Below are 55,222 nucleotides of genomic sequence, written 5' to 3' on the forward strand. Positions count from 1 at the left end.
CAGCTCTAACCCTGACTGTGCCATCCAGTCGTACGGCCGTGCCCCGGCGGCCCCGGTGATGAATGTTGCGGAAATCTGGCGACCGTCCTGTAATACGATCTGGCCTTCAGCGAGGTGCGAGATCGGCGCGTTTTCGATCACCTCGACCCCAAGTGCGTCCATCGCCCGGCGGATGGTGGCAGCGGCCTTGGTCCCTGTGGCCGTCAGGGCCTGCGCATTGTCGATCAGGGTGACCTGCGCGCTGCGTCCTTTGGACTTCAGCGCATGTGCCATGGCCATGACAAGCTCGACCCCGGCCACACCGCCGCCAATGACGGCAACCGAGGCAGGGCCGGTTCCGTCCAGATAACTTGCCCATCGCGCGGCAAACGGACCCAGCGGTTTGGCCGGGATCGCGTGATCACCAAACCCCGGAAGGGCGGGCATGTCGGACGTGATCCCGACATTGACCGACGCGACGTCGAACGCGATCGGAGGATAGCCCGGGACGTGAACCCGCTGCTGCGCACTGTCGATCCCTTCAACGGCCCCCAGAACAACGCGCGCCCCCGCGAACCGGGACAGACGGACCAGATCGATATCCAGCTCCCACCGGTCGTAATGCCCGGCGACGTAACCAGGCAGCATTCCCGAATAAGGCGCGGTGGGACCGGGGTTGATGACCGTCAGCCGCGCACCGGGTAGCGGGTTCATGCCCCATTGTCTCAGTACCAAAGCATGCGTATGCCCGCCGCCTATCAAAACCAGATCGCGGGTCAGAGGCAGCGGTGGTGTATGCATGAGGTTCAGTTCTTGCTGTGGTCAGGGACGTCCTCGACCTGCTCGACCGCGTGCGTGGCCCAAAGTTCATCCTCGCCCGCATCCGGCAGATCGCTGGATTTTTCATGCCGATGAATATGCCATTTGGCAATGAACAGGGCCGTGATCGGAGCGGTCAGGAACAAAAACAGCGTGATCAGCAGTTCATGCAGCGACAGTTTGCCTTCCAGCAGCACCGAATGAGCGATCGAGGCCAGCAAAACGCCGCCCACGCCCAGCGTCGTCGCCTTTGTCGGCGCGTGCAGTCGCGACATCGGGTCTTTCAGCTTGATCATGCCGAACGAGCCGACAAAGCCGAAAATGCCCGAGACAATCAGGAAAAAGGCGATGAACAGTTCGAAGATGAAAGTCATTCCGCCCTCACTCGATGATATTTCCGCGCAGCATGAAGCGCGCATAGGCCACGGTCGAAACGAAGCCCAGCATGGCGATGATCATTGCGGATTCGAAGAAAATCTCGGTTCCCAGGGCAAGGCCATACAGGATCATCAACGCAATCGTGTTGATCACCATCGTATCCAGCGCCAGAACGCGGGTCCCGACACCGTCGGCTGTGATGATCCGCCACAGACACATCATGATGGCGGCTCCGAAGCAGGCGAAGGTAAACCAGATCGCATAGTCCATGATCATTCGAAGATCTCCTTTAGCCTGCGTTCGTACCGGTCTTTGATCTGATCGCGAACTGCTTCGGGATCGGGCGCATCAAGGCAGTGAACCAGAAGGTTGTGCCCTTGCGCAGACAGATCGCAGCTGACCGTTCCCGGGGTCATGGTAATGGTTCCGGCCAGCACCGTGATTGCTTCGGGCGTGCGTAGCTCAAGCGGGATGCAGACCCAGTTCGGCTCTCGATCCGCGTCACGTTTCAGCAATATGATCCGCGCAACAGCGATGTTGGCGATGACGATATCCCACAGAACAACCAGCATGTATTCGACGATCATGGGCCAGTTGCGCAGCTTGGGACGGTCGGGCCAATAGGGTTGGGTGATGAAGGGAATGATGATCCCCAGGATCAGACCAAACACCAGAGAGTTCAGCGAAGGCGAATTTGCCAGCAAAATCCAGACAAAAGTCAGCAGGACTGTCAGATGCGGGTGCGGAAATATCCTGTGAAGCAATCTGATCATTCGTCCACTCCCAATACGGCTGAGATGTAGTCATCCGGCGTATACAATTGCGCGGCCGTCTTGCTGGCATATTGTAACGCGGGCCCCGCAAAGAAGGTCAACAGCACAAGTCCCGCGACGGCGCCGAACACTGCGGTAAAGGCAAGGCCGGGTTGCGGTTCAGGGGCGGGCAGGGCCACGACCTCTTCGTCGTTTTCGGGGTCGGGTTCGGTGTTGTGCTGGGCGTCGTGGCTTTTCCAGAAGATCATGGTTCCTGCGCGAGCTAGCCCGACAATTGTAATGAAGGAACCGATCAGGATCACGGCCCAGATCGCGTTGGCATCCGGCGCATCCCGGGCGGCGTCAAGCACCAGCAGCTTGCCGATGAAGCCGGACAGCGGCGGCATTCCGGCCAGAGCGATGGCTCCGACGAAGAACAGGGCTGAGATCAGGCCGCTCTGAGGCATGGGTTTGGAGGGCGAAATCGCGCCGCCCCTGCGCTGCATCACCAGATCAGCCACAAGGAACATCAGCGCCGTCGCCAGCGTCGAGTGGAAGATGTAGTACAGTGCCGCTGCCGCTGCGGTCTCGCTGAACAGCGAAATGGCAATCAGCAGAGTGCCCATCGAGGCGATGGCGCAGAACGCCACCATTCGGGCGATGTGCTTTGATCCCAGAATGCCAATCGCTCCGACAGCCAGGGTCACCAACGCCGCAGGTTGCAGCCATGATCCGACAAGACCCTGGGTCACCTCAACCTCGGGACCAAAGGCCAGCGTATACATCCGCAGGATCGAATAAGCCCCGACCTTGGTCATGATCGCAAACAGCGCTGCGACCGGCAGCGGGGCGTTGGCGTAGCTGGCGGGCAGCCAGAAATGCAACGGCAAGACGGCCGCTTTGATGCAGAACACCAGTAGCAGCAAAACAGCACCTACGCGCAACAGGGCGGTATCCTCGACCGGGATTTCCGCCACGCGCACCGCCATATCCGCCATGTTCAATGTCCCGGTCACCGCATAGAGCGTGCCGAGGGCAAACAGGAACAGAGTCGAGCCCAGCAGGTTATAGGCCACGTATTGTACACCGGCCTTGAGCCGTACCGCACCGCCACCATGGGTCATCAGACCATAAGATGCGATCAGCAGAACCTCGAAGAACACGAACAGGTTAAATGCGTCACCGGTCAGGAACGCGCCGCACACACCCATAAGCTGGAAGTGGAACAGGGCGTGAAAGTGTTTGCCGCGTTCATCCCAGCCCGAGGCAATGGCATACAGCACAATCGGCAGAGCCAACAGCGCCGTCAGCAGAACCATCATGGCCGAGAGCCGGTCCAGAACCATGACAATCCCGAACGGGGCGGGCCAGTCTCCTAGTTCGTAAACCTGAATATCCCCGCCGGTGGCCTGTGCGGTGATGGTCAGGGCGACGCCCAGCAGGGCGACAACACCCGCGACCGAAAAGATGCGCTGCAGGTCCAGATGGTAACGCAGCACCATGATGATGAACGGGGCCAGGATCGCGGGCAGGACGATCGGCGCAACGATCCAGTGATTCATGCGTCTTCTCCCGAAGCGTCCGTGCTGTCGTGGGCGGCCATGTCGATATGGTCATCCTTGGCCGACAGATATGCGCTGAGCGCGATCATCACGATCACCGCCGTCATGCCGAACGAGATCACGATGGCAGTCAGCACCAGCGCCTGCGGCAGCGGATCGGTATATGGCACGTCCTTGTACTTGTTCAGAACGGCGGGCGCGTCCAGGGCGAGCCGCCCGGTGGCGAACAGGAAAACGTTCACCGCATAGGTGATCAGAGACAGGCCCAGAATGACGGGGAACGTACGGCGGCGCAGGATCAGGAAAATCCCGGCGGCGGTCATCACGCCCACGGCAGAGGCTACAAGCGCTTCCATCAGGCCGGCTCCTTCTCGTTGTCTTCTTCTGGCGGATCATCCCGCAGCGGATTGATGTCCATCGGGAATTCCTGTGCCATGCCCGGTTGCCATGCAAAGCGCGACAGGCTGTCCAGCGCAAGCATCACCGCACCCAGAACAGCAAGGAATACGCCGGTATCGAACAGGATTGCGGTGGCCCATTCAAACTCTTCTAGCGGCGGCCAGTGAATATAGCCGAAATCGCTGGTCAGGAACGGGCGGTCATTGAACCACGCGCCAATCCCGGTGGCTGCCGCAATCAGGACACCCCAGCCGATTGTGCCGTGGTAATAGAACCGCTGCCGCTCAATCGCCCAGGTGTAGCCACTGGCCATGTACTGCATCAGGAAGGCAATCGCCACGATCAGACCCGCGATGAACCCGCCGCCCGGCTGGTTGTGGCCCCGGAAGAAGATATAAGCACCGACCATCAGCGCGATGGGCATCATCACGCGGGTCGCAACCACCATCATCAGCGGGTGTGAATCCCCCGACTGGGGCCAATGCGGTTTGCGGTTCAGAAGATACGCGCGCACGTTGCTGCCCAGCACGGATTCAGTCAGGGCAAAGATGATCAGCGCGGCGATGCCCAGAACGATGATCTCGCCAAACGTATCAAAGCCACGGAAATCCACGAGGATCACGTTCACGACGTTGGTGCCGCCGCCGCCTTTGTAAGAGTTGGCCAGATGGAATTCCGAGATTGTCGGGAAGGCGAAATCGCGCAACATCAGGGCATAGATCAGCGCACCCGTCCCGATCCCCGCGACCACCGAGATGGCTGCGTCGCGCCACCGCCGGGCGGCGCTGCTGTCCCAGGGTGTATCGGTAGGCAGGAAGTTCAGCGACAGCAGAAGCAGGATCATCGTCACCACCTCGACCGAGATCTGCGTCAGGGCCAGATCTGGCGCCGAGAGATAGTTGAAGGCCATCGAGACGATCAGGCCGACCACACCGATCAATACCAGCGACAGCAAACGGTTGCGGTGGAACCACATGATTGCGATCGTCGCGCCCACAAGACAGATCCAGCCAATGATCGGGATGATCGGGGCGGGCAGTGGAACACGCGTTTCGATCCCGATTGTACCGGTGTAATAGCCGTAATACCCAAGCCCGACCGTGAACACGATCATGATGGCCGCATAGCGGCTGAGAACGCCGTTATGCAGCCCGTCGGTGATCCAGCGGCTGAGTTGGGTCAGGGCGTGAATCACCGCCTCGAAGATCACCTTGGCCTCGGGGCGGGGCAGGGTGTTCCAGATCTGCTCGCCGCGTCTGTGCAGGGAAAGCAGGAACAGGCCGCCCAGCGTCGCAACCACTGACATATAAAGCGCCGGTGTGAAGCCGTGCCACAGTTTCAGCGAATAATAAGGCAGCTTTTCCCCACCAATGACCGCGCCTGCCACCACCGCGACCAGAGGGCCGACGATGGCTTTGGAATACAGCCCAATCAGGACGACCAGCACCACCAGGAACGCCGGAGCCAGCCACAGTCCGACAGGCGGGTCGTGCGGATGCGCGGGATACTCGGCACGTTTGGGGCCCAGGAAGACATGGCTGACAAAGCGGAAGGAATAGGCCGCTGAAAATAGTGCAGCCAAAACGGCAAGACCGGGAACCAGATAATGCGAATGCAGCCATGTGGTGTGGGTGGTTTCCTCAAGCATCATTTCCTTTGACAGGAACCCGTTCAGTGGCGGCAGACCTGCCATGGACAGCGCCGCGATAGTTCCGATGGTGAATGTGATCGGCATCAGATGCCGCAACCCGCCCAGTCGCTTGATGTCGCGGGTACCGGTTTCGTGGTCTACGATCCCGGCGGTCATAAACAGGGCGGCTTTGAACGTCGCGTGGTTGATGATGTGGAACACGGCCGCGACGGCGGCGAATTTGGTGCCAAAGCCCAGCAGCATGGTGACCAGTCCCAGATGCGACACGGTGGAAAAGGCCAGCAGCGCCTTGAGGTCGTCCTTGAACAGCGCGATCACTGCGCCAATCAGCATGGTGATCAGCCCCGTGGTGGCCACGATGTAGAACCACGCCTCGGTCCCCGCCAGCACCGGCCACATCCGCGCCATCAGGAACAGGCCCGCTTTCACCATGGTGGCCGAGTGCAGATAGGCCGATACCGGAGTAGGCGCGGCCATGGCGTGCGGCAACCAGAAATGGAATGGGAATTGCGCCGATTTGGTGAAACAGCCCAGCAGGATCAGGATCAGCGCTGGCAGGTAATAGGGCGAAGCCTGGATCAGCTCTTTGTTCTGCAGAATAACGCTCAGATCATAAGAGCCCACGATATTGCCCAGGATCAGCATGCCCGCGATCATCGCCAACCCGCCCGATCCGGTAACGGCCAACGCCATGCGCGCGCCTTGCCGTCCCTCGGGCAGGTGTTTCCAATAGCCGATCAGCAAGAATGAGCTGAGCGACGTAAGCTCCCAGAAAATAAGTAGAAGCAGGATGTTGTCCGACAAAACAATACCCACCATCGCGCCCTGAAACAGCAGCAGATAGGTATAGAACTGCCCCATCGGATCTTCGCGCGACAGGTAGAAGCGTGCGTACAGGATAATCAGCAAACCGATCCCGAGGATAAGCAGCGCAAACAGGAACCCAAGCCCGTCCAGCATGAAATTGGCGTTCAGGCCAAGGCCCGGTATCCAGTCGAACCGTGCGGTCACCACATCTCCGCGCATGACCGAGGGGATGTGGATGAACAAACCGGCCAGCGCCATAAATGTTGTCAGACCTGCTGCCGAGGCAGCTGCGTTTCGTCCTGCCCTGATCAGAAGGGCTGGAAAGACAGCGCCAAGAAAGGGAAGGGCCGCGATGAGGAATAGGGACAAGTGCGATACTCCGGTCTGGGCGGTCGATGTGATCCTGATTTTGTAAAGATAATTTTCTAACTGTCCAGATGTTGTAAGTGATCGCGCAAGCTCTAGAGCCCGGCGCCTGCAACATTTTCTTGCTGAAACCTGACATGATCTTGATCGATCTCTCCGTTTTTGAGGCACAAACCATCGCTTGGCTGTGCTAGAAATGCGGCGAGACGACAGGAGGACGCGGTTTGCCAAACAGGATTAATCGAACACGCCGGTGGATCGTGCTGGGCGGGGCCGCAGCCGTCGCCGGCGGCTTTGCAATCCGCGAATACCGTTTGATTCCGCCAGCCTATGCCGGTGGTCAGCTCAGAGTGCAGGATGCCCATGATGCAGCGGCCTCGGGTGACATCCTGCTGATCGACATCCGTACCCCGCGCGAGTGGCGCGCGTCCGGAGTGGGGGAAGGGGCCTATCCGCTGGACATGCGGCGCGATGACTTCGAAGAGGTTCTGTCTGATCTTGTCGACGGCAATCACGGCGCACCGGTTGCGCTGATCTGCGCACGCGGCGTGCGGTCGGCCCGGATGAGCAATCGTCTGACGCAGGCCGGGTTCACCAATATCATCGACGTGCCCGAAGGGATGTTGGGATCGGCGGCGGGGCCGGGCTGGGTTCGTTCCGGTTTGCCGGTGCGCGATTATGATGAGGCCTCGCAATGATCCGGGCTGTGTCTCTGGCAGCGGCCTTCGCCGTGACCGGTCAAGTGGGTCTGGCTGCCTGCGCCGACCAGGAGGGGATGTGCGAAACCGCGTCGGGGGGCTACCACATTGAATTGCCCGACGCCGACAATCCGCCTCTGGTCGTGTTTCTGCACGGGTATGGCGGTACTGCGACCGGAACTTTGAAGAATCGTCGCATGGTCGCACCGTTGCTGGCGCGTGGCTATGCGGTGATGGCCCCCGAAGGGTCCGAGCGCAATGGCCGTCAAAGCTGGAACTTCTTTCCGGGCTGGGAAGGGCGGGATGAGACCGCCTTTTTGACCGAAGCTGTGCAGGATGCGTCGGACCGGTTTGGCATCGATCCTGACCGGGTTGTGCTGGGCGGGTTTTCGGCAGGCGCGTTCATGGTTTATTACCTCGCCTGTGCGGCCCCTGAAACCTTTTCGGCCTATGTGCCTGTATCAGGCGGGTTCTGGCGTCCGGACCCGCAAAGCTGCGAAGGGCCGGTGCGGATGTTCCACACGCATGGCTGGACGGATAACGTCGTTCCGCTGGAAGGACGTATCCTTGGTGGCGGACGTTTCCATCAGGGTGATATCTTTGCAGGGCTGGAAATCTGGCGCGTCGCCAATGAATGCGCCGACACCAAACCCAGTGGCTTTTCCACCACCGGCCAGTTCATGCGCCGGCACTGGGCCGGATGTGCAGAGGGCGGCGCGCTGGAATTTGCGCTGTTCCCGGGCGGTCACACGGTCCCCAAAGGCTGGTCGGACATGATGGTGGATTGGTATGAGGGCCTACCGGGCGGTTAGGTCACTCGGCCGGGGTCATCACGCCTTTGCCCTCGATCAGGCGTTTCAATTCATCCCGATGACGACGGGCGGACCGGGTGATGGCGGGTTCACGCACGTCCTCTTTCATGCCCACCATACGCCGCGCAGGCCCGGAGGAGACACCGCTGAGCGCCGAAAGCGGGATCGCCAGCGCCAGGCTGACGGCAATGGGCGCCAACCAGATTGATACCAGCCCCGACAGAATACCAACGCTCAGCGCAATGCCACTGACGGTTTCCAGAATGTGACACAGAACCAACGTGCGCAGACTATAGCTGCCGCCATCGCGTGCCTGCGGAGACCAGCCGTTTTGCACGCCAAACGCGGTGCGGAACACGGCGATCATCTGCTGGACCATCAGGATCGGGGCATAAAGGATCGACAGCAGGACCTCGGCCAGGAATGAGGTCAGGAACTTGCCACCGCCGCCAAACTCGGCATAACGCACCCCGCTCAGCGGCAGGGCCAGAACACCCAGCACCTTGGGGGCCAGCAGCATCGCATACATTACAAGAATGATCAGAACGTGCCGGGTCTCTGACATCTCGGGCCATTGTGGGAACAACGGGTTATCGGGGCTGAAATAATACAGGACCGAGGCGTCCTCACCCTGACCGATCAGCGCCCACATCACCAGCAATGCAAACCACAGTGGGGACATCAGATAGCCGACCGCACCGTGGAACATGTGAAAACGCGACACGGCCCGGAACCCGGTCGAGCCCAGCAGCTTGAGATGTTGCAGGTTGCCCTGACACCAGCGCCGGTCCCGCAGGGCGTGGTCGATCAGCGTGGGCGGTGTTTCCTCGTAAGACCCGCGGATGCGCGGCAGAAAGCGCACGCCCCAACCGGCGCGGCGCAGCAGGCCGGCCTCGACGAAATCATGGCTCATGATCAGCTTTTCCTGACCGCTGAACGAACGCAGCTTGGGAAGCCCGGCGCTTGAGGCAAAAGCCTGGGTGCGAATGATGGCGTTATGACCCCAATAGTTGCCCTCTTGCCCGCACCAGCGGGCCAGACCTTCGGCGAAGGCGATGCCATAGACACCATTGGCGAATTGCTGCATTCGGGCAAAGACCGATTGCGCGCCGATCAGTTGCGGGTAGCTTTGGATCAGCCCGGCACCGGGATCACGTGCCAGGGCGTCGGTCAGGCGGGTGATGGCACGACCCGTCATCAAGCTGTCGGCATCCAGCACCAGCATCGCGTCCCAATCGGCCCCCCACCGGCTGACCCAATCGGCGATATTGCCAACCTTGCGGTCGGTGTTTTCTTCGCGCCTGCGGTAGTACAGCTCCAGCCCCGGCGCGAGTGTGGTGCGCAAAGCCTCGATACTGGCCTGTTCCTGCGCGGCGATCTCAGGATCGCGCGTATCGGACAGGATGAACATGGCATAGTGATGCTGACCGCCGCGCCTTTGCAGGTCCTCCAGCATGGTGCGCGCATTGCCCAGAACGTTCCATGGCACCTCGTTGTAGACCGGCATCAGCAGGGCAACCCGCAGAGGCTGCGCGCGGCCCTGACGTTTGGGCGGTTCCTGACGGGACAGGGACGCCATGCCCAGCAACACGGTGCAGACCGTGAAGGATATCCAGAAGAAGTTGAACGAGATCAGCGCCAGCAGGATGCCTTCGACAAGATTGATCCCTTCGGCCCCGAACCAATCTGACATAACCCAAAGCAACCCCAGCGTGGCCACCATCGCGGGCGAAAACGCCAGCGTGCGCCAGAATCCGGCTGAGGCGCGCTTGCCCTGCGGGACCTGTGCATCGCGAAAACCGGCACTGAAGTTTTGCGCGGGCATGGCCAGAGGGGCCTCGGGCGGCATGATATGCAAATCGCGGCTCATGTGGTCCAACGGTAAAGCCAGACTTCGGATGCAGGCTGTCTGTCCTTCAGCAACTGCGCGCGCAGTTCGACATGGTTGCGGTCGCCGGGTTGGAAGGAAAAAGCCAGACGCATACCGCCGGTATCGGGGTTGCGTTGCAGCACACCATCCGAGGTTTCGGCATGGGGCGAGTCGACAAAGATGGTCAGCGCTTCGAGGTCGTCGAACAGGTCGCTGTCTTCAAAGTCGATGACGGCCAGTCGGCCCTCACCAAAGGTGTTTTCGCCCATCGCGGTGTTTATCACGCGCGGCATCGGCGTGCGTTGCGGTTCTTCGCCCCAGATCAGACGGTAAGACAGATCGACCTGACTGCCCGCCGCATAGGGGTCCGCGGGGCGCCAATACGCGACGATATTGTCATAGATTTCCTGATCTGCCGGAATTTCCACCAGCGTGACGGTGCCTTTGCCCCAATCGCCATTGGGTTCGACCCACAGGCCGGGGCGCTTGTGATAGTTCGCCTCAAGATCGGCATAGTCCGAAAATTCCCGTTTCCGCTGCATCAGGCCGAACCCGCGCGGGTTCAGATCGACAAACGAGGAAATCTGCAGCCGGGTCGGGTTGGCCAGTGGACGCCAAAGCACTTCTCCGGCCCCGTTGCGGATGAGAAGCCCGTCGCTGTCATGCACGGCGGGGCGGAAATCGTCGAACCGGCTGTGGTTGGTCTGGTCGAACAGGAACATCGAGGTGCCGGGCGCGATGCCCACATGAGGCAATTCTTCGCGGGGGAACAACGTGGCCTCGACATCCATGATGCAATCCGCACCCGCTGTGACATTGAACCGATACGCTCCGGTCACGCTGGGGCTGTCCATCAGGGCGTGGACGACCATGTCGCGCTGACCCGGTTTGGGGCGTTCCAGCCAGAAGCGGATGAATTCGGGGAATTCCTCACCATCCGGGTCGCCGGTTTTCAGCGCCAGACCGCGCGCGGACAGCCCGTAAACCTCGTGTAGTCCAATGGCGCGGAAATAGCTGGCCCCCTGCCAGACGCAGAATTCATCGGTCTTGCCGGGACGGTGCATTTCAGTGCGCAGGCGCAGGCCGGAAAAGCCCAGCGTATCGTCGATGGGCAGTTGAGGCACGTCCTCGGACTTGTCGAACATGGACAAGTCAAAACTGACGGGCGTGGTCATCCCGTCCTCGACCGTCGAGACTTTGACTGTGCGCGGGAAATACAGGCCGGGAGTGAAGAAATCGACGTTGAAGGGTGTCTCGGTCTCGTACCACAGCGCGCGATCAAGCCGGAACCGGATCGAGCGGTACTGCTGATACGTCAGGTCCTGCCATTCCTGCGGCACCATCTCGCGTTCGGCATAGGGTCGGCTGGCCATGTCGCGGGCCAGCGCAATCACATCGTTGCGGTCAAAGGGGACCTCGCCGCCGACGGCGAACGTGGCCGGAGCAAAGGCAAGGGCCGAGGTGGATGCCAGAAATGCGCGTCGTGTAAAATTCATTTCTTCGATTTCCAGGGATGAGACTTGAACCACGCGGCCAGATAGGCCACGCCGATGATCATGGCAAAGCCAATCATGTTGGCGATGAAAACACTGGCAACATCCCGCCCACTCAGATCCAGTCCAACACCGATAAGCCGTGCTGCTGCCATGGAAAATACGAACACCGCCAGTGATTGCTGACCCACTTTGGTGATCACTGTCAGCAGGAACTGCCAGACCCGCGCTGCCGCGCCATGGCCGGTGGCGATCAGGCGGTGGCCATGTTCGCCTGCCACAACCCAGCCCAGATAAGCCAGCGACAGGAAGTGAATATAGCGGAACAGGCCAAAGTCGGATTTGTTGCGGAACTCCTTGGTGACGGGCCAGACCTTGCGGATTTCATCGGCGAGATCCGGAAATCCCGCGTTGATCCAGGTGAACACTTTCCAGGACCCGAAGGGCATCGACAGGATTAGAAACAGCGCTGCGGCCCAAATCAGGGTTTTCGACACTGGCGGTGCCGGAATCCAGCCCCGCATGAAGGCGAAGCCCGTGAAGAACAATAACTGCCAGCCAAAGGGGTTGAAGAACCATTGCCGTTCCGACCAGGGCTCGGCCGGAAGATCAAGGTAGTCGAACTGCGCGATCAGCCAGATTGTGACCGACGCCGCAGCCACCGCCCAGAAGCCTATGCGATGCAAGCCCATGAAAAGGGGCATCATCGCCAGAACCACCAGATACATCGGCAGGATGTCAAAATAGTTCGGCACATAGGTCAGGGTGAACAGGCCAACGATCTGCGGGGCAGGGTCATTGAAAAAGTGCTGCAGGTTCAGGGACGAGATATAGGTTTTCTCAAACAATCCCGTCTGGTCCAGCGCGGCCATCGACATGGCCACAAAGAAGAACAAGCAGATATGCGCCCAATAGACCTGCCAGATGCGGAAGGCCACACGCGCAGTTCCCAGCAACCACCCCCTGCGGGCAAACGCGCCGCCAAACGCAATGGCCGAGGCCATGCCCGAGCAGAACACAAAAATCTCGGTCGCGTCCGAGAAACCGAACCGTGCCGGTATCCACTTGGCCCATGGGTCGTTCGGAATGTGGGCAATCAGGATGATGAACATCGCGATGCCTCGATAAAAATCCAGACGAGGGTCGCGCGTGCGGGCAGGGGTGGCCGCCGAGGCCGCCACCGGTGCAAAATCAGAAGCGGGCGATGCAGTCGCCATACGAGTTCTGTCCTTCTTAGTCTTTTTGTTATTCGGCGGGGACGCTTTGCGCGCCTCCGCTGTCGCGGGCCGCGGCTATCAGTTCGCGGCGCGCCAGGGCATAGTTGTCCTCACCACCCGCGCGCTTGGCACGGCGGTCGTCCAGGATGCGTTCGACATCATGCAGACGCCCTGCACGCAGACCGGAATCGATGGTGATGCGCTCAAAAACATCGCGCTGGGCGTGGCTGCCACCGGCCAGTTGCATCGATCCGCGAGCAGCGGACAGGTGGGTGAAGGCAGTGTCATACTGGCCGTCGCCGAAGGCCTCAAGCCCCCGGGCCGCAGCCAGACCCGGATCGGCCATGCGGCGGGCAGTGTCGTCCTTGGACTGTTGCGCATCCTTGTGGATACGACCCAGCATTCGGGCGGTGGCATCGGGGCGGTTATCGCCGGTCAGGGCCAGCAGATAGTGCAGGTCGGCAAAGATCAGGCATCCATCCTCGGTCCGGGCGGCACTGAGGTCCGCCAGCTCTTCCCAGCGGTCACCCACATTCACGCCTTCCAGTTCAAGCCGTGACAACAACGAGGTCGCGTTCGAGATGTCGCGGTAATCGTCGGTCTTGTCCTGCCGTATCTGGTGATCATACAGCTCCATCACCTGATCGACCTGACCCAGATCCAGATGCATCAGGGCCTTGTGCCACCAGACATGATAGCGGAAGTTGTTGCAATGCGCCCAGGCCTGTTCCCGGCCCGACAGCCAGTCCAGACCCTGCGCGGCGTTGCCGGTCATGTCATGCACATGCGCTACGGCGTGAAGACCCCAGGCATCGTCCGAAGCCATCCACAGCGCCTGACGGCCTGCAATTTCGGCCTTCTCGTAAGCGCCGGTTTCCTCAAGCGCAAACGCGTGGCATCCCAGCAAATACCCGCGCCCGGCATGATCGGGCGCATAGGCGGGCATCACGCGCTCGATCGAGCGGCGCATGCCTTGCGCGTCCCCCAGTACGAACCGGGTGGCATGGCTAAGCTTCATCGCAAGCGAATCCTGAGGATGATCGCGCAGGATTGCTTCGAATTTCTGAACCGCCTGGCTCTGTTGACCGGCCAGCCACAAAGACAGCGCATCGACATACAGCCGCTCGCGCGCCGAAATCGGCTGACGCTCCATCGCAGCGTTGGCAGCGGCGAGGGAGTCGACGGCCACATAGATCATCTCGCGACGGCCCAGAAGTACCATGAACAGGCCTTTGACCGCATGACCCAACGCAAAGTCGGGCTCAAGCTCCAGCACCTTTCCCAGATGTTGAGGCGTGACCGCTGCATGCGCCATGAACCCGAGCAGAACACCGTTCCACGCCTCGACACTCGTCGTTTGGCTGATGGTGTTCATCTGTCCAAAAACGTCTTGTTTCATGCTCGAGGTCCATTCCACTTGCGGTTTTTTACAATATTCGACTTATCAGAGACTCTAGCGGGGTCGTATCAGTATCGACCTTGCTCTCGAATTGGTGAAAGCATGTGTGTGCAAAACGTGAAAAAAACCGCCGATTCAACGGCATGTTTCAGCAACATGCCGCCGAATTAGGCAGAGTGTTTCAATCTTCAAACGGGTTTTCGGCGCTTAGAACGGCCTTGGTGTCGGCCCCAAAGACGGGTGGTGCGGTGCGATATGTTACCGGTGTGCGCGACAGTTTGAGAGGATTCCCGATCAGCTGAACTTCGGCCGGTGCGGCCTGCATTGCGATCTGCATCTGGCGCGCGGCAACCTGATCGGTCGCAAAGACCTGATCAACGGTTTGAACCGGACCTACTGGGACTTTGCGGGATTCCAGTTCGGAAATGACGCTGGACGTATCGTAAGCCTTTACCGCCGGACGCAAAACTGCATTCAGAGCGTCGCGGTTTTCCAGCCGAGCCGGGTTGGTTGCAAACCGGGCGTCTTCGGCCAGGTCCGGACGCCCGATAAAGTCGCAAAAACGGGAGAACTGGCTGTCGTTGCCGACCGCAAGGATCACGTGACCGTCCGCTGTTTCATAGACATCATATGGGACAATGTTGGGATGGCCATTGCCCCGGCGCTGCGGGACATGGCCCGAGGTCAGGTAATTCACGCCCTCATTTATCAGCCACGCAACCTGCGCATCAACCAGCGCCAGATCGATCTGCTGGCCTTCTCCGGTCTGGTCCCGGTGACGCAGCGCGGCCAGAATGCCGACGCTTGCATACATGCCGCACATGACATCCGCGATGCCCACGCCCACTTTCATCGGTGCACCGTCAGGGTCGCCGGTCAGGGACATGATGCCGCCATAGCCCTGCGCCATAAGGTCATAACCCGGTTTTGACGCGTTTGGCCCGTCTTGCCCGTAGCCCGAGATCGAACAATAGACGAGGCCGGGATACGCTTGCGACAGGGATTCGTAATCCAACCCGTATTTGGCCAGGCCACCGGGTTTGAAATTCTCGATCAGAATATCGGCGTGCCCGGCCAGCCGCCGGATTTCGGCCTGACCTTCGGCCGTGGTGATATCGATGGCCACCGATTTCTTGTTACGGTTGGCCGACATGAAATAAGCACTGAGGTCCGACGGGTTCCCATCAGCATCCGTCACGTAGGGCGGTCCCCATTGCCGGGTATCGTCGCCGCCCGTCGCCGGGTTTTCGATCTTGATGACGCTGGCGCCCAGATCCCCCAGCAACTGCGTGCAGGTCGGCCCGGCAAGAATCCGCGACAGGTCGAGTACCTTGACGCCCTTCAGCGGCCCCTCAGATCCGGCCATCATAACCTCCACGGTCGATTTCAGCGGCAATGACGGTGAAATTATCTGCAGATACAGCAGCTTTCAACGCGGCACGCAACTCGTCACGGTTGCGCACGGTGTGGCCGTTCCCACCAAAGGCGCGGCCCATCGCGGCAAAGTCGTGGCGGTCGAAATCCACACCTGTGTTGCCCATCTGGCGCTGGCGCTGTTTCAGCTCGATCAGGGCAAGGCTGGCATCGACAAAGACCAGAAAGATCGGGTTGCCGCCCATCTCGGCGGCGGTCGAAAGCTCGCCCGCGACCATCAGGAAACCGGCATCGCCTGAAAAGCTGATCACCGGGCGGTTCGGCTCGGCCAGTTTCAAACCGATGGCCATTGGCACGGCGCAACCCATGGTACACAGCGCCGAGGACTGGATCAGCCCGCGTTCTTCTGTACACGCCCACATCTGGCTCAGCAAAATGCGGTGCGCGCCGCTGTCGGCTGTGGCCAGCGTGTCGGATGGCAGCACGGCGCGGGTTTCTGCGATCACGGCGGCGGGGCCCCAGCCCTCATCGGTCGGGAACGCCCGGGCGAGTGCGGCTTTGACCCGTGCAGGTTCACCACCGGGCCATGTTGTGCGGGCAGGGTTGCCTTTGGCGATGGCCTCAAGCGTGGCCCCGGTATGCGCCACCAGATTCAAGCCCGCCTGATGCATATAGTGGTCATTGGGCACAGCCGAGATATCGATGACCCGCTTTTCGTCGGGGTCCCAGATTTCGCGCCAGCCGGGGCGCATCTCGATCGGGTCATATCCCAGACACAAAACCAGATCAGATTGCTCGACCAGTGGCACCAGATGTTTGTCAGCCAGCGGAGAAAGCCCGGCGCCGCCAAGACATAGCGGATGATCCTCAGATACAACGCCTTTGGCTTTGTAGGTGGTCACAAAGGGAATATTGAAATGTTCCAGAAACGCCTGCACCACGTTTCGCGACTCGTCATACAAGACATCCAAACCGACAATCGCGATGGGACGTTCTGCTTCGGAGACCCAGCGGCGGGCCTTTTCGACACAGTTTCCTTCGGGTGCGACGGCGGCAATCTTGGCGCGGCGGCGTGGTTTCACACCGGACACACGCGTGTCGGCAACCGAGATCGGCACGTCGATATGCACCGGGCCGGGGCGCGGCTGATTGGCCAGTGTAACCGCCTTATCCGCCACGATATCCGCACCCTTGGCGGTCAGCGTAAACGTCCCCTTGGTGATCGAACGAAAGACCTGTGCATGATCCATGACCTGATGCGTATAGGTCAGTGCCTCATCCGCATCCACGCAGCCGGTCAGCACGATCATCGGCACCCGGTCCTGCAACGCGTTGGCCACCACGTTGATCCCGTTCATCGCACCGGGGCCAAGCGTGGCCACCAGTATCGCGGGCGCGCCATCGCGGTGATGCACAGCCTCGGCCATGAAACCGGCAGCGTTTTCATGTTTGGTCAGGTGAAAGGTGATCCCGGCCTGCTCCAGCGCGTCGACCAATGTCAGGACCTCGCCCCCGGGCATACCAAAGGCGTGGCGACACCCGGCCTCGTACAGGCGTTGGGCCAGAAGATCCGCAGCGCGCGGCGAGAGGTCCTGCATCAGTTATGCTCCGAGAAAGTGTTTCACAGCAGATTGCGGAGGACCGTCCCGGACGCAAGGCGGATCACGCCAGTGTGACTATTTGACTGCCGTTTCAGCGATGGATTGAAATTTGCCGTCCAGTTCTTCCGCTATATCCCGCAGGGGTTCCCCGCCTTCATGGACATAGGGCGCAAAGACGAAGCTTGGAGTCTTGTAGGACAAAGTGGCCGTGCCATCGTCATTTTCGGTCACGTAAAAGCGGATTGGAGCCTCGATCATCGCGTTCACCGAGGTTTCCAGCACCCGAACTGCGTAATCGTTATTGAAAGCGCCGATCACCCGGTTGCCAGGAATGGTGATGCCACGCGACGCGGCGGCTTTGGTCGGGCCGGCCTGCGTGACCACGATCAGGCCGTTCGCCTTGACTGCAGCCCGCGTGTCCGCGACCAGTTGGTCATAAGACTTGTCGGTCGGATAGGAGGCCCAGCCTGACAGTGGCTGTTGTGCCGAGGCGGGCAGGGCCAGCAAGGCAAGTGCGATCGAAAGTGCTTTCATCTGTTGGCCCTCCTGTGACGGTCAGCTGAGTGATGACAGAAAAGCGATGAAACCGGGCTCACAATCTCGTGGGAGGTATAGGGATTTTGGTGTTTAGCCTGCGCTTGTCCGTTTGCGCAGCAGATAGATGTCCATGATCCAGCCGTGATCAGCCCGTGCTTGGGCCCGAGTCTCGACAATTTTCCGCGCCATGTCGGCGAGAGGGCCTTTGATCAGGATTTCCTCTTTCATGCCCACATAAGCGCCCCACCAGATGTCATAATCCGCCATCTCAAGGCTCTGGAATGAACATTCGCCATCCAGCATGACCGCCACGGTCGAGGCCGCATCGGGCCAGCCTTCGTCGCGGATGCGTCGTCCGGTTGTGACGACATACGGAGCGCCCAGATCGTTGATCGGGATGGCATGAGCTGCCGTCAGCGCCTGCAGCGCGGTGATGCCCGGAATCACCTGGGTTTGAGGTTGCGGGTCAAGCCTGGCGGCGATGCGCAGGGAACTGTCATAAAGCGAGGGGTCCCCCCAGATCAGCAGTGCGACATGGCGTGCGTCGGGATGCGCATCAATCGCCTCGCGCCAGCGCAGTGCGATGGCGTCATGCCAGTCATCCACACCGCGCAGATAACCATCATCCGCGCGTCGCTTGGGGATGTCGAAATAGGCGATCTCGGGCGAGGTGTCGGTGACCTGCGAGATGATCTGTTCACGCAGGCCTGCCAGATCAGCCTTGTTTTCGCCCTTGCGCGGGATCAGGATCAGGTCAGCCGCGCGGATCGCCTGCACGCCCTGCAAGGTTATGTGATCGGGATTGCCGGTGCCGATACCAATCAGCGTCAGGTCAAACATCGTCGAACTCTGCCAATGGACCATAAAGGATCAGGGCTGGGGCGGTTCCGATCTCGGATTGCAGCTCTTTCGACAGGGTCCCGATGGTGGAACGATGCAGCGTCTGATCCGGTGTCGATACGGATTCGGCCATCAGCGCTGGCGTATCCAGGGGCAAGCCATGGGCGTGCAGCGCCTCGACCAGCAAGGGGAAGGTGCGTTTGCCCATGAACACCACCGTGGTCGCCCCTGGGTCTGCCAGCGCAGGCAGGTTCAGGTCGGTGGGCAGCTTGCCGCTGATGTCGTGCCCGGTGACAAACTGTACCCGCCGCGCCGTGAGGCGCCGGGTCAGCGGGATCCCCGCCGCAGCGGCCGCTGCGATGGCCGAGGGGATGCCCGGAATGATCTCATACTCGATTCCGGCAGCCCGCAGCGCGACCAGCTCTTCTTCAAGCCGTCCGAACATGCCGCCATCGCCGGATTTCAGCCGCACGACACGCTGACCGGTCTGAGCATATTCGACCAGCAACCGGCTGACATGATCCTGTTTGGGCGAAGGGCGTCCGGCCCGTTTGCCAACGCCCACCAGATCGGCATCGTCGCGCGCATGGGTCAGGATCGGCCCGCTGCTGAGGTCGTCGAACAGCACCGCATCGGCCTTCTGCATTCTGTCCACGGCTTTCAGTGTCAGCAGTTCCGGGTCGCCGGGACCGGAGCCGATGAATGAGACAAACCCGCTCATGCTGAGGCCTCTGCGATCAGGTGGAAGAACGTGCCGGTCACCTGACCACGCACCGATCCGGTCTGCGGCCCTTCGGCGCCTTCGGCGTCAAAAACACGTGCGAGCGGAGCATCGGGTTGCTCGATGATCGATGAATAATGGAATTCATGCCCGCGCAAAGCTGCCCCTTCGGCAAACCCGGGCATTTTCGTCAGCAGTTCCGCCCGGCGATAACCCAGATTGAACTTGCGCTTCTGGTACGAGGTCACCAAGCCGAGCAGCCCCGCCATCTGGTGCTGAACACCATCCTTATCGATCAGGGCTTGCCCCAGTGCCATGTAGCCGCCACATTCGCCATGCACAGGTTTGATCTCTGCATGTTTACGCAGTCCCGCTAAAAACGTTCCCGAGGCGGCTAGCGTCCCGGCATGTAATTCAGGATAACCGCCCGGTAACCAGACCAGATCGGCATCTTCCGCCGGGGCTTCATCAGCCAGTGGCGAGAACGGCAGAATCTCCGCCCCTGCCGTACGCCAACCTTCCAGCAAATGCGGATAGGTGAACGAAAACGCCGCATCACGGGCCAGCGCGATTCGTTGCGCCGGAGGACGCGGCAGCGCGGCTGACGATGGCCCATTCGGGCCTGAGGAGGCCGCCCGCTTGATCGCCTCCAAATCCACATGCTCACGCAAGAAGGCGGCGTAGCCGACAATGGCGCTTTCCAGATCGGGGTGCTCAACCGCCTGAATCAGGCCAAGATGGCGTTCGGGCAGGGTCAGGTCTCCGCGCCGGGGCAGCACGCCCAGAACCGGCAGGCCCGCGCGCTCCATGCCCAGCCGCGTCAGCCGCTCATGCCGGGGGCTGGCACAGCGGTTCAGGATCACGCCGGCAAAGGGCAGGTCGGGATTGTACATCCTGAACCCCAGCGCGGTGGCGGCCGCCGATTGCGCCTGACCGCCCACATCCAGCACCAGAACCACCGGCCAGCCCATCCTCAGCGCGGTTTCGGCGCTGGAGCCATGACCTATCTCGCCCTGCTTGGCCACCCCATCAAACAGCCCCATTGAACCTTCGGCGACCACGATGTCTGCGCCATCCGCCTGCTCGGAAATCGCGTTCAGCAATGGATCGCCCATCGCCCAACTGTCCAGATTGAACGACGCCCGCCCCGCCGCAGCGCGGTGAAAGGCCGGGTCGATGTAGTCCGGCCCACTCTTGAAAGGTTGGACGGTCAACCCATCCTCGGCCAGCGCGCGCAGAAGGCCCAGCATCACGGTGGTCTTGCCGGTCCCTGAAGAGGGGGCCGAAATCAAAAGGCCGGGGGGGTTAGTCATCACCATGGCTCCAGCTTGACCAAGGGCTATCGGCGCTTTGCGGGCGATAGCGCCGGTCGTAATCCTTGGAATACAAGCAGCTTTCGTCGAACCCTTCGCCTGCCAGCGCCGGGCCGACCATAATCAACGCCGTGCGCGAAATGCTGTCGTCCAGAGCATCCTTCAGCGTCGCCAGCGTTGCGCGGATGATCCGTTCATCTGGCCAACTGGCGCGATAGACCACGGCAACCGGGCAGTCGGCCCCGTAAGCCGGAACCAGATCGGCAATGACCTTGTCCAGATTGCCAATCGACAGGTGAATGGCCAGCGTTGCGCCAGTGCAGGCAAAGTTCTCGAGCGTCTCACCTTCGGGCATCGAGGATGCGCGCCCCGGTGTGCGGGTCAGCACCACCGATTGCGCCAGCCCCGGCAAGGTCAGTTCGGTGCCCAAGGCCGCTGCGGCAGCGGCAAAGGACGGAACACCGGGGGTCACGCTGACCGGGATGCCCATCTCTTTCAGCCGACGGATTTGTTCGCCCATCGCCGACCAGACGGACAGGTCGCCCGAGTGCAGGCGGGCCACATCCTGACCGGCCTTATGCGCGGTCTCAATTTCGGCCATGATCTGATCCAGATCCATCGGCGCGGTGTTGATGATCTTTGCGTCCTCGGGGCAATGGCTCAGAATCTCCTCGGGCACCAGCGACCCCGCGTATAGACACACGGGGCAGGATGCGATGATATCGCGCCCGCGCAGGGTCAGCAGGTCGGCAGCGCCCGGTCCGGCGCCGATGAAATGAACGGTCATGATTGTCCTCCGATGGCGATGGCGCAGGTGGCCAGCCGGTCGTGTGATATCTGTCGTGGGGCGAGCAGCCGCGCGCCAATCCCGGCGGTGGCCAATGCCGATGCTTCGGCCACGCTGCCGGTGCCATAGGTCGCCCGGCTGCGGTTCGAGCACGTGAGGGTTCGCTGCCCTGCCAGATCGGATGCGGCAACGAAATGCACTGGCACCCGCAGGTCTTCGACGAAGGCGACAAGGGCGGGGTGCCCTTCTTTGTCCGCCACGGTTGCCAGCGCCTCGACCTCATGCCCGGTCGATGCGGCGCGGTATGCGGCGCGCAGGCTGTCCGCTGTCGCGGCTGAGGAAAATCCGACCCCGGCAACGATCATAGCGCCACGCTCCACTGCACGACCGGATAGGCCGACTTCCAGCCCCGGCGCGGCCCCAGAGGCGCGGACTGCGCCAGTTCGATGCGCAATAGGTCTCCGCCCAGTTCTTCGTGCCAGCTGGCCAGCAAGGCCTCGCTTTCCAGAGTCACCGCATTCGCGACCAACCGTGTTCCGGCGGGCAGGGCATCGCGCAGCCATACGAGCAGGTCGGTGCTGAGCCCACCTCCGATGAACACGACATCCGGCAAGGGCAGACCCGATAACGCATCCGGGGCAGTGCCGTGCACGACGTTCAGGCGGTCTTGTCCCAGAGCGTCGGCATTGCGTCGAATACGCTCGGCGCGGTCTTCGCGCGGTTCAATGGTCGTGGCCGTCAGCGTCGGATCACACATCAGCCATTCGATGCTGATCGAGCCGGTGCCGCCGCCGATATCCCACAGATGCTCACCCCGTTGCGGAGCAAGCGCCGACAGGGTCAACGCCCGGATCGGGCGTTTGGTGATCTGACCGTCGGTTTCAAATATCTCATCCGGCTTGCCGGACGCTTTGGGCAGCGCGCGGCCCTCGCCCGCCACCTCAAGCGCGACGCAGACCGGGTGATCGTACGTACCCAGCAGCGCCTCGGTCAGCGAGACAGAGCGGGCGCGTTCGCGGGGGCCGCCGAGGGCCTCCATCACATGCAACTTTGTGTCGGCAAAGCCTGTTTCGGTCAGGTAAGAGGCCAGTTCGGCCACCGCCGCGCCGTTGCGCAGCAGAATGATGGCGCGCAGGCCGGATGACAGATGCGGGCGCAGGCGGGTCAGGGGGGCTGCGTGCAACCCGAAGGTTTGCGTGCTTTCCAGTGGCCAGCCCAAGCGCGCAGCGGCTAGCGAGAATGTCGACTGACCGGGCAAAGCAGTCCATTCCCCCGCCTCGAAATTCCTTGCAATGACGGATCCCGCACCAAACCAGAACGGATCGCCCGAGGCCAGGACTACAGTCGCCCGACCACGCTGCTGTTGTAACAGCGGCAAACCGTCCGAGAAGGGCACCGGCCATGCTATCCGCTCGGCCTTGTTTTCGGGCACCAGCGACAAGTGGCGGGGCGGACCCATCACGACCTCGGCCCGGTCCAGCACTTGACGGCTGGCAGGCGACAGGCCATCAAGCCCATCTTCGCCCAAACCCAGAACGGTCAGCCACGGAGCGTCAGACATGCCAAACCTCCTGATCCTTGGCGGTACGACCGAGGCCAACGCCCTGGCCAACGCCATCGCTGAACACGGGGTTACGGCGATCTATTCTTATGCCGGGCGGGTGGAGAACCCCCGACCGCAGCCATTGCCGACCCGGGTGGGAGGGTTCGGAGGGCCGGACGGTCTGGCCCGCTACATCCGAGATCATGGGATCACACACGTGGTCGATGCGACCCATCCCTTTGCGGCGCAGATGAGCCGAAATGCGATTGAGGCCTGCCGAGAAATGCAGACCCCGCTGGCTGCCTTGACGCGGGCGGCGTGGGCCGCGCAACCCGGCGACGTATGGCGGTACGTGCCGGATGTCGCTGCAGCCGTCGAGGCACTGTCGTGCGCCCCGCAGCGGGTGTTCCTCGCCGTGGGGCGCATGCATCTTGAGGACTTCGCCGCCCAGCCCCAGCATCATTACCTGCTGCGGCTGGTGGACGAGCCCGACGCATTGCCCCAGCCGAATGCCGAGGTCGTCGTGGCCCGAGGCCCCTTCACCGAAGCCGACGACCGCGCTTTGATGCAACGGCACGGCACGCAACTGGTCGTCTCCAAGAATGCGGGTGGCACCGGCGCGCGGGCCAAGCTGGACGCCGCGCGGACGCTGGGGGTGCCGGTGCTGATGATCGACCGACCGGCCTTGCCGCAGCGGACCGAACTGGAAAGCGTGGCGCAGGTTCTGGACTGGCTCGCTCATTCCGGAGTGAACCTCGGGGTGTAGACGATCGGGGGACCGTCGCGCTCGATCACACGGGTCAGGGATGACCCGACGATGACCACCGTCTGCATGTCCGCCATCTCGGGTGTTGCCTCGGCCAGCGTTGAAATCCGGATCGCCTCTTCCGGGCGCGAGACCGCGCGGGCGAACAGGATCAACCGTTCGGGCTCACATTCCTCACGCAGGATTTCCAGCGTCTTGACAAACCCTTCTGGGCGGGACTTCGAGCGAGGGTTGTAGAAGGCCATCGAGAAATCTGCTTGCGCCGCCAGCCGCAGCCGTTTTTCAATCAGCGACCATGGCTTTAGGTTATCGCTGAGGTTGATCGCGCAGAAATCATGCCCCATCGGAGCGCCAACACGGGCGGATGCCGCCAGCATCGCGGTGATGCCCGGCAGAACGTCGATCTGAAGATCACGCCATTCGGTGGGGCCGTTCTCCAGCGCCTCGAACACTGCCGCCGCCATCGCAAACACGCCCGGATCACCCGAGGAAACGACAACCACCCGCTTGCCCTCAGCCGCCATCTGCAACGCGTGTTCAGAACGGTCAATCTCAACCCGGTTGTCACTGGCATGGAGCGTCAGCCCGTCACGCTCGGCCACGCGGGCGACATAGGGGATGTAGCCGACCACATCTGTGGCCTCAGCCAGCGCCGCCGTGACTTCGGGCGTCACAAGCGCCTCATCGCCCGGCCCAAGCCCTGCGATCTTGACCCAGCCGCTCATGGTCGCCGTCCCTGACCGTGGACGATGATGATCGAGAAATAGGGGGTAACCTTGTCGCAGGCCTCGGATAGTTTGGTCACCGTCTGGTTGGGCATTTGGGCGAATTCCACGATCCACGCGCGATCATACAGCCCTGCGGTTTTCAGCGCCCGTTTCACCTTGTCGATATTGCGCCCGATTTTCATCACAACCAACGCGTCGGTTTGCGCCATCCGCTCGGCCAGAGTGTCCTCGGGCAGGGTGCCAACCAGCACCGTCAGCACATCGTCGCCCCATGTGATCGGATCGCCAGTGGCGGTCCATGCGCCGGACATGCCGGTGATTGCGGGCACGACCTCGACGTTAGTTTCGTCGCGCAAGCGGCTGTAAAGATGCATGAAAGAGCCGTAGAAGAACGGATCTCCCTCACACAGAACCACGACGTCCTCACCCTGTTCAGACAGCGCCTTCAGATGCGCGGCGCAGTCCTGATAGAAGGCCGAGAGCAGCTCGTTATAGCGTGGATCGCTCAGGGGGATTTCGGTGGTGACCGGATATTCCATTGCGAACTCGACCGCGTCGCCGGGGATCATGCCATTGACGATCTTACGCGCCTGACCGCTGCGGCCGGGTTTGCGGAAGAACGCCACATGCCGCGCGTTGCGCAGCAGGCGGTTGGCCCGGACGCTCATCAGATCCGGGTCACCGGGGCCGAGGCCCAATCCGTATATCTTGCCCGCGCTCATTCCGCGCGGCTCGCGATGGCGTTGACGGCGGCCACGGTGATGGCGCTGCCGCCCAGACGGCCTTTGACGATACAGGACGGGACCGGCTGTGCCTCCCACAAGGTATCCTTGGATTCGACTGCGCCAACGAAGCCCACGGGGCAGCCGATGATGGCGGCGGGGCGCGGGCAGTCGGGGTCTTCCAGCATGTTCAGCAGGTGGAACAGGGCGGTGGGCGCGTTGCCGATTGCCACCACGGCCCCCTGCAGATGCGGGCGCCACAGCTCTAGCGCGGCGGCGGAGCGCGTGTTGCTCATCTCAGCGGCCAAGGGGCGCACGCGGTCGTCATGCAGGGTGCAGATCACCTCATTGTCTGCGGGCAGGCGAAAGCGGGTGACACCCTCGCTGACCATGCGCGCATCGCACAGGATCGGCGCGCCACCTTCCAGCGCGGCACGGGCCGCGTGCACAAAACCGGGCGAGAAATGCACGAACTCTTCCAGCCCGACCATGCCAGCGGCGTGGATCATGCGGACAGCGACCTGTTCCTCGTCCGCGTCAAAGCGGGCCAGATCGGCCTCGGACCGGATGGTGGCAAAGCTTTCCTTATAGATCGCCGCGCCATCGGTTTTGTAAGTATAGGGCATCAGGTGAAGTCCATGGTCATGAGTGTTTCTTCGGTCAGGCCGGTCTGGCAGGGCTCATCCCCTGCGCGGCCCTGTTTGACAAGATCAAATCGTCCGTTTCGGCCCACCAGAGTGATATCGGCAGGCCCCATCCGAGCGCATCCTTTGGCACAGCCCGAGACGTGCAGGGTGCCGGAAACGCGCGGGGCCAGCACACGAGCGATGTCGCGGGTCGCCATATGCGCCTGCGGGCAGAACGGTGCGCCGGGGCAGGCGTCGGTGGTCATAAGCGGGTCGGTGCCTTCCGTGACAAAGGCCGGGGCGGGTATCGCCGCCCCGCCTTCCAGCAGGATCAGCCGCCACGGGGTGACCCGCAGAGCAGTAGCGCCGCTATCCACGATTAGTTCCGAGAGGTCCTGCGCAGGCAATTGCCCGAAAGCCGCGCCATAGAGCGTCCCTTGGACACTGGGGCCGGGTTGTAGCGGCGCTCCGGCGGGAACAGGCGCGGTGCCTTGCCATTCCTCTGGCAAGCCATGGCTGGCGATCACACGCGCCATGCGGCGGGTCTCGGGGGTGTAGGTCTTGGCGAACCACTCGGCCAGCGCGATCAGTTGGTCGATGGCCTCGCCCTCGGTCACGGCACGCCCGGTCTCGCAGCCATCGGCGCGCAGGATCAGGCCATTTGCACCGGTCTCCAGCCGGATATCCGCCGAGTCCCCGGCCAGCAGACGCGCGGGGCCGGTATCGATGGCAAAGCCGAACTTGGCGGGCAGGGGGGGCAACTCGCCCAACCGGTCGATCAACTGCTGGGTCAGCCGGGCTGTCAGGTCGCCCGCGCAATAAAGCGGCGAGACCAGAATGTTGCGCCGCACCTCAATGCCGGGTTCGGCGTCCAGCAAATCCAGCGCGGCCAGTTCGGCCAGCAGTGGCTGATGATCTGCCTCGGCCACCCCGCGCAGCTGCAGGTTTGCGCGGTTGGTCAGGTCGATGGTGCCATTGCCGAACCGATCGGCCAGCGCGCATAAACCCAAGGCCTGCGCGGCGTCCAGACGTGCCAGCCGGGGGCGCACCCGCACCACCAAGCCGTCGCCCGACATCATCGGGCGATGCGCGCCGGGGCACCAGCCCTGAACGACTGGCTTCGAGGCGGGCGCGCTCATCCCAGCCCCTCGAGACCCGCGCGGATCGAATTCCGGCGGGTGTTCCAAAGACCGGCGTCCAGCAGGGCGCGGAACCGATCCTGCATGGCCTGATGCGCTTGCGGATTGGCCTCTTGCAGGAACGCGTCAACCTCGGCATCGCCCAGCGTGGCATCATGATAGAGGTCGAACAGATGCGGCGCGACGGTGCCGGACAGGTGCGCAAACGATGCCATGTGGTCCAGCGTCGCCGCGATCTCCGCGGCCCCTCGGAACCCGTGGCGTTGCATCCCGGCGATCCAGCCGGGGTTTGCGGCGCGGGCGTGGACCACGCGGCTGATTTCCTCGGGCAAGGTGCGCGCGCGGGGCGTATCGGGGTTGGTGTTGTCCAGATGGTAAAGCTGTGCGCTGCCGCCGGTGATCTTCTTGGCCGCCGCAAACCCGGCCTCATGCGTGGCATAGTCATTGGCCAGCAACAGATCGGTCTCGGTCAGGTCCTGCAGGTGGACGAAGCTGTCGGCATCGGCAACGCGCTGGGTAATGCCGTCTTTGTCCTGCGCGATATGCTCGCCTTCCAGTGCGAAGGAACTGGCGTCGAGCCATGCTTCTCCAGCCTGCGCGCGGGCCTCGTCGGTGTAGGTTTCAGACAGGTGGGTCATGTTCAGGCCATAGCTGCCGGGGGCCGGGCCGTAGACGCGAGCCGCCGGTTCCTGACCGGCATAAGGGTTCCAGTCGGGGGCTTCATCCCGCGCCGACAGCGCGCGAATAGCTTGACCGAAAAGTGCCGAAAGCGTCGGGAATACGTCGCGGAACAGGCCCGAGACCCGCAGAGTCACGTCCAGACGCGGGCGACTTAGGTCGGTGATCGGCAGTACCTCGATACCCGAGACCCGCTCGGACCCCTTGTCCCAGACCGGTTTCACGCCCAGCAGGTGCAGCGCCATGGCAAACTCTTCCCCTGCGGTGCGCATGGTGGCCGAGCCCCAGAGATCGACGATCAGACCTTTGGGATAGTCGCCTTCCTCCTGCAAATGCCGCCGCACCAGTTCCTCGGCCAGTTTCACACCTTGGGTATAGGCCGCGCGTGTGGGTACAGAACGCGGGTCGGTGGTGTAGAGGTGTCGCCCTGTCGGCAGCACATCCGAACGCCCGCGATAAGGAGAGCCAGATGGACCAGCCTCGATCCGTTTTCCGGCCAGCGCGTCGATCAGACCCTGCCTTTCGGCACGGGCCGACGGCGCGGGGTCGAAATTGCCAGTGACCTCGGGCACGCGGCCAAAAATATGCAGCCCGTCGCCGAACTGGCTTTCCTTGATGTCACAGACAAAGCGGTCGATGCGGGTGATGGCCTCGGCGGTGCAGGTGGCCTGATCCAGCCCCAGATCATTTTCCAGCCCAATGGCCTGCGCCTCGTCCCTGATGTCTTCCTGCAAGCGGTCGCGGCGCTTGGGGTCGAGCCCATCTGCATTCGAGAACTCGTCCAGCAGCGATTCCAGACGCACCATCCGGTCGGGTGTGCCGCTTTCTTTCAACGCGGGGGGGATATGGCCCAGTGTGACGGCTCCGATCCGGCGTTTGGCCTGCGCGGCTTCGCCGGGGTCGTTGACGATGAAGGGGTAGATCACCGGCAGATCGCGGATCAGCGCCTCGGGCCAGCAATCAGCGGACAGGGCGACCGACTTACCCGGCAGCCATTCCAGTGTGCCGTGGGCGCCGATGTGGATCAGCGCATCTGCACCCAGGCCCTTTCGCAGCCACAGATAGAAGGCGACATAGCTGTGGCGCGGGGTGCGAGACAGGTCGTGGTAATCGTCATCGCGTAGCTCGGGCGAGCCGCGTTCCGGTTGCAGCGCGATCAGAGCTTTGCCACGGCGCAGAGCGGTGAAGTGGAAGGCTCCATCGGTGCAGGCGGGGTCGTCTTCGGGTTTGCCCCAGACAGCGTGCAGATCGTTGCGCAGTTGCTGGGGCAGGTCTGCCACGGCCCTGTGGTAGTCTGCAAGAGGCCATGAAATCCGCGCGTTCAGCAGGGTTTCGGCAATCGGCTCGGCCGGTGCAGTGCTGTAGCCTTCGGCTTGCAAGTCGGACAGCATTGCCTCGGCCGAAGCCAGCGCGTCGAGACCCACGGCATGGGCCATCTGCCAATCCTTGCCGGGATAGGTCGACAGCACCAGCGCGGGCACCTGATCGGCCTTGGGTTTGTCTTGCAGGTTCAGCCAGCCGGTGACGCGGTCGAGGATGGCTTCGATCCGTTCGGGCTCGGCCCGGTGGGCAAAGCGCGAATATTCCAGATGCGGGTCGCGCTTACCGGGTTCCTTGAAAGAGGCGATGCCTGCTGAAATCCGACCGTCTACCTCGGGCAGCACCACATGCATGGCGAGGTCGGCGGGGGAGAGGCCGCGTTCCGCCTCGGCCCAGGCCTTGCGGCGCGAGGTGGCCAGCGCGACCTGAAACACGGGCACTTCGGCTGCATCCAGCGGTGAGGTGCCCGACGCACCTTTGCCCGAGAATGACGTGGCATTGATGATCGCAGACGGGGCCAGCGCCGTTATGGTCTCGCGCAGCCAGTCGGCGGCTGCGGGGGCTTTCAGCGACGGGGCGAACAGGCCGACCGCGTCGAACCCGCGCGCGTGCAGGCTGCGGATCAGGGCAGCGACCGGGGCGGTGTCGGCTGAGGTCAGATAGGCGCGGTAGAACGTTACGAGGATGCGTTTGGCATTGCTTGAAAACGCTGTGTCCACCGGGATCACGCCGCGATCCGGGCACCATGCGCCGCATTCGGGGATGGTTTTCGCCCCCATTACCGGCCCGGCATAAAGGCCCGCCGCCAGCGCCATTTGCGCCAAGGCGGCCTGCGCCGCAACCTCTCCACCCGTGTCGCAGAGATGCGCCAGTCGCCTCAGGGTCGAGACGGGCAGGGTGGAATACTCATCCAGCCGCGTATCTTCACGCCCATCGGCAGGCAGGACGGCCAGAGCAATCCCTTTGGCCTGCGCCAGCGCCAGAACCTGCTGCAACCCGTAGGCCCAATAAGGCACCCCTCCGATCAGGCGGATCAGGATGCCCTTGGCACCCTCCAGCGTCCGTTCGACATAGGTGTCAACGGACAGGGGGTGTTTCAGCGCCGTCAGATTGGCCAGCCGAAGGGTCGGCATGCGCCCATCGGGACCGCCTCCACGATGCCAGCCTGCCGCGAAAGCGCCGAGGTCGCTGTCAGAGAATGACAGCACCACCAGATCCGCCGGGCTCTGGCCCAGATCGGTCGGGGTCTCGGTCTCTTCTAACCCGTGGCTTTCGCGGAAGACGACGTGCATGGCTTACTCGGCGGCCTCGGTCACACCCACGAGGATGTCGCGGATTTCGGCCTCTTTGATGTCGTCATGCTCGGCGATCACGACAAGGCGCGAGCGGCGGTCTTCGCCGGGTTCCCACGGGCGGTCGTATTGATGACGTACACGGGCACCAACGGCCTGCACCAGCAGGCGCATCGGTTTGCCTTGAACGGCGGCATAACCTTTGACGCGCAGGATGTTCAGTTCCTTGGCCAGACGTTCGATCTTGGCAACCAGATCCAGCGGGTCAGACTGTTCCGGCAGCTCGACGATGATGCTTTCGAAATCGTCATGCTCGTGATCGTGGTGGCCGTCGTGATGGCTGGGACGGGCGTCCATGTCATCCTCGGCAGCAGCCTCCAGACCCAGTACAACGCGCACGTCCACGGCTCCCTCGGCAACCTCAACCACGGGCAGCGGGCGCGGGGCTTCGGCGGCGATGACCTCGCGCGCTTTGGCAACGCCTTCGGGACCGGCCAGATCGGGCTTGGTCAGCAGGATGATGTCGGCGCAGGAAATCTGATCTTCGAACACCTCGGACAGGGGCGTTTCGTGGTCGATCGAGTCGTCAGCCATGCGCTGGGCGTCGACCGCCTCGACATTGGGCGCGAAACGACCGGCGGCGACGGCCTCGGCATCGGCCAGAGCGATCACGCCATCGACGGTGATTTTCGAACGGATATCGGGCCAGTCGAAGGCTTTCAGCAGCGGTTTGGGCAGGGCGAGGCCGGAGGTTTCGATCAGGATGTGATCGGGGCGCGGCTCCAGCGCCATCAGGGCCTCAATCGTGGGGATGAAATCGTCGGCCACGGTGCAGCAGATGCAACCGTTCGCCAGTTCCATGATGTTTTCCGCCGGGCAATCCGGGATGGCGCAGGATTTCAGGATATCGCCATCAACACCAACATCGCCGAATTCGTTGACGACAACGGCCAAACGCTTGCCCTGCGGGTTCTGCATCAGGTGGCGCACCAGCGTGGTCTTGCCTGAACCCAGAAAGCCGGTGATCACGGTGACGGGGAGTTTTTCGAGATTGCTCATTTCAGGGCTCCAATCGGGGGAATGCGGGCCGCACAGTTTTTGCGGAAATGTTCAGGGCGTTCGCGCCATTTTACTAGGCCGTCCTCGGTCTCAAGGTACTTGGTGGCACCGTCAACGATCACGTCAACATGGTCGACCTCATTCAGATGCTCGTACACGAATGTCCAGCGATCCGGGCCACCCCGCAGCACGATGGAACAGCCCTCGTCACAATTCGACAGGCATTCCACGGCTTTTAGAGTGATCCCTTCGGGCAGGTCCGCCTGTTCCAGCGCTTTGTGCAAAAGCGTGCCGGCGCGTTGGGCATCGTCTTCGACGGGCAGCCCGCGACGGCAAGTGGTGCAAACCAGCAATTCGACCGGAGCGGTCTCGGTCATGTCTCTCATCCCCCCAAATCCTCTTCGTGGGGGACGGGGTTTCATGCGGGTCCATTGACCCGACACCGGAACACCCCGTCCGGTTTCATCTTCGGGTGCTGGCAGGTCTCCCGGCTTGCGGATTTCAGAGGCAGGCCTCTGTCGGATGTCCCGCCTTCCCGGCATTCGCCAGTGGCTTGGGCACCCTCTCCGGTCACGGTCGCGGGGGCGGCTGCGTTTAACGGAAAATCCGCTGACGCATTCCCTTTTCATCTGCTGTCGCAGACACCAACGAAAGGGACATGCGGCAGGGTTGCCCCGCTTGTCAAGCGCAACGCGCCGATCCGTGATCACGCGGGTAAAAAGCGACCTGTCCGGGTCGCTGGGCGGCATGATCCGGTTGGGCCGACGTGCTGGCATGGTTCGCAAGACGCGAACAGGAGGATGCGGCGCATGAAAGTAGGGTTTATCGGGCTGGGCAATGTAGGGGGCAAGCTGTCGGGATCGCTGTTGCGCAACGGGATCGATCTGACGGTGCATGATCTGAACCCCGATCTGGTGGCCGCGTTTGTCGCCCAAGGGGCCAAGGCGGCTGAAAGCCCGGCCCAACTGATGCGCGATTGCGATGCGGTGATCACTTGTTTGCCATCCCCCGCCGCCTCAGACGCGGTGATGCAAGAGATGCTGCCCGAGGTCACCCCCGGCAAAATCTGGATGGAGATGTCGACCACCGACGAAGCCGAGGTCAAACGCCTTGGCGCTTTGGTCATCGAACGCGGAGGCGCCGCGGTGGACTGCCCCGTTTCGGGTGGCTGTCACCGGGCGGCGACCGGCAATATCTCGATCTTCGCGGGCTGCGATCGCGCGACGTTCGAGCGTATACTGCCCTTCCTGACCACCATGGGCCGGCGCATCCTGCACACGGGCGAGTTGGGTTCGGCCTCGGTTCTGAAAGTGCTGACCAACTATCTGGCCACCGCCAACCTGATCACTTGTGCCGAGGCTTTGGTGACCGCCAAGGCCGCTGGTATGGACCTTGGCACCACCTATGAAGCGATCAAGATTTCCTCGGGTACATCCTTTGTGCATGAGACCGAAAGTCAGGTCATCCTGAACGGCTCGCGCGATATCTCCTTCACCATGGATCTGGTGAAAAAGGATATCGGCCTGTTTCAAGAGGTCGCCGACCGCGCCGGAGTGCCGCTGGAGATCAACCCGCTGATGATCAAGATTTTCGAAGACGGGATCGCCCGATACGGTGAACGTGAATTGTCCCCCAACATTATCAAACGGCTGGAAGATGTGACTGGTATGGAGATCCTGGCTCCCGGATTTCCTCCAGAAATGACGGATGATGAGCCGGAAGAGCCCGGCTATGAAGTCATTCCGCAAAATCGTGGGGCCTGACCCTGTTCTTTGTTGTTTTGTAGGGATATCTGCGTGTGTCGCCGTATGGATTTTGCGGGTTGCCGATACGCTCTGATATCGGGCGTTTTGTAATTGCCTGCATCGTTGAGAGTTTCTTAAAAGCAAAGCGCGTAGTGGTGACGGGCGAGTTGGACAAAATCCTGAGGTTGTTCTAAACAGAGCGGCAATAAACCGGAACGGACAGGCAAGAGAGCGACATATGAAGGATGAGACCTTTCTCATCGTGACAACGATGAAGAACGAAGGGCCGTTCATGATCGACTGGGTGGCGTTCAACCGTGCCATCGGTTTCGACGATATCCTGATCTATACCAACGATTGTGCGGACGGGACCGATGAAATTGCGGACCGGATGCAGGCTCTGGGTTGGGCGCATCACGAGCGAAACATTCTGGGGCCGCGTGCCACCCCGCAAAACCGCGCATTTTCATTGTCCAGGAACCATCCCAGCTATGCCGCTGCCGATTGGGTCATGAGCCTGGATGTGGACGAATACATCAATGTTCGCCTGCCCGAGGGGACCATCAAGTCGGTGGTCGAAGCCAGCGGTGACGCTGATGCCATTTCGATCACGTGGCGGATGTTCGGCAATGCAGGGCTCAATGAATTTGACGATAATCCTGTGCCCGAACAATTCTTCATGGCGGCACCGGAAGATGGTTACCCCCATCACCGGACCAAGGGCTTCAAGACGTTGTTTCGCAACAACGGCAAGTTTAGCCGTTTTCGGGCACATCGCCCCCGGATCGATTCGGAACATGCACCCAACCCCGACGCGCCTTATGAAGGCGTGAAATGGCGGGATGCGGGGGGAAATCTGCACCCGGCGGATCAGGTCAAATGGAAAGCCTGGCGCGGTTTCAGTCACGAATTCGCACGCATTCACCACTACGCGGTGCGCAGCACAGACAGCTTTTTGGTGAAACGGGATCGGGGGCGGACAAACCATGTCGGACAAGACCAAGGTCTGAGCTACTGGCTTATTATGAACCACAACACGGTCGAGGATCGTTCGATCTTGCCGCATATGCCCGCAATGCACGACATTCGCGCCGCAATGATGGAAGATGCGCAGCTGTCTACCTTACACGAGCGTGCATGCGACTGGCATCGTGCAAAGGCCCAGGAACTGCGTGCGCGACCAGAATGGATTGATTTGGTCGAGGCGTTGCAAAACTCGGAAAAGGGAGAACAAGCCTATGGCTGAGGCTCTGTCCAAGGAAGATCGCCGCCGCAGACAGGCCGAGCAGCGCAAACGCAAGGACAGTTTGCGTCGCGAACTTCTGAGCACAATGCCGCAAGGGAAGCTTATCCTTGAGATCGGAGTCTGGCGAGGCGAGTTTTCGCAAATACTTCTGGATGAGTTGAAGCCGACCAAACTGTGTCTCATCGATCCTTGGGGTGTCCAGCCCGATGCAGAGAGCGGTGCTTCGCTTGCTGGTGCTCGCAGCCAGACGGATATGGATCTGATTTATGAGTCCGTGTGCAAAAAATACAGCAAAGAGATCGCATTGGGGCAGGTCTCGGTCATTCGGGATTTCTCAGTTCCTGCCCTGAGGCAATTTGAGGATGAAACCGTCGGCTTTGCCTATCTTGACGGTGATCATTCCTATGAAGGGGTCGCTGCCGACCTTGAGGCTTTGATGCCGAAAATGGGGGCAGGCGGGGTCATCATGCTGGATGACTATCATCGAAAAGGGTGGTGGAAAGACGGCGTTATGCGCGCATTTCACGAGTTTTTGGGCAAACATGCCGGTGACGTGCGACTGAAAGCGATTAAGGGGGCACAGGTCGCTGTTCAGAAACTTTAACATTGTGGTTCCTTCGATGGCCCCTGTCGCGACAAATGTTTATTGTTATGTCCGTCCGATTGGGGGCAATCCGTTTGGCGTATCTGACTATCACTGGGAGGTCAGATTTTGAGCGACAGAATTGTCATCTATTCGACGATGAAAAACGAAGGTCCGTTCATGATCGATTGGGTGGCCTATTACCTGTCCCTCGGCGTTTCGCATTTTCTGATTTACACAAATGACTGCGCCGACGGGACGGATCTGATTGCGCAACGTCTGCAAGAGCTCGGCGTTGCGACGCATGTCGACAATAGCGTGAAACCCGGTCAAAGCCCCCAGAACACGATGCTAAGGCGGGTGCGGGCGCACCCCGAATTTCTGGCGGCGGACTGGACCTTCTCGGTGGATGTAGATGAATACCTCAACATCCGCCTGCCTGAACCGACCCTTCCGGCGCTTTTGGCCATGCTGGAGGACGCGGCCGGTGGGCCTGTTGATGTCGCTTCGTTCACCTGGAAAATCTTTGGCTGTGGTGGGCAGGAAAGTTTTGAAGACAAGCCGGTGACCGAGCAGTTTTTTCTGTGTGATGCCGAGGACAGTTTTCATTCCGGCGTCGCCGCAGGGTTCAAAAGCATTACCCGCAACACCGGAATATTCACCCGTTATGGCCCGCATCGCCCTAAAGGTGCCGCCCCCGAGGCGATTGCTTCTGTCCGATGGGTGGATGGTGGTGGTCAGTGTCTGGACCCGGAAAAGGTCACGTGGCGGTCGGACGGCACGTTTCGGCACGACTTTGCGCGCCTTCACCACTATGTCACGCGCTCTATCGGGTCGTTTCTGGTGAAACGAGACCGGGGAAAAACCAATCACGTGCATGATGATCAGGCCGAGAAATATTGGCTGAACATGAATGCCAATATCGCCGAGGACCGATCCATTTTGCCGATATGGCAAAAGGCGATGCCCGTTAGGGACCGTTTGATGGAGGATCCGCGGTTATCGGACCTGCACGCCCACGCCTGTGAATGGCATCGTGACAAGATCGAAGAGTTGAACCAAAGACCGGACTGGTCAGAGTTCCGAAACTTCCTTTTGCGGAACAGGTTGGGTCTGGCCGGGTCTTAGCGACAGTTTCGGGCGCGCGGATGCCTGTGCATTTTAGTTGGTTCAGTGCATCACGTTTTGCAAGCCAAACCGGTGGGTACGTCGTTGCATGGTTGGCTGCGGAGCCTGTACAGGCGTGACTGTGGTCGTGGATGCAGGCGTTTAAGAGGCTTTGCTTTGGTGAACATGGGCAATTGTCAAAAGACTGGTATTCCCGGCGTTTTTGCGTCCCAATTGAGCAAGTGAGGACTTCGTTAGATTGGTTTTGTTGCGATGACCGCGAACTCGGAATGCTGTTCTGAAAATGGTTGGCCTGACACATCCCCGAGGAATTTCGTGACTTCGAGCCCAGCTTGCGAGATTTCTTGTGCAAGGCTTTCAGGGCTGAAGTATTGCAACCAGTTATATACCGTTTCCGGTTCACTGATTTCTGGAAAGATACTGTATTTATCTAACACCACTGCATCAGCGTCGTATTTGAAAGTGTTAAGGAAACAGTAATAATCTTCCTTATGCCAGAAGTGGTTCAACTGGTTCTTTTCGTAAGTTCTGATCTCTTCCCGCGCAATGTATGCTGGCATTGAATATACGTCCAATAGGATAGAGCCGCCGTCTTTCAGAAAAAGAAGGCATTTTGACAAGAACTGTCTTCGCTGTTCGGGGCTCAGCGCGCAAAAATCGTACATAATCAACATGATCAAATCGAACCGTTCAGAAGTCTCAAAGTCGAGATAGTTGACCTCAACGTAGTTGATGGTCAGATCAAACTGCTCAGCGTGCCGTCGGGCATATTGGATTGAGTTTTTTGAGAAGTCCAAACCCGTAACTTGCGCGCCCGACCTTGCCAGGCGAGAAGTATATAACCCGGGTCCGCAGCCGAAATCGCAAACCGACTTAGCAGGTCCGATTTGAAAGCGATTAGAAATCCACTCGCAAGATCGGTCGATAAATTCGACATTTTTGGACGATACGTCGATTGTTTCGTTCAGGTGAAACTGCAACATCTGATTTGCGCGGTATTCATCGGCCCAAAGTTCTTTTGCGGTGTATGAGCTGAACAGGTCAGGTTTCGTATTGATGTCCTTGAGTCTGGAAAACACGACCGCCTTTGGTTCTGGTTCGTTTGCCATTTCGAAGTGTCCTGAGAATCCCGATTATGCCCATAGCAGCATATGAGACGCGCTGGATAATGCACCGGTTTTATCGCAGTGCAACCTTGAAGCAGGGCATCACGGATCTCTTTGCCATGCGACATCTTCGGTGTTGCCCACCCCCCGGACGCTCCATTCCTGAGGTTTAAACTTCTTTCCGTCATAACTCCTTTCAACAAGCCGGGCAGAGCGGCGGCAGAAAGGAGCACAGATGGTATTCGATTTCTTGCGTCGTGGATCGGCTGAGGCAGCGCCCGAGGCGAAGGCGAGCGCGGCGGGGCCTGTGGTGGCGTGGCAGACGGGCGGGCGCGTGGCGTGGAGCCCTCGGGATGCGGTGTCGCTGACGCGGACGGGTTTTTCGGGGAACCCGGTGGGGTTTCGATGCGTTAAGCTGATTGCCGAGGCGGCGGCGGCTTTGCCGTTGGTGCTGCAGGATCAGGCGCAGCGGTTTGATGCCCATCCGATCCTGTCGCTGATGCGTCGTCCGAATGCGGCGCAGGGGCGGGCAGAGTTGATGGAGGCTCTGTTCGGGCAGTTGCTGCTGTCGGGCAATGCGTATGTCGAGGCGGTGCGGGCCGAGGAAGGGCTGCCGATTGAGCTGCATGTCTTGCGCTCGGACCGGATGAGCGTGGTGCCGGGCGCGGATGGCTGGCCCAAGGCGTATGACTATGCGGTGGGCGGCAAGAAGCACCGGTTTGCGGCGGAAAACATCTGCCATATCAAATCGTTCCATCCGCAGGACGATCACTATGGGTTCTCGCCCATGCAGGCGGCGGCGATGGCGATTGATGTGCATAACAGCGCGTCGCGCTGGTCGAAATCGTTGCTGGACAATGCGGCGCGGCCTTCGGGGGCGCTGGTGTGGAAGGGTGATGGCCATGGGGTGATGGCCGAGGATCAGTTCCGGCGTCTGTCGGATGAGATCGAGCAGAACTATCGCGGGGCGCGGAATGCGGGTCGTCCGATGGTTCTGGAAGGGGGGCTGGATTGGAAGCCGATGGGCTTTTCGCCGTCCGATATGGAGTTTCAGAAGACCAAGGAAGCCGCCGCCCGCGAGATCGCGCTGGCCTTTGGGGTCCCGCCGATGCTGCTGGGGATCCAGGGCGACGCGACCTATTCGAACTATCAGGAGGCCAACCGGGCGTTTTACCGCCTGACCGTGCTGCCTCTGGTGACGCGGGTGGCGGCGGCGGTGTCGGAATGGTTAGCGGGGTTCTCGGGTGAGTATCTGGTGCTGAAACCCGATCTGGATCAGGTGCCTGCGCTGTCTGCCGAGCGCGATGCGCAATGGGCGCGGGTGAGTGGGGCCGATTTCCTGAGCGATGCCGAGAAGCGCGCGTTGTTGGGGCTACCGGAGCGTAGCGATGGGTGACTATCCCTCGTTCGAGTGTGCGCCGGGGCTGAGGCTGGCCGCGCATGAGCGGGTGGCCGAGATCCAGCACGCGCATCTGTGCAGGCGGCTGGATCAGATCGAAGAGATGATGGAGCGGCTGGAGAAGCGGTTGTGGCTGACTGTTTACGGCGTGGCGGCAGTGATTTTGGCGCAGGCGTTTCAGTCGTTACTGGTAGTAGCGCCGTAATGTCAGCGGGTTACATGGAGAAGCTCATGGATTTGGAACATAAATTCGCGCGGTTTGGCGACGGGTTGTCGGTGACCGAGGATGCGGTGATCGAGGGCTATGCCAGCCTGTTCGGGCAGGTCGATCAGGGCAGCGATGTGGTGCAGCGCGGGGCGTATCGGGGGTCTCTGGACGGGCTGTCCAAGGCAGGTCAGCGGGTCAAGATGCTGTGGCAGCACGATCCGGCGCAGCCTATCGGCGTCTGGGACGAGGTGCGCGAGGACGACAAGGGCCTGTGGGTCAAAGGGCGTCTGCTGGAGGCCACGCAGAAGGGGCGTGAAGCAGCTGAGTTGATACGGGCGGGTGCGATGGATGGTCTGTCGATTGGCTATCGCACAAAGCGGGCTGTGAAGAATGACAAGGGCCAACGTGTCCTGACCGAACTGGAGCTGTGGGAGGTGTCCTTGGTGACTTTCCCGATGCTGCCCAGTGCGCGGGTGGCGGCGAAGGGCGGTGAGCCTGATACCGCGTTCACCTGGCGCAGTATTGCCGAGGTGTTTAACGACGCCCGGCAGGAGCTGGCGCGGATCTAGCGCCTCAAAACCCACCCAGAAAAGGAAGTGCTGATGAGCAAGACCGAGACCCCGGCCTTGACCGGAGAGGGTGCGCCCCTGGTTCAGGAGGTGAAGCAGGCGATGGCTGGCTTCGTGAATGAATTCAAGGGCCTCAAGGCCGAAGTTAAAACCAAACTGCAACAGACAGAAGAGCGACTGACCATGCTGGATCGTAAATCAACCATCGCGGCGCGCCCGCATCTTGCCGTGTCCATTGAGGACGGCGCACCGCACCAGAAGGCGTTCGATGCCTATGTGCGTTCTGGCGAGGATGACGGGCTGCGTGGGCTGGAGATTGAGGCCAAATCGCTGTCGAGCGCGGTGAACAGCGATGGCGGTTATCTGGTTGATCCGCAGACCGCTGAGATGATCAAGTCGGTGCTGAATTCGACCGCCTCGATCCGCTCGATCGCGTCGGTGGTGAATGTCGAGGCGAATTCGTTCGATGTGCTGATCGACCATACGGATGTCGGCGCGGGCTGGGCGGATGAGACCTCGGCCACAGCCGAGACCGCGACGCCGTCGATTGATCGCATTTCCATCCCGCTGCATGAGCTGAGCGCGCTGCCGAAAGCGTCGCAACGTCTGCTGGATGACAGCGCGTTTGATGTTGAGGGCTGGCTGGCTGGTCGTATCGCGGACAAGTTCGCGCGGGCTGAGGCGGCGGCGTTTATTGGTGGCGATGGGGCGGACAAGCCCAAGGGTCTTCTGAACCACACCAAGGTCGACAATGGCAGCTGGAGCTGGGGCAATCTGGGCTATGTGGCGACCGGCACGGATGGCGGTGTCGATGCGGATGCCATTGTGGATGTGGCCTACGCGCTGGGCGCGCAGTACCGGGTCAATGGCACCTTCGTGATGAACTCGAAAACCGCTGGTTTGATCCGCAAGCTGAAGGACAGCGATGGTCGTTTCCTGTGGTCCGATGGTCTGGCCGCCGGTGAGCCGGCGCGTCTGATGGGATACCCGGTGCTGATTGCCGAGGATATGCCGGATGCGGCGACCGACAGCTTCTCGATTGCGTTTGGCGACTTTCAGGCGGGTTACACCATCGCCGAGCGTCCTGATCTGCGCGTGCTGCGCGATCCGTTCAGCGCCAAGCCGCATGTTCTGTTTTACGCGACCAAGCGCGTCGGCGGCGATGTGAGCGATTTTGCTGCGATCAAGCTGGTGAAATTCGGCACCGCCTAAAGCGGGCCGAATCCGAGGGGCTTACGGGTCCCTCGGGCGGCGGGCACGGGCCGGGGTGAATCCTCGCGTTGTCTAGCTGCTCCCCTCCGTCCGAGCAACGTGGGGCGGCGCGTGCCCGTCATTTTCTGAAGGTCGGCCCCGGAGGGGTCCGAGATTGCGGAGTGAATGGATGATGTTGATCGAAGAAACCGCCATCGCGGATGCGGCGCTGCCGGTGGATCAGTTTAAGGCGCATCTGCGGCTGGGCACGGGGTTTGCCGAGGGTGATGTGCAGGACGAGGTGCTGAAAGGGTTTCTGCGCGCGGCCCTTGCGGCGATTGAAGCGCGGACCGGCAAGGTTCTGATCGAGCGGGATTTCTCGTGGACCGTTAGTGCCTGGCGTGATCCGGCGGGTGAGGTTCTGCCGGTGGCTCCGGTGGTGTCGGTTGGTGCGGTGACGCTGAGCGATGCGGCGGGGGTCGAGACCGTGGTGGATGTATTGGGGTATCGGCTGGAAGGCGATATGCAGCGCCCTCGGCTGCGCCCGTCGGGATCTTGTTTGCCAAAGGTGCAGACAGGTGGGGCGGTGAAGATCGGTTTCACCGCCGGGATGGCCGCGGATTGGGGCGGGTTGCCTGCCGATCTGGGTCAGGCGGTGCTGCTGCTGGCGGCGCATTACTACGAATATCGCGATGAGACGGCGCTGGGTGCTGGGTGCATGCCCTTTGGCGTGACCAGCCTGATCCAGCGCTATCGCACTGTGCGCTTTGGCGCAGGGGTGATGCAATGAGCGCGCCGCGATTAAACCGTAAGCTGGTGCTGGAGGCCCCGACGCGCGTGGCCGATGGCGCAGGCGGCTATACCGAGACCTGGGACGCTTTGGGCGCACTTTGGGCCGAAGTGACGGCGCGCAGCGGGGCGGAGCGGGCGGTTGGTGGAGCGTCGGTGTCGCGGGTTAGCTATCGCATCGTGGTGCGCGGTGCGCCTGAGGGGTCCGACATGCGGCCCGCGCCGGATCAGCGGTTTCGCGAAGGGTCGCGGCGGTTTGTGATCCGCGCGGTGGCTGAGCGCGATGGGCGCGGCCAGTATCTGACCTGTTTTGCAGATGAAGAGGTGGCGGCATGAGTTACGGCGTATCAGCCGCGTTGCAGGCGGCGGTGTTTCAGCAGTTGTCAGCGGATGCGCAGGTTGGCGCGTTGTCGGGCGGGGCAATCTATGACGCGGTGCCTTCGGGGGTGTTGCCTCAGACCTACGTGACGCTTGGCCCGGAAGAGGTGCGGGATGCCTCGGATCGGTCGGGTGTGGGCGCGGTGCATCGGTTCACGGTCTCGGTGGTGTCCGAGGCGGCAGGATTTGGCGCTGCCAAGTCGCTGGCTGGCGCGGTGTGTGACGCGCTGGAAGGTGCGGCGCTGAGTTTGAACCGGGGTCATCTGGTTGGCCTGTGGTTCGAGCGCGCCAGCGCCCGGCGCACGGGAACTGGCGGCGCGATCCGCCAGATCGACCTGAGATTCCGCGCCCGCGTGGAAGACGACTAAGCAATCAACGGAGAGAGCATATGGCTGCCCAGAACGGAAAAGACCTGTTGGTCAAAGTGGATATGAATGGCACGGGCCTGTTTCAGACCATCGCGGGGCTTCGCGCCACGCGGATCAGTTTCAACGCGGAAAGCGTGGATGTCACCAGCCTGGAAAGTCAGGGCGGGTGGCGCGAGTTGCTGTCGGGAGCGGGGGTAAAATCCGCTGCGATTTCCGGCTCGGGCGTGTTCAAGGATGCGGGGACCGACGAGCGTGCGCGTCAGCTGTTCTTTGACGGTGAAACGCCCGCGTTTCAGGTGATCATCCCCGATTTCGGCATCGTTGAGGGGCCGTTTCAGGTCAGCAGCATCGAATATGCGGGCTCGCATAACGGCGAGGCGACCTATGAGATGAGCATGGCAAGCGCCGGTGCGCTGAGCTTTACGGCGCTCTGATGGCCAATCCGTGGACGGGCGAGGTGGCGCTGACCATCGATGGGGAGCAGCGGGTGCTCAAGCTGACTTTGGGTGCTTTGGCGGAATTGGAACAAGAATTGCAGGCCGGGTCTCTGGTCGAGTTGGTGCAGCGGTTCGAGGGCGGCGGGTATTCCAGCAGCGATGTGCTGGCGTTGCTTGTCGCCGGGCTGCGGGGCGGCGGCGCGCAGGTGAGCCGTGCCGACCTGCTGCATGCCGAGATTGCGGGCGGGCCGATGGCGGGCGCGCGGGCGGCGGCTGAATTGCTGGCGCGCGCCTTCATGGTGCCCGAGTGAGCGGGTTCGACTGGCCCGCGCTGATGCGGGCCGGGTTTCTGGGCCTGCGGCTGACGCCGGATCAGTTCTGGCGTCTGACCCCGGCTGAGTTGCGGCTGATGCTGGGGCAGGGCGCGGGGATGCCTGCGATGAACCGGGCGGGGCTGGATGCGTTGCTGGCGGCCTATCCGGACAAGGAACAAGGAGAGCGTGATGACGGATCGTGAGGGGTTTGACGACCTGCAAGAGCGGGGCGAGGCGCTGGGCGATGCTTTGGGGGATGCCGCGACGATGGCGTCGGCGTTTGACGGGCAGATGAAGCGGATCAGTGCCGCCTTTGCTGAGACCGGCAAGGATGTCGCGACGCTGGAGCGCGGCATGTCCAGCGGGCTGCGCAAGGCGTTTGACGGTGTGGTTCTGGACGGGATGAGCCTGTCGGGGGCGCTGGATGTGCTGAAGAATTCGATGATCCAGACGGCTTATGCGGCGGCGATCAAGCCGGTGACGGATCATTTCGGCGGCATGTTGGCGAATACGGTTGGCGGGCTGGTCAAGGGCATTCTGCCTTTTGCCGATGGCGGCAGTTTTGCGCAGGGCCGCGTGATGCCCTTTGCCAATGGCGGCGTGGTCAGTAGCCCGACCATGTTCTCGATGCGCGGCGGCACCGGTTTGATGGGCGAGGCAGGCCCCGAGGCGATCATGCCGCTGGCGCGCGGGGCCGACGGCAAGCTGGGTGTGCGGACTCAGGGCGGCGGTGGTGCCGTGAACGTGGTGATGAACATCTCTACGCCGGACGTGCAGGGGTTCCGCCGCTCGCAAGGGCAGATCGCGGCGCAGATGAGCCGCGCCTTGGGGCGTGGCAATCGCAACAGGTAAGGGGAGCAGGCAATGAATTTCCACGAGGTGAGATTTCCGGCCGGTCTGAGTTTCGGCTCGGTCGGGGGGCCCGAGCGGCGCACGGATATCGTGACGCTGGCCAACGGGTTTGAGGAACGCAACACGCCCTGGGCACATTCGCGCAGGCGTTATGATGCGGGGCTGGGGATGCGGTCGCTTGACGATATCGAAACGCTGATTTCCTTCTTCGAGGCGCGACAGGGTCAGATGTTTGGGTTCCGCTGGAAAGACTGGTCCGACTACAAATCCGGCGCGGCTACGGCTGAAGTCGGTACGGGCGATCAAGTGATTGCACGGGGAGATGGAGTAAGTACCAACTTTCAATTGATTAAGACTTATAGTTCAGGTGGTTTTAGCTATGTGAGGCCGGTGCTGAAACCGGTCTTGGGAACAGTGAAGCTGGGTCTCGATCAGGACGCGCTGCGCGAAGGCATCGACTTTGACGTAAATCTGTCCACCGGCTTGATAACCATGGCCTCGGCACCGCCCGAACAGGTCGAAATCACTGCCGGGTTCGAATTCGATGTGCCCGTCAGGTTCGACACTGACAAAATTCAGACAAGCGTCGCCAGTTTTCAGGCCGGAGATGTACCGAACGTACCAGTGGTTGAGGTACGTGTCTGATGAGAAATGATGCGCAATCCCTTGAATCGTATTTGAAATCGGGCCTCACAACCGTATGTCGATGTTGGTCGATAACCCGATCAGATGGGCGACAATTCGGGTTTACCGATCATGATATGGAACTGGCGTTTGAAGGCTTGACCTTCAAGGCCAGTACCGGGCTGACTGCCTCGGCGATCGAACAGGCGACTGGCTTGTCGATTGACAATACCGAGGCCATGGGGGCCTTTTCCGATGCTTCTGTACGTGAAGAGGATATCGAGGCCGGGCGTTTCGATGGCGCCGAGGTCCGGGCATGGTTGGTCAACTGGGCCGATCCAGCGCAACGCAGCCTGCAGTTTCGCGGCTCGATTGGCGAGCTGCGTCGGGCGGGCGGGGCGTTTCATGCCGAGCTGCGCGGTTTGACCGATCTGCTGAATCGCCCCCTGGGGCGGATCTATCAGAAACCTTGCACAGCGGTTCTGGGGGATCGGTCCTGCGGGTTCAATCTTACTGCACCCGGATTTTGGATCGAAGCCGAGATCAGCGCGCTTGAGGGCGCGTCGGTGCAGCTACGCGGTGGCACCGGTGCAAGCCAAAACTGGTTCGAGCGTGGTCGACTGGATGTTCTGACCGGTCCAGCTGCGGGTTTGTGGCGGGCGGTCAAGCAGGATCATCGTTTGGACGCCGGGCGCAAAATCACGCTGTGGTCAGCGGTAGGCGGTGGGCTGACCATCGGGGATCGCGTGCGGCTGACCGCCGGTTGTGACAAGCGCATGGAGACTTGCCGGCTGAAATTCAACAATCTGATGAACTTCCAGGGCTTTCCTGACCTTCCAAGCGAAGACTGGGTGATGGCCGTGCCCAAAAAGGGTGGTTCGAACAGAGGCAGGAGCAGACGATGAACAAGCAAAACATCGTAACCGAAGCGCGGAGTTGGCTGGGGACACCTTACGTGCATCAGGCCTCGGTCAAAGGGGCCGGAACCGACTGTCTGGGGTTGTTGCGGGGCGTCTGGCGCGCCGTGTTGGGATGCGAACCCGAGGCGGTTCCGGTCTACAGTATGGACTGGTCTGAACCTCAAGGCGATGAACGCATGTGGGCGGCCGCCCGGCGTCATCTGGTCGAACGGAACCCGTCCCAGTTCGAGCCGGGCGATGCGCTGCTGTTTCGGATGCGTGATCAGGGCGTCGCCAAACATTTGGGCATTGTCAGCGAGGCGGGCGCGGTGCCGCGCTTTATTCACGCCTATTCAGGACATGGTGTGGTCGAAAACGCGTTGAGCGCGCCATGGCAGCGCCGCGTGGTCGCTTGTTTCGAGTTTCCGCTGGGGGATTTCTGATGGCTACAATTCTTCTGTCAGCGGCTGGCGCCGCAATCGGAGGGTCGATCGGCGGAACCGTTGCGGGGCTGTCGTCTGCGATTATCGGCCGGGCCGTAGGTGCCACGCTGGGGCGTGTTATCGACCAACGGCTGATGGGCCAGTCGGTTTTGGGAAGCGGCAGCGAGGTTGTGGAAACCGGGCGTCTGGACCGCTTTCGGCTGACCGAAACCGGAGAGGGTTCGCCCGTGACCACTGTGTTTGGGCGGATGCGTGTGGGTGGCCAGGTAATCTGGGCGTCGGACTTTCTTGAAACCCGCACCACCTCGACCTCGACCCAATCCACCGGCGGCGGCAAAGGCAAACCCAAACCCGCCGAGGTCAAAACAAAGACTGTCACCTACAGCTATTCGGTGTCGTTGGCGATTGCCGTCGGAACAGGCGTAATCGCGGATGTGCCGCGTGTCTGGGCCGACGGGGAAGAGATCGAGCGAAACTCGTTAATGATGCGCGTGTATCACGGAACGTCGGATCAGTTGCCCGACCCATTGATCGAGGCGGTTGAGGGCACGGGCACTGTACCGGCCTATCGCGGCACGGCCTATGTCGTGATCGAGGATTTCCCGCTGGGGTCATACGGAAACCGGGTGCCGCAATTCTCGTTCGAGGTGGTCCGTCAGGACCAAAAGGACATGCCGGACTATGACGAGGCCCTGTCGCAGGCGGTCAAAGGTGTGGCTCTGATGCCGGGAACAGGCGAATACACGCTTGCCACCTCGCAGGTCAATTACTGGAAGGGCAAAGGCCGAAACTGGGCCGCAAATGCACATTCCCGCTCCGGCTCTTCCGATATGGCGACCTCATTGCGGGCTTTGCAAAATGAATTGCCGGGGTGCGAGGCGGCGTCGCTTGTTGTTTCGTGGTTTGGTGACGATCTGCGCTGCGGGAGCTGCGATATTCGACCAAAGGTGGAACGCAAGAACGCTGATGGCAAGAACATGCCTTGGCGGGTGGCCGGGTTGACCCGTGCATCTGCGCAGAATGTGAAATGGAAGGATGGTCGCCCGATTTATGGCGGCACACCCGCCGACGGCGCAGTGATACAGGCGATCAAGCGCCTTAAAAATAATGGCAAACGGGTGATGTTCTATCCGTTCATCCTGATGGAGCAAATGCAGGGCAATAGCTTGCCAGACCCGTGGTCTGATGCGGGTGAGCAGCCTCATTTGCCTTGGCGGGGCCGGATCACGCTGGACATTGCACCGGGGCGCAGCGGATCGCCGGATCAGACGGCGGAGGCGGACGCACAGGTGGCGGCGTTTTTCGGTTCTGCGCGCGCTTCGCATTTTAAGATTCAGAACGGATCCGTGGTCTATTCAGGTCCGCAGGAGTGGGGCTTGCGCCGGTTCATTTTGCATTACGCGGCCCTGTGCAAAGCAGCGGGTGGTGTGGCTTCGTTTTGTATCGGTTCCGAGATGCGCGGCCTGACACAGATTCGGGGTGCATCCGGATTTCCGGCTGTCGCGCGGCTGCGGACACTGGCGGCGGAGGTGCGTCAGATTCTGGGCGCGAATACCAAAATCGGATACGCGGCGGATTGGTCCGAGTATTTCGGCTATTCCCCCGCTGGTAGCGGAGATCGGTATTTCCACCTTGATGACCTTTGGGCCGATGACAACATCGATTTCGTAGGCATCGACAATTACATGCCTCTGTCGGACTGGCGCGAAGGCGACACGCATCTGGATGCGCAGGCCGGGACAGGTTCGATCTATGATCTGGACTATCTGCGCGCAAATGTCGAAGGCGGCGAAGGGTATGACTGGTATTATGCTTCACCCGAAGAAGCCGAAGCACAGATTCGCACGCCGATCACCGACGTGGCGCATGACGAGGCCTGGATCTGGCGATACAAGGACTTGCGCAACTGGTGGGGCAACCGGCATCACGAACGGATCGGGGGGGTTCGGCAGGCGTCTCCGACAAGCTGGGTGCCGGGCTCGAAACCGATCTGGTTCACCGAGTTGGGTTGTGCAGCCATCGACAAGGGCACGAACGAACCGAACAAGTTTCTTGATCCTAAATCGTCGGAATCAAGTTTACCCAAGTTTTCCAACGGAATGCGGGATGACTTTATTCAGGTGCAATACCTAAAGGCGGTACTGGGATACTGGAACGACCCTTCCCGAAACCCGGTTTCGGACATTTACGACGCGCCGATGGTAGACATGTCAAACGCCTATGTCTGGGCCTGGGATGCGCGACCATTTCCAACCTTCCCGAACCTGCGCAGGCAGTGGAGTGACGGTGAAAACTATGCCCGCGGGCATTGGTTGAATGGACGGTCGGGGTCGCGGACTCTGGCCTCGGTCGTGACCGAAATCTGTCATGGTGCCGGCTTGACGGATATTGATGTATCCGAGCTTTATGGCGTGGTTCGTGGCTACGCCGTCGAAGACGTGATGGATGCTCGCCAGGCCCTTCAGCCTCTGATGATGCGTTATGGGTTCGATGCAATTGAGCGCGGTGGGAAACTGGTGTTTCGAACTCGGGGAACGCAGCGTGCCATCGATGTGTCGCCCGAACAGATCGCCGTCAGTACGGACATCGACGGCCCGATCGAGCATCGGCGTGAGGCCGAGGCCGAGATGACCGGGCGTGTCCGCCTGCGGTTCGTGCAGTCGGACGCCGACCATGATCTGGTGGCGGAAGAGGCGGTGTTGCCCGATGATCAGACCCACGCCGTAGCCGTCAACGAAATGCCGTTGTCCATGACACGTGCAGAGGGGCGGCAAACCGTCGAGCGCTGGTTGAGCGAATCCCGGATTTCCCGCGAAACGGCGCGCTTTGCGTTGCCGCCGTCGATGTCGCACATCGGGGCGGGGGATGTTGTACGGCTGAACGGGGCGGGCGATGCGCTGTATCGCGTCGACCGTCTGGAACAGGCCGAGTTGCAGCTGGCTGACGCTGTGCGGATTGAGCCAGAAGTCTATTCTGCCGCCGAGGTGGAAGATGACGGCGCGACGACCAAACCGTTTGACGCGCCAGTCCCTGTTTACCCGGTGTTCATGGACTTGCCGCTGATCACCGGTGCGGAATCGCCATATGCGCCTTACTTGGCGGTTTCAGCTGAACCCTGGCCGGGCAGCGTGGCGATGTATGCCTCGGCCCAGGACGAAGACTATACGCTTGCTCAGGTCATTGCTGGACAGGCGGTCATGGGGTTCACTGAAACGCCCCTGCGCCGCGCCAATGCGGGTATCTGGGATGAAGGCGGCGCGTTGCGTGTCAATCTGATCGACGGGGTGCTGGAATCCCGATCTCGCCGCGCATTGCTGAGTGGTTATAATCTGGCGGCGATTGGGGACGGAACCCCGGGTCGATGGGAAGTGTTTCAGTTCGCCGATGCGGCCTTGCAGGAACCCGGTGTCTATGTTCTTTCGGGTCGGTTGCGCGGCCAGCTTGGAACAGATGCGATCATGCCCGATGTCTGGCCCGAGGGATCGACCTTTGTTTTGCTGGACGAACGTGTTTATCAGACCGATCTGTTGCCAACCGAACGGCGCATTGCGAGACATTACCGCATTGGCCCGGCAACACGAGGTTACGAGGATCCCTCATTTATTCATCTGGTCGAGGCATTTGATGGCAACGGATTGCGCCCTTACGCCCCTGTTCATCTGAGGGTGCAAAAGTCACCGGTCGGAGACCAGATGACGTGGATCAGGCGAACCCGTGTTGGCGGGGATGACTGGAGCGGGTTCGACGTGCCCTTGGCGGAGGAAACTGAATCCTATCTGATCCGAGTCCGGGCCTCAGGCGCGTTGGTCCGCGAAGTTCAGACCAATTCTCCGATCTGGTCTTATTCCAATGCTATGAAAGCCTCGGACGGAGCGGCGCAGGGCTATGATGTCGAAGTGGCCCAGATCTCGGCCGAGTACGGTCCGGGGGCAATTGCGCGCCTGTCGGTTGGATAAACCGACACATGCGCCCGTTGCTACATGGTGATCTCAGCGCGGCGGCTCGGGCTTTGTTGGCGGTTCCGCCGCGCCTGCGCCGCCGCTTGTGCGCGCGTTTGCTTGTCGAAGCGGAACTGGCCGATGTTTATGTCGCCGAAACCGGGCGACTGCATCCGCTGTTTGGCAATGGCTCGCTGATGGCGGCTGCGCGGACCCGGCCCCTGGCGGATGAGCCCAGTTTTGACGACCGCCAATATTGCCAGTGTTTCGAGATGATCCTGCAGGCCCTGATCCGCTTTCACGTCAGCCGGACGCGCAACTGACGCACCGGCTGGCGGCGAGGTCCAGTTCAAGCCGTCCCCGGGCAATCGGTTCACCACAGTCTTCGCAATACCCGTATTCGCCCTCGTCGATACGGGCAAGCGCCTCAGTCAGACGCCGCGTTTCGATATCGCGTCGGGTTTGCTGCGCTTTGGCCATTGCCTGATTCTGCAAAGCATCCATACGGCTCAGGCGTCCGACTGCCTGCTGATCCAGTTCCACAACAGATTGCGCCTGTTGTCCGATACTCGATTGATTGGCCAAGTCGCGCAACCGGGATTCGATCAAAGCCTTGAAATGTGGCCAGTCTTTTTCGTTCATTTTTTGTTGCATTCCATATCAAGGGTTTGCGTTTGGCCTTTTTGCCCCTAGATGGCTATTCTAGGCGCAGCAAAGGATCAAAGCCATGTTCAAAAAGCGCAGCCATGTGACCCCAGTTGACCCGGTTTGGGATCGGATCACCACCGAAGCCAATGCGGCGGTCGAGCAAGAGCCGCTGATGGGCGGTCTGGTGCACGCTTGTATTCTGCATCACCGTAGCCTTGAACGCGCGCTTTCCTATCGGGTGGCGGCCAAGCTTTGCTCGAACGAAATGTCGATGATGGTGCTGCGCGAGATCGTGGATGAGGCCTATGCTGACGATCCTTCGCTGCTGGAAGCGGCGCGGGCAGATCTTATGGCGGTCTATGAACGCGACCCGGCCTGCCACCGTCTGTTGCAGCCGATCCTGTACTTCAAAGGCTATCAGGCCATGCAGGCTTATCGTGTGGCTCATTGGCTTTGGCAAAAAGGACGGCATGATCTGGCGTATTTCTTCCAGATGCGGTCGTCCGAGATTTTTGGGATCGACATTCATCCTGCCGCAAAGATCGGCAAGGGAATCATGATCGACCATGCTCATTCCATTGTGATTGGCGAAACGGCGGTCGTTGGCGACAACGTCTCGATGCTGCATTCGGTCACGCTGGGCGGGACCGGCAAGGAAGAAGAGCAACGCCATCCCAAGATCGGGAACGGCGTGCTGATCGGGGCCGGCGCCAAGGTTCTGGGCAATATCGAGGTGGGACATTGCAGCCGCATTGCCGCCGGGTCCGTTGTGCTGCAAGAGGTGCCCGCGTGCAAAACCGTTGCTGGCATCCCCGCGAAGATCGTCGGAGAAGCCGGGTGCGAGCAGCCTTCGATCTCGATGGATCACATGCTGGGCAAGAACCAGTAACCTTTCGTCAGATCACTGGCTGGCGCGGCTGTTCTTCCGGTTCAACCGCTTAAGCCGACGTTCTTCCCGCCGCTGCTTGCGCAGTTCGATCCGCTTGGCACGTTCCTCTTCCCATTTGGCAATAGCGGCAGGATCGTTCTGTTTGAACTTTGAATTCTCGCCCGGATAGGTATTGGGCTTGGCTAATGCGACCGCAGGGGCGGTAAGGGCCAGCGCAGACAGGATCAAAAGGGTTTGGGCTTTTTTTGCGAAATTCATCGTACACCTATGCATCCGAAATTGGTCTGCATCCAAGGTGGGACAGGCTGCGGTATGAAACAATGGCTGGGCAGATCACACCTGCTCACAACACGTCAGCACAAACGCAAGACGCGCCGAAGAATGCTCCGGCGCGTTTTGCAGTCAGAATGGCTTTAGGCCAGCATAACCATCGGATTTTCAAGATTTTCCACGATAGCCTTGAGCAGCTCTGCCCCGAGTGCCCCGTCAATCACGCGGTGATCGACGGACATGGTGACCGACATGACGGTGGCGACCGTCAACTCGCCGTCATCGCCAACAACCGGCTTTTTGACACCAGTGCCGACGGCAAGGATACCAGCGTGCGGCGGGTTCACGATAGCGTCGAAATTGTCGATACCGAACATGCCCAGGTTCGAAACTGCAAAGGTGCCGCCTTGGTACTCGTGGGGGGCCAGCTTGCGCTCGCGGGCACGACCGGCCAGGTCTTTCATCTCGGTGGACAATGCGGAAAGTGACTTCATGTCGGCGTCCTGCAGGACCGGAGTGAACAGACCGCCTTCGATGGCGACCGCTACGGCCACGTCCGAAGGTTTCAGTTGCAGAACCCGATCACCCGCCCAGACGGCGTTGCATTCTGGAACCTGCTGCAGCGCGTTGGCGACGGCCTTGATGATGAAGTCGTTGACGCTGAGCTTGACGCCCCGACCTTCCAGCTGCTTGTTCAGCTGGCTGCGGAACTTGAGCAGCGCATCCAGCTTGATATCGCGGCGCAGGTAGAAATGCGGGATGGTTTGCTTGGCTTCGGACAGGCGCGCGGCAATTGTTTTCCGCATTCCGTCCAGCTTGACCTCTTCGTAGTCGCGGCCTTCGTACATCTTGGCCACGGCATCTGCGGACGGACCAGCCGGGGCTGCGGCCGCCGGGGCTGCTGCTGCAGGTACTGCAGCGGGGGCCGGAACGGTTGCGGTTGCACCTTCCACATCCGCTTTGACGATACGGCCATGCGGGCCAGAGCCGGTGATCTGTGCCAGATCAAGGCCCTTTTGCGCGGCGATGCGACGGGCCAGTGGCGAGGCGAAGATACGACCACCATCGGCCTTGGTGGGCGCTGCCGGGGCAGGGGCAGGCGCCTCGGATGCCGCTGGCGCGGCAGTCTCGTTGCCCGCGGCGGCTGCGGGGGCAGCCGCTGGAGCTGTGGCAGGAGTTGCGCCAATGTCATCGGCGCTTTCGCCATCTTCCAGAAGGACCGCAATCGCGGTGTTGACCTTGACCCCTTCGGAGCCTTCCGGGATCAGGATCTTGCCGATGGTGCCTTCGTCAACGGCCTCGAACTCCATCGTGGCCTTGTCGGTTTCAATCTCGGCCAGCAGGTCACCGGACGAGACGGTATCGCCCTCTTTGACGAGCCATTTTGCAAGGGTGCCTTCTTCCATCGTCGGGGACAGGGCGGGCATCAGGATTTCGGTGGGCATCTCAGCGCTCCTCAATCAGAGTAATTTGGTCATAGGGCGCTTTGGGGCGCCCCGTGCCACGTGCGAGTGTCGCAATCGCGGCTTCGATTTTGTTTTTGTGTTCAGCCATCCAGACATAGGCCGTCTGATGAGAGGGGCGCGCGCCGATCAACCGCATATCCGCCGCCAGCCGCTCTGGGACAAGCGCAGTGACTGTGCGGCTATCGATCTGAACGTCAACACGGTAGCATTCAGTTGCTGGATCGCGGCCCCTGATCTCCATTAGCGGTAGGTCACCTGTTTCACTGCCGCGATCACCTCATCGGTGGTAATCAGCGCCAGCTTTTCCAAGTTCGCGGCGTAGGGCATCGGAACATCCTTGCCGGTGCAGTTGATGACCGGCGCGTCGAGATAATCGAACGCCTCCTGCATCACGACCGAGCTGATGTAGCTGCCGACGGACCCTTGCGGCCAGCCTTCTTCGACGGTCACCAGACGGTTGGTTTTCATCACCGAGTTGATGATCGCACCGGTGTCCATCGGGCGGATGGTGCGCAGGTCGATGACCTCGGCGCTGATGCCCTCTTCGGCCAGCTTGTCGGCGGCCTCCAGAGCATATTGCATGCCGATGCCGAAGCTGACGATGGTCACGTCCGAACCTTCGCGCCAGATGCGGGCTTTGCCCAGCGGGACGGTCAGGTCATCCACCTGCGGTACGTCGAAGGACCGCCCGTAGAGGATTTCGTTTTCCAGGAACACCACCGGGTTGGGATCGCGGATCGCGGATTTCAACAGACCTTTGGCGTCGGCTGCCGAGTAGGGCATGACGACTTTCAGACCGGGGATCTGCATGTACCATGCGGCGTAGTCCTGGCTGTGCTGCGCGGCCACGCGGGCGGCGGCACCGTTGGGGCCACGGAACACGATGGGGCAGCCCATCTGACCGCCGGACATGTAAAGCGTCTTGGCGGCAGAGTTGATGATCTGGTCAATCGCCTGCATGGCGAAGTTGAAGGTCATGAACTCGACGATCGGTTTGAGGCCACCAAATGCTGAACCCACGGCGATACCGGCAAAGCCATGCTCGGTGATCGGGGTGTCGATCACGCGTTTGGGGCCGAATTCGTCCAGCAGACCCTGGCTGATTTTGTACGCACCCTGATATTCGGCGACTTCTTCACCCATCAGGTAGACGTCTCCGTCGCCGCGCATTTCCTCGGCCATCGCATCGCGGAGCGCTTCGCGGACGGTTTCGGACTTCATCTCGGCATCGGCAGGCCAATCCGGCGACAGGTCAACGACCGGAGCGGCTGGGGCGGCGGCAGGAGCGGGGGCCTCAACCGCCGCAGGGGCGGCCTCGGTCGCCGCTGCGGCTGCAGGCGCAGCCGCGGGCAGGGCGGAGGCGTCTTCGCCTTCTTCAACCAGGATCGCGATGGGGGTGTTGACCTTGACCCCTTCGGTGCCTTCCTCGATCAGGATCTTGCCGACGATACCTTCATCGACGGCTTCGAACTCCATCGTGGCCTTGTCGGTTTCGATCTCGGCCATGATGTCGCCCGAGGATACGGTGTCGCCTTCCTTGACCAGCCATTTGGCCAGCGTGCCCTCTTCCATTGTGGGCGAAAGGGCGGGCATGAGAATTTCGGTTGCCATGTCTTATTCGTCCTCTCAGGCGTAGATATCTGTCCAGAGCTCGTCCAGCGCGGGCTCGGGGCTTTCTTTTGAGAATTCAGCGGCCTGGTTGACGACCTCTTTGATCTCTTTGTCGATCGCTTTCAGGTCATCTTCGGTCGCGTGTTTGCCGGTCAGCAGCAGCTCGCGCACGTGTTCGATGGGGTCGCTTTGCTCGCGGACCTTCTGAACCTCTTCGCGGGTGCGGTACTTGGCCGGGTCGGACATCGAGTGGCCACGGTAGCGATAGGTCTTGACCTCGAGGATGTAAGGACCCTTGCCTGCGCGACAGTGAGCGACGGCCTTTTCGCCAGCGGCTTTGACCGCCAGCACGTCCATACCGTTGACGATCTCGCCGGGAATGCCGAACGCCTCGCCCCGCACATAGATGTCAGGCGAGGAGGTTGAGCGCGCCTGCGCCGTGCCCATCGCATATTGGTTGTTCTCGATCACGAAGACGACCGGCAGATCCCAGAGGGCGGCCATGTTGAAGGTCTCATAGACCTGACCCTGGTTGGCTGCGCCGTCCCCGAAATAGGCGAAGGTGACGCCACCGTTTTCCTTGTACTTGTCGGCAAAGGCCAGACCTGCGCCGAGCGGGACCTGCGCGCCGACGATGCCGTGACCGCCGTAGAAATGCTTCTCTTTCGAGAACATATGCATCGAGCCGCCCTTGCCTTTGGACAGGCCACCCTCGCGCCCGGTGAGTTCGGCCATGACGCCGCCCGGATCCATGCCGCAAGCCAGCATGTGTCCGTGGTCGCGATAAGAGGTGATCCGCTTGTCGCCTTCTTTCGCGGCAGCCTCGAGACCGACAACAACCGCCTCTTGTCCGATGTAAAGGTGGCAGAACCC

General features: G+C 61.2%; 58 protein-coding genes and 1 riboswitch (2 of these 59 running past the window's edge). Of the genes, 24 read left to right on the forward strand and 34 right to left on the reverse strand.

Going from position 1 to position 55,222, the window contains the following annotated elements:
• The 7 genes in view from selD to ACR0K4_RS01160 are tightly spaced (at most 7 nt apart) and all read right to left on the reverse strand, a layout consistent with a single transcriptional unit that may run on beyond the window.
• Positions 1-780, reverse strand: partial view of a selenide, water dikinase SelD gene (gene selD / locus ACR0K4_RS01130; protein ID WP_480852500.1) — the start only. Its footprint begins 1,380 nt before the window's first position; only the first 780 of its 2,160 coding nucleotides appear in the window; it begins with the start codon at positions 778-780; its stop codon lies beyond the left edge, outside the window.
• 5 nt (positions 781-785) lie between these two features.
• Positions 786-1,172, reverse strand: a complete 387-nt coding sequence (locus tag ACR0K4_RS01135) for a Na+/H+ antiporter subunit G (RefSeq protein ID WP_480515627.1) — start codon at positions 1,170-1,172, stop codon at positions 786-788.
• Positions 1,173-1,179: 7 nt separating this feature from the next.
• A complete protein-coding gene (locus ACR0K4_RS01140; RefSeq protein ID WP_480515625.1) occupies positions 1,180-1,452 on the reverse strand; it encodes a K+/H+ antiporter subunit F in 273 nt (90 codons plus the stop codon).
• Positions 1,449-1,949 (reverse strand): Na+/H+ antiporter subunit E, encoded by a 501-nt coding sequence (locus tag ACR0K4_RS01145; RefSeq protein ID WP_480515623.1) that lies wholly within the window; start codon positions 1,947-1,949, stop codon positions 1,449-1,451. The genes ACR0K4_RS01140 and ACR0K4_RS01145 overlap by 4 nt, the downstream gene beginning before the upstream one ends.
• On the reverse strand, positions 1,946-3,490 hold the full coding sequence (locus tag ACR0K4_RS01150) for a monovalent cation/H+ antiporter subunit D (RefSeq protein ID WP_480852501.1): 1,545 nt from the start codon (positions 3,488-3,490) through the stop codon (positions 1,946-1,948). The genes ACR0K4_RS01145 and ACR0K4_RS01150 overlap by 4 nt, the downstream gene beginning before the upstream one ends.
• Entirely contained in the window at positions 3,487-3,846 is a 360-nt protein-coding gene (locus ACR0K4_RS01155; protein ID WP_480515619.1) for a Na+/H+ antiporter subunit C, read from the reverse strand. Before ACR0K4_RS01155 ends, ACR0K4_RS01150 begins: the two co-directional genes overlap by 4 nt.
• A complete protein-coding gene (locus ACR0K4_RS01160; protein WP_480515617.1) occupies positions 3,846-6,716 on the reverse strand; it encodes a monovalent cation/H+ antiporter subunit A in 2,871 nt (956 codons plus the stop codon). The genes ACR0K4_RS01155 and ACR0K4_RS01160 overlap by 1 nt, the downstream gene beginning before the upstream one ends.
• 221 nt (positions 6,717-6,937) lie before the next feature.
• Here ACR0K4_RS01160 and ACR0K4_RS01165 point away from each other — a divergent pair, with 221 nt between their 5' ends.
• Positions 6,938-7,411 carry a rhodanese-like domain-containing protein gene (locus ACR0K4_RS01165; protein ID WP_480852502.1) on the forward strand — a complete coding sequence of 158 codons (474 nt, stop codon included), beginning with the start codon at positions 6,938-6,940 and terminating at the stop codon, positions 7,409-7,411.
• Positions 7,408-8,223 carry a CE1 family esterase gene (locus ACR0K4_RS01170; protein WP_480852503.1) on the forward strand — a complete coding sequence of 272 codons (816 nt, stop codon included), beginning with the start codon at positions 7,408-7,410 and terminating at the stop codon, positions 8,221-8,223. The genes ACR0K4_RS01165 and ACR0K4_RS01170 overlap by 4 nt, the downstream gene beginning before the upstream one ends.
• 1 nt (position 8,224) lies before the next feature.
• Here ACR0K4_RS01170 and mdoH read toward each other — a convergent pair whose 3' ends face one another.
• The 13 genes from mdoH to cbiE all read right to left on the reverse strand — a co-directional run bounded on the left by mdoH (position 8,225) and on the right by cbiE (position 22,936).
• A complete protein-coding gene (gene mdoH / locus ACR0K4_RS01175; RefSeq protein ID WP_480852504.1) occupies positions 8,225-10,093 on the reverse strand; it encodes a glucans biosynthesis glucosyltransferase MdoH in 1,869 nt (622 codons plus the stop codon).
• Positions 10,090-11,589, reverse strand: coding sequence for an OpgD/OpgG family glucan biosynthesis protein (locus ACR0K4_RS01180; protein WP_480852505.1), 1,500 nt, complete (start codon positions 11,587-11,589; stop codon positions 10,090-10,092). The genes mdoH and ACR0K4_RS01180 overlap by 4 nt, the downstream gene beginning before the upstream one ends.
• Positions 11,586-12,803: an OpgC family protein gene (locus ACR0K4_RS01185; RefSeq protein WP_480515607.1), complete on the reverse strand. Its 1,218-nt coding sequence runs from the start codon at positions 12,801-12,803 to the stop codon at positions 11,586-11,588. Before ACR0K4_RS01185 ends, ACR0K4_RS01180 begins: the two co-directional genes overlap by 4 nt.
• A 28-nt stretch (positions 12,804-12,831) precedes the next feature.
• Positions 12,832-14,202, reverse strand: coding sequence for a tetratricopeptide repeat protein (locus tag ACR0K4_RS01190; RefSeq protein WP_480852506.1), 1,371 nt, complete (start codon positions 14,200-14,202; stop codon positions 12,832-12,834).
• Positions 14,203-14,383: 181 nt separating this feature from the next.
• Positions 14,384-15,568 carry a CaiB/BaiF CoA transferase family protein gene (locus ACR0K4_RS01195; RefSeq protein ID WP_480852507.1) on the reverse strand — a complete coding sequence of 395 codons (1,185 nt, stop codon included), beginning with the start codon at positions 15,566-15,568 and terminating at the stop codon, positions 14,384-14,386.
• The gene (locus ACR0K4_RS01200) at positions 15,555-17,174 is read right to left on the reverse strand and encodes a thiamine pyrophosphate-binding protein (protein ID WP_480852508.1); all 1,620 of its coding nucleotides are present in this window, start codon (positions 17,172-17,174) and stop codon (positions 15,555-15,557) included. The genes ACR0K4_RS01195 and ACR0K4_RS01200 overlap by 14 nt, the downstream gene beginning before the upstream one ends.
• Before the next feature lie 78 nt (positions 17,175-17,252).
• Entirely contained in the window at positions 17,253-17,711 is a 459-nt protein-coding gene (locus ACR0K4_RS01205) for a DUF302 domain-containing protein (protein ID WP_480852509.1), read from the reverse strand.
• 93 nt (positions 17,712-17,804) lie between these two features.
• Entirely contained in the window at positions 17,805-18,554 is a 750-nt protein-coding gene (gene cobF / locus ACR0K4_RS01210; RefSeq protein WP_480852510.1) for a precorrin-6A synthase (deacetylating), read from the reverse strand.
• Positions 18,547-19,275, reverse strand: a complete 729-nt coding sequence (cobA, locus tag ACR0K4_RS01215) for a uroporphyrinogen-III C-methyltransferase (protein ID WP_480852511.1) — start codon at positions 19,273-19,275, stop codon at positions 18,547-18,549. The genes cobF and cobA overlap by 8 nt, the downstream gene beginning before the upstream one ends.
• The gene (locus ACR0K4_RS01220) at positions 19,272-20,594 is read right to left on the reverse strand and encodes a cobyrinic acid a,c-diamide synthase CobB (RefSeq protein ID WP_480852512.1); all 1,323 of its coding nucleotides are present in this window, start codon (positions 20,592-20,594) and stop codon (positions 19,272-19,274) included. Before ACR0K4_RS01220 ends, cobA begins: the two co-directional genes overlap by 4 nt.
• Positions 20,581-21,375: a precorrin-4 C(11)-methyltransferase gene (gene cobM, locus ACR0K4_RS01225; RefSeq protein ID WP_480852513.1), complete on the reverse strand. Its 795-nt coding sequence runs from the start codon at positions 21,373-21,375 to the stop codon at positions 20,581-20,583. The genes ACR0K4_RS01220 and cobM overlap by 14 nt, the downstream gene beginning before the upstream one ends.
• Positions 21,372-21,740: a cobalamin biosynthesis protein gene (locus ACR0K4_RS01230; RefSeq protein WP_480852514.1), complete on the reverse strand. Its 369-nt coding sequence runs from the start codon at positions 21,738-21,740 to the stop codon at positions 21,372-21,374. Before ACR0K4_RS01230 ends, cobM begins: the two co-directional genes overlap by 4 nt.
• On the reverse strand, positions 21,737-22,936 hold the full coding sequence (cbiE, locus tag ACR0K4_RS01235; RefSeq protein ID WP_480852515.1) for a precorrin-6y C5,15-methyltransferase (decarboxylating) subunit CbiE: 1,200 nt from the start codon (positions 22,934-22,936) through the stop codon (positions 21,737-21,739). The genes ACR0K4_RS01230 and cbiE overlap by 4 nt, the downstream gene beginning before the upstream one ends.
• Between cbiE and ACR0K4_RS01240 the strand changes: the two genes are divergently transcribed.
• Positions 22,935-23,684 (forward strand): cobalt-precorrin-6A reductase, encoded by a 750-nt coding sequence (locus ACR0K4_RS01240; protein ID WP_480852516.1) that lies wholly within the window; start codon positions 22,935-22,937, stop codon positions 23,682-23,684. The genes cbiE and ACR0K4_RS01240 overlap by 2 nt on opposite strands.
• Here ACR0K4_RS01240 and cobJ read toward each other — a convergent pair.
• The 7 genes from cobJ to ACR0K4_RS01275 are packed head-to-tail and all read right to left on the reverse strand — an operon-like array spanning position 23,657 to position 31,625.
• Entirely contained in the window at positions 23,657-24,409 is a 753-nt protein-coding gene (gene cobJ, locus ACR0K4_RS01245; RefSeq protein ID WP_480515585.1) for a precorrin-3B C(17)-methyltransferase, read from the reverse strand. The two genes, ACR0K4_RS01240 and cobJ, sit on opposite strands and share 28 nt — an antisense overlap.
• Positions 24,406-25,134: a precorrin-2 C(20)-methyltransferase gene (locus ACR0K4_RS01250; RefSeq protein WP_480515583.1), complete on the reverse strand. Its 729-nt coding sequence runs from the start codon at positions 25,132-25,134 to the stop codon at positions 24,406-24,408. The genes cobJ and ACR0K4_RS01250 overlap by 4 nt, the downstream gene beginning before the upstream one ends.
• On the reverse strand, positions 25,131-25,760 hold the full coding sequence (locus ACR0K4_RS01255; RefSeq protein ID WP_480852517.1) for a precorrin-8X methylmutase: 630 nt from the start codon (positions 25,758-25,760) through the stop codon (positions 25,131-25,133). Before ACR0K4_RS01255 ends, ACR0K4_RS01250 begins: the two co-directional genes overlap by 4 nt.
• A complete protein-coding gene (gene cobG / locus ACR0K4_RS01260; RefSeq protein WP_480852518.1) occupies positions 25,760-26,899 on the reverse strand; it encodes a precorrin-3B synthase in 1,140 nt (379 codons plus the stop codon). The genes ACR0K4_RS01255 and cobG overlap by 1 nt, the downstream gene beginning before the upstream one ends.
• On the reverse strand, positions 26,896-30,189 hold the full coding sequence (gene cobN, locus ACR0K4_RS01265; RefSeq protein WP_480515577.1) for a cobaltochelatase subunit CobN: 3,294 nt from the start codon (positions 30,187-30,189) through the stop codon (positions 26,896-26,898). The genes cobG and cobN overlap by 4 nt, the downstream gene beginning before the upstream one ends.
• 3 nt (positions 30,190-30,192) lie before the next feature.
• On the reverse strand, positions 30,193-31,248 hold the full coding sequence (cobW, locus tag ACR0K4_RS01270; protein ID WP_480515576.1) for a cobalamin biosynthesis protein CobW: 1,056 nt from the start codon (positions 31,246-31,248) through the stop codon (positions 30,193-30,195).
• Complete coding sequence (locus ACR0K4_RS01275) at positions 31,245-31,625, reverse strand: DUF1636 family protein (protein ID WP_480852519.1); 381 nt, start codon at positions 31,623-31,625, stop codon at positions 31,245-31,247. The genes cobW and ACR0K4_RS01275 overlap by 4 nt, the downstream gene beginning before the upstream one ends.
• A gap of 83 nt (positions 31,626-31,708) precedes the next feature.
• Positions 31,709-31,912: riboswitch (cobalamin riboswitch) on the reverse strand.
• Positions 31,913-31,946: 34 nt separating this feature from the next.
• Here ACR0K4_RS01275 and ACR0K4_RS01280 point away from each other — a divergent pair.
• From ACR0K4_RS01280 to ACR0K4_RS01295, 4 genes are all read left to right on the forward strand, one after another.
• Positions 31,947-33,011 (forward strand): NAD(P)-dependent oxidoreductase, encoded by a 1,065-nt coding sequence (locus tag ACR0K4_RS01280; protein ID WP_480852706.1) that lies wholly within the window; start codon positions 31,947-31,949, stop codon positions 33,009-33,011.
• A 220-nt stretch (positions 33,012-33,231) separates the two neighbouring features.
• Positions 33,232-34,239: a glycosyltransferase family 2 protein gene (locus ACR0K4_RS01285; RefSeq protein ID WP_480852520.1), complete on the forward strand. Its 1,008-nt coding sequence runs from the start codon at positions 33,232-33,234 to the stop codon at positions 34,237-34,239.
• Complete coding sequence (locus tag ACR0K4_RS01290; RefSeq protein WP_480852521.1) at positions 34,232-34,843, forward strand: class I SAM-dependent methyltransferase; 612 nt, start codon at positions 34,232-34,234, stop codon at positions 34,841-34,843. The genes ACR0K4_RS01285 and ACR0K4_RS01290 overlap by 8 nt, the downstream gene beginning before the upstream one ends.
• 108 nt (positions 34,844-34,951) lie before the next feature.
• Positions 34,952-35,950: a glycosyltransferase family 2 protein gene (locus ACR0K4_RS01295; protein ID WP_480852522.1), complete on the forward strand. Its 999-nt coding sequence runs from the start codon at positions 34,952-34,954 to the stop codon at positions 35,948-35,950.
• Between the two features lie 233 nt (positions 35,951-36,183).
• Here ACR0K4_RS01295 and ACR0K4_RS01300 read toward each other — a convergent pair whose 3' ends face one another.
• Entirely contained in the window at positions 36,184-37,059 is an 876-nt protein-coding gene (locus ACR0K4_RS01300) for a class I SAM-dependent methyltransferase (RefSeq protein WP_480852523.1), read from the reverse strand.
• A gap of 232 nt (positions 37,060-37,291) precedes the next feature.
• Here ACR0K4_RS01300 and ACR0K4_RS01305 point away from each other — a divergent pair, with 232 nt between their 5' ends.
• The 16 genes from ACR0K4_RS01305 (at position 37,292) to ACR0K4_RS01380 (ending at position 49,788) form a co-directional block, all read left to right on the forward strand.
• On the forward strand, positions 37,292-38,452 hold the full coding sequence (locus ACR0K4_RS01305) for a phage portal protein (protein ID WP_480852524.1): 1,161 nt from the start codon (positions 37,292-37,294) through the stop codon (positions 38,450-38,452).
• Entirely contained in the window at positions 38,445-38,660 is a 216-nt protein-coding gene (locus ACR0K4_RS01310) for a GTA head formation protein, RCAP_rcc01685 family (protein WP_480730094.1), read from the forward strand. The genes ACR0K4_RS01305 and ACR0K4_RS01310 overlap by 8 nt, the downstream gene beginning before the upstream one ends.
• Positions 38,661-38,686: 26 nt before the next feature.
• Positions 38,687-39,232: an HK97 family phage prohead protease gene (locus ACR0K4_RS01315; RefSeq protein ID WP_480852525.1), complete on the forward strand. Its 546-nt coding sequence runs from the start codon at positions 38,687-38,689 to the stop codon at positions 39,230-39,232.
• Positions 39,233-39,265: 33 nt separating this feature from the next.
• The gene (locus ACR0K4_RS01320; protein WP_480852526.1) at positions 39,266-40,444 is read left to right on the forward strand and encodes a phage major capsid protein; all 1,179 of its coding nucleotides are present in this window, start codon (positions 39,266-39,268) and stop codon (positions 40,442-40,444) included.
• A gap of 169 nt (positions 40,445-40,613) precedes the next feature.
• On the forward strand, positions 40,614-41,213 hold the full coding sequence (locus ACR0K4_RS01325; RefSeq protein WP_480852527.1) for a head-tail connector protein: 600 nt from the start codon (positions 40,614-40,616) through the stop codon (positions 41,211-41,213).
• Positions 41,210-41,548, forward strand: a complete 339-nt coding sequence (locus ACR0K4_RS01330; RefSeq protein ID WP_480852528.1) for a phage head closure protein — start codon at positions 41,210-41,212, stop codon at positions 41,546-41,548. The genes ACR0K4_RS01325 and ACR0K4_RS01330 overlap by 4 nt, the downstream gene beginning before the upstream one ends.
• Positions 41,545-41,958: a DUF3168 domain-containing protein gene (locus ACR0K4_RS01335; RefSeq protein WP_480852529.1), complete on the forward strand. Its 414-nt coding sequence runs from the start codon at positions 41,545-41,547 to the stop codon at positions 41,956-41,958. Before ACR0K4_RS01330 ends, ACR0K4_RS01335 begins: the two co-directional genes overlap by 4 nt.
• Positions 41,959-41,978: 20 nt before the next feature.
• Positions 41,979-42,392, forward strand: coding sequence for a phage major tail protein, TP901-1 family (locus ACR0K4_RS01340; RefSeq protein WP_480515550.1), 414 nt, complete (start codon positions 41,979-41,981; stop codon positions 42,390-42,392).
• Positions 42,392-42,706: a gene transfer agent family protein gene (locus ACR0K4_RS01345; RefSeq protein ID WP_480852530.1), complete on the forward strand. Its 315-nt coding sequence runs from the start codon at positions 42,392-42,394 to the stop codon at positions 42,704-42,706. Before ACR0K4_RS01340 ends, ACR0K4_RS01345 begins: the two co-directional genes overlap by 1 nt.
• A complete protein-coding gene (locus ACR0K4_RS01350) occupies positions 42,703-42,912 on the forward strand; it encodes a rcc01693 family protein (RefSeq protein WP_480852531.1) in 210 nt (69 codons plus the stop codon). Before ACR0K4_RS01345 ends, ACR0K4_RS01350 begins: the two co-directional genes overlap by 4 nt.
• Complete coding sequence (locus ACR0K4_RS01355; RefSeq protein WP_480852532.1) at positions 42,899-43,561, forward strand: phage tail tape measure protein; 663 nt, start codon at positions 42,899-42,901, stop codon at positions 43,559-43,561. Before ACR0K4_RS01350 ends, ACR0K4_RS01355 begins: the two co-directional genes overlap by 14 nt.
• Before the next feature lie 12 nt (positions 43,562-43,573).
• Positions 43,574-44,206, forward strand: a complete 633-nt coding sequence (locus ACR0K4_RS01360) for a phage distal tail protein, Rcc01695 family (protein WP_480852533.1) — start codon at positions 43,574-43,576, stop codon at positions 44,204-44,206.
• Positions 44,206-45,090: a DUF2163 domain-containing protein gene (locus ACR0K4_RS01365; protein ID WP_480515540.1), complete on the forward strand. Its 885-nt coding sequence runs from the start codon at positions 44,206-44,208 to the stop codon at positions 45,088-45,090. Before ACR0K4_RS01360 ends, ACR0K4_RS01365 begins: the two co-directional genes overlap by 1 nt.
• Positions 45,087-45,527 (forward strand): NlpC/P60 family protein, encoded by a 441-nt coding sequence (locus tag ACR0K4_RS01370; protein WP_480515538.1) that lies wholly within the window; start codon positions 45,087-45,089, stop codon positions 45,525-45,527. Before ACR0K4_RS01365 ends, ACR0K4_RS01370 begins: the two co-directional genes overlap by 4 nt.
• A complete protein-coding gene (locus tag ACR0K4_RS01375; RefSeq protein ID WP_480852534.1) occupies positions 45,527-49,483 on the forward strand; it encodes a baseplate multidomain protein megatron in 3,957 nt (1,318 codons plus the stop codon). The genes ACR0K4_RS01370 and ACR0K4_RS01375 overlap by 1 nt, the downstream gene beginning before the upstream one ends.
• Positions 49,484-49,491: 8 nt before the next feature.
• A complete protein-coding gene (locus tag ACR0K4_RS01380; protein ID WP_480515534.1) occupies positions 49,492-49,788 on the forward strand; it encodes a DUF7742 family protein in 297 nt (98 codons plus the stop codon).
• Here ACR0K4_RS01380 and ACR0K4_RS01385 read toward each other — a convergent pair.
• Complete coding sequence (locus ACR0K4_RS01385) at positions 49,769-50,107, reverse strand: TraR/DksA family transcriptional regulator (RefSeq protein ID WP_480515532.1); 339 nt, start codon at positions 50,105-50,107, stop codon at positions 49,769-49,771. The two genes, ACR0K4_RS01380 and ACR0K4_RS01385, sit on opposite strands and share 20 nt — an antisense overlap.
• Positions 50,108-50,192: 85 nt before the next feature.
• On the opposite strand from ACR0K4_RS01385, the gene cysE reads away from it, so the two are divergent.
• Positions 50,193-51,002: a serine O-acetyltransferase gene (gene cysE, locus ACR0K4_RS01390; protein ID WP_480515424.1), complete on the forward strand. Its 810-nt coding sequence runs from the start codon at positions 50,193-50,195 to the stop codon at positions 51,000-51,002.
• Between the two features lie 12 nt (positions 51,003-51,014).
• On the opposite strand, the gene ACR0K4_RS01395 is transcribed toward cysE, so the two are convergent.
• From ACR0K4_RS01395 to pdhA, 5 genes are all read right to left on the reverse strand, one after another.
• On the reverse strand, positions 51,015-51,260 hold the full coding sequence (locus ACR0K4_RS01395) for a hypothetical protein (protein ID WP_480515423.1): 246 nt from the start codon (positions 51,258-51,260) through the stop codon (positions 51,015-51,017).
• A 155-nt stretch (positions 51,261-51,415) separates the two neighbouring features.
• Complete coding sequence (locus ACR0K4_RS01400) at positions 51,416-52,717, reverse strand: pyruvate dehydrogenase complex dihydrolipoamide acetyltransferase (RefSeq protein WP_480515421.1); 1,302 nt, start codon at positions 52,715-52,717, stop codon at positions 51,416-51,418.
• Between the two features lies 1 nt (position 52,718).
• Positions 52,719-52,979 carry a hypothetical protein gene (locus ACR0K4_RS01405; protein ID WP_480852535.1) on the reverse strand — a complete coding sequence of 87 codons (261 nt, stop codon included), beginning with the start codon at positions 52,977-52,979 and terminating at the stop codon, positions 52,719-52,721.
• Complete coding sequence (locus tag ACR0K4_RS01410) at positions 52,979-54,349, reverse strand: pyruvate dehydrogenase complex E1 component subunit beta (protein ID WP_480852536.1); 1,371 nt, start codon at positions 54,347-54,349, stop codon at positions 52,979-52,981. The genes ACR0K4_RS01405 and ACR0K4_RS01410 overlap by 1 nt, the downstream gene beginning before the upstream one ends.
• A gap of 15 nt (positions 54,350-54,364) precedes the next feature.
• A protein-coding gene (pdhA, locus tag ACR0K4_RS01415) for a pyruvate dehydrogenase (acetyl-transferring) E1 component subunit alpha (protein WP_480852537.1) crosses the window boundary here: on the reverse strand, positions 54,365-55,222 show its 3' portion. The gene runs 132 nt beyond the window's last position; 858 of the gene's 990 nt are visible here — the last part of the coding sequence; its start codon lies beyond the right edge, outside the window; its stop codon occupies positions 54,365-54,367.

It is taken from the genome of Ruegeria sp. K11 (assembly GCF_056531905.1).

What these genes read in the sequence shown, in the direction of transcription:
- ACR0K4_RS01135 (WP_480515627.1), bottom strand. Translation starts at nt 1,172, where the DNA reads ATGACTTTCATCTTCGAACTGTTCATCGCCTTTTTCCTGATTGTCTCG.
- ACR0K4_RS01140 (WP_480515625.1), bottom strand. Translation starts at nt 1,452, where the DNA reads ATGATCATGGACTATGCGATCTGGTTTACCTTCGCCTGCTTCGGAGCC.
- ACR0K4_RS01145 (WP_480515623.1), bottom strand. Translation starts at nt 1,949, where the DNA reads ATGATCAGATTGCTTCACAGGATATTTCCGCACCCGCATCTGACAGTC.
- ACR0K4_RS01150 (WP_480852501.1), bottom strand. Translation starts at nt 3,490, where the DNA reads ATGAATCACTGGATCGTTGCGCCGATCGTCCTGCCCGCGATCCTGGCC.
- ACR0K4_RS01155 (WP_480515619.1), bottom strand. Translation starts at nt 3,846, where the DNA reads ATGGAAGCGCTTGTAGCCTCTGCCGTGGGCGTGATGACCGCCGCCGGG.
- ACR0K4_RS01170 (WP_480852503.1), top strand. Translation starts at nt 7,408, where the DNA reads ATGATCCGGGCTGTGTCTCTGGCAGCGGCCTTCGCCGTGACCGGTCAA.
- mdoH (WP_480852504.1), bottom strand. Translation starts at nt 10,093, where the DNA reads ATGAGCCGCGATTTGCATATCATGCCGCCCGAGGCCCCTCTGGCCATG.
- ACR0K4_RS01180 (WP_480852505.1), bottom strand. Translation starts at nt 11,589, where the DNA reads ATGAATTTTACACGACGCGCATTTCTGGCATCCACCTCGGCCCTTGCC.
- ACR0K4_RS01185 (WP_480515607.1), bottom strand. Translation starts at nt 12,803, where the DNA reads ATGGCGACTGCATCGCCCGCTTCTGATTTTGCACCGGTGGCGGCCTCG.
- ACR0K4_RS01190 (WP_480852506.1), bottom strand. Translation starts at nt 14,202, where the DNA reads ATGAAACAAGACGTTTTTGGACAGATGAACACCATCAGCCAAACGACG.
- ACR0K4_RS01195 (WP_480852507.1), bottom strand. Translation starts at nt 15,568, where the DNA reads ATGGCCGGATCTGAGGGGCCGCTGAAGGGCGTCAAGGTACTCGACCTG.
- ACR0K4_RS01200 (WP_480852508.1), bottom strand. Translation starts at nt 17,174, where the DNA reads ATGCAGGACCTCTCGCCGCGCGCTGCGGATCTTCTGGCCCAACGCCTG.
- ACR0K4_RS01205 (WP_480852509.1), bottom strand. Translation starts at nt 17,711, where the DNA reads ATGAAAGCACTTTCGATCGCACTTGCCTTGCTGGCCCTGCCCGCCTCG.
- cobF (WP_480852510.1), bottom strand. Translation starts at nt 18,554, where the DNA reads ATGTTTGACCTGACGCTGATTGGTATCGGCACCGGCAATCCCGATCAC.
- cobA (WP_480852511.1), bottom strand. Translation starts at nt 19,275, where the DNA reads ATGAGCGGGTTTGTCTCATTCATCGGCTCCGGTCCCGGCGACCCGGAA.
- ACR0K4_RS01220 (WP_480852512.1), bottom strand. Translation starts at nt 20,594, where the DNA reads ATGGTGATGACTAACCCCCCCGGCCTTTTGATTTCGGCCCCCTCTTCA.
- cobM (WP_480852513.1), bottom strand. Translation starts at nt 21,375, where the DNA reads ATGACCGTTCATTTCATCGGCGCCGGACCGGGCGCTGCCGACCTGCTG.
- ACR0K4_RS01230 (WP_480852514.1), bottom strand. Translation starts at nt 21,740, where the DNA reads ATGATCGTTGCCGGGGTCGGATTTTCCTCAGCCGCGACAGCGGACAGC.
- ACR0K4_RS01240 (WP_480852516.1), top strand. Translation starts at nt 22,935, where the DNA reads ATGCCAAACCTCCTGATCCTTGGCGGTACGACCGAGGCCAACGCCCTG.
- cbiE (WP_480852515.1), bottom strand. Translation starts at nt 22,936, where the DNA reads ATGTCTGACGCTCCGTGGCTGACCGTTCTGGGTTTGGGCGAAGATGGG.
- cobJ (WP_480515585.1), bottom strand. Translation starts at nt 24,409, where the DNA reads ATGAGCGGCTGGGTCAAGATCGCAGGGCTTGGGCCGGGCGATGAGGCG.
- ACR0K4_RS01250 (WP_480515583.1), bottom strand. Translation starts at nt 25,134, where the DNA reads ATGAGCGCGGGCAAGATATACGGATTGGGCCTCGGCCCCGGTGACCCG.
- ACR0K4_RS01255 (WP_480852517.1), bottom strand. Translation starts at nt 25,760, where the DNA reads ATGCCCTATACTTACAAAACCGATGGCGCGGCGATCTATAAGGAAAGC.
- cobG (WP_480852518.1), bottom strand. Translation starts at nt 26,899, where the DNA reads ATGAGCGCGCCCGCCTCGAAGCCAGTCGTTCAGGGCTGGTGCCCCGGC.
- cobN (WP_480515577.1), bottom strand. Translation starts at nt 30,189, where the DNA reads ATGCACGTCGTCTTCCGCGAAAGCCACGGGTTAGAAGAGACCGAGACC.
- cobW (WP_480515576.1), bottom strand. Translation starts at nt 31,248, where the DNA reads ATGAGCAATCTCGAAAAACTCCCCGTCACCGTGATCACCGGCTTTCTG.
- ACR0K4_RS01275 (WP_480852519.1), bottom strand. Translation starts at nt 31,625, where the DNA reads ATGACCGAGACCGCTCCGGTCGAATTGCTGGTTTGCACCACTTGCCGT.
- ACR0K4_RS01285 (WP_480852520.1), top strand. Translation starts at nt 33,232, where the DNA reads ATGAAGGATGAGACCTTTCTCATCGTGACAACGATGAAGAACGAAGGG.
- ACR0K4_RS01290 (WP_480852521.1), top strand. Translation starts at nt 34,232, where the DNA reads ATGGCTGAGGCTCTGTCCAAGGAAGATCGCCGCCGCAGACAGGCCGAG.
- ACR0K4_RS01300 (WP_480852523.1), bottom strand. Translation starts at nt 37,059, where the DNA reads ATGGCAAACGAACCAGAACCAAAGGCGGTCGTGTTTTCCAGACTCAAG.
- ACR0K4_RS01305 (WP_480852524.1), top strand. Translation starts at nt 37,292, where the DNA reads ATGGTATTCGATTTCTTGCGTCGTGGATCGGCTGAGGCAGCGCCCGAG.
- ACR0K4_RS01310 (WP_480730094.1), top strand. Translation starts at nt 38,445, where the DNA reads ATGGGTGACTATCCCTCGTTCGAGTGTGCGCCGGGGCTGAGGCTGGCC.
- ACR0K4_RS01315 (WP_480852525.1), top strand. Translation starts at nt 38,687, where the DNA reads ATGGATTTGGAACATAAATTCGCGCGGTTTGGCGACGGGTTGTCGGTG.
- ACR0K4_RS01320 (WP_480852526.1), top strand. Translation starts at nt 39,266, where the DNA reads ATGAGCAAGACCGAGACCCCGGCCTTGACCGGAGAGGGTGCGCCCCTG.
- ACR0K4_RS01325 (WP_480852527.1), top strand. Translation starts at nt 40,614, where the DNA reads ATGATGTTGATCGAAGAAACCGCCATCGCGGATGCGGCGCTGCCGGTG.
- ACR0K4_RS01330 (WP_480852528.1), top strand. Translation starts at nt 41,210, where the DNA reads ATGAGCGCGCCGCGATTAAACCGTAAGCTGGTGCTGGAGGCCCCGACG.
- ACR0K4_RS01335 (WP_480852529.1), top strand. Translation starts at nt 41,545, where the DNA reads ATGAGTTACGGCGTATCAGCCGCGTTGCAGGCGGCGGTGTTTCAGCAG.
- ACR0K4_RS01340 (WP_480515550.1), top strand. Translation starts at nt 41,979, where the DNA reads ATGGCTGCCCAGAACGGAAAAGACCTGTTGGTCAAAGTGGATATGAAT.
- ACR0K4_RS01345 (WP_480852530.1), top strand. Translation starts at nt 42,392, where the DNA reads ATGGCCAATCCGTGGACGGGCGAGGTGGCGCTGACCATCGATGGGGAG.
- ACR0K4_RS01355 (WP_480852532.1), top strand. Translation starts at nt 42,899, where the DNA reads ATGACGGATCGTGAGGGGTTTGACGACCTGCAAGAGCGGGGCGAGGCG.
- ACR0K4_RS01360 (WP_480852533.1), top strand. Translation starts at nt 43,574, where the DNA reads ATGAATTTCCACGAGGTGAGATTTCCGGCCGGTCTGAGTTTCGGCTCG.
- ACR0K4_RS01365 (WP_480515540.1), top strand. Translation starts at nt 44,206, where the DNA reads ATGAGAAATGATGCGCAATCCCTTGAATCGTATTTGAAATCGGGCCTC.
- ACR0K4_RS01370 (WP_480515538.1), top strand. Translation starts at nt 45,087, where the DNA reads ATGAACAAGCAAAACATCGTAACCGAAGCGCGGAGTTGGCTGGGGACA.
- ACR0K4_RS01375 (WP_480852534.1), top strand. Translation starts at nt 45,527, where the DNA reads ATGGCTACAATTCTTCTGTCAGCGGCTGGCGCCGCAATCGGAGGGTCG.
- ACR0K4_RS01380 (WP_480515534.1), top strand. Translation starts at nt 49,492, where the DNA reads ATGCGCCCGTTGCTACATGGTGATCTCAGCGCGGCGGCTCGGGCTTTG.
- ACR0K4_RS01385 (WP_480515532.1), bottom strand. Translation starts at nt 50,107, where the DNA reads ATGAACGAAAAAGACTGGCCACATTTCAAGGCTTTGATCGAATCCCGG.
- cysE (WP_480515424.1), top strand. Translation starts at nt 50,193, where the DNA reads ATGTTCAAAAAGCGCAGCCATGTGACCCCAGTTGACCCGGTTTGGGAT.
- ACR0K4_RS01395 (WP_480515423.1), bottom strand. Translation starts at nt 51,260, where the DNA reads ATGAATTTCGCAAAAAAAGCCCAAACCCTTTTGATCCTGTCTGCGCTG.
- ACR0K4_RS01400 (WP_480515421.1), bottom strand. Translation starts at nt 52,717, where the DNA reads ATGCCCACCGAAATCCTGATGCCCGCCCTGTCCCCGACGATGGAAGAA.
- ACR0K4_RS01405 (WP_480852535.1), bottom strand. Translation starts at nt 52,979, where the DNA reads ATGGAGATCAGGGGCCGCGATCCAGCAACTGAATGCTACCGTGTTGAC.
- ACR0K4_RS01410 (WP_480852536.1), bottom strand. Translation starts at nt 54,349, where the DNA reads ATGGCAACCGAAATTCTCATGCCCGCCCTTTCGCCCACAATGGAAGAG.